The sequence below is a fragment of the Vibrio sp. 10N.247.311.47 genome, from assembly GCF_041467535.1.
In the GTDB taxonomy this organism is placed as follows: Bacteria; Pseudomonadota; Gammaproteobacteria; order Enterobacterales; family Vibrionaceae; genus Vibrio; species Vibrio crassostreae_C.
Genome location: NZ_JBFSUR010000005.1, coordinates 115,344 through 173,014, shown reverse-complemented (window position 1 = coordinate 173,014; position 57,671 = coordinate 115,344). Strand labels below are relative to the sequence as shown.

Genomic DNA, 57,671 nt, shown 5'->3' with positions numbered 1-57,671 from the left:
TCTAAACCGTATTCGTTAGCACGAGCCATAGAGCCTAGAAGGTCAACACCAAGGTAAAGGTATTCAGGCATGTGCTTGGTGATGTTGTAGCGTCGAATACTGCGCTCATCGTTATCACCAATATAAGATGCAACTCGCTTCTCTGAGTAGAGTGCGATTTGTTCCATGGTTTGAACGTCATTCGACAGGGTGCTGAGCTTGCTTGCCACTCGAGCCATGTCGCTCCACACCGCCGCTGAATACTTATCGTCTAATGTTTGACGATACATGCGCAGCCCGTAGTGACCTTCTTTGAATGCAGGCAGGGTGTAAAGCTGGCTTTCGTAGGTGGTGCGAATTAGGTCTGCAGATTGCTTGAAAGATTGTTCTTGAGAATTGAGCGAATCTGCTTGGGATTGAACGTTCACTGCGGTTGGCGCTTGAACGTTTTCTTGTGCGTGAACGGCAACCGAGGCTGATAGCAATGTACACAGTGTGATAGTTTTTAACTTCATGTCGTGAGGTACCAAGCTGATTATTAGTCTATGTAAAATAACATTGATGAATCCTTTAATGTAAGCGTTGAGTCAATACAATGTAAGCTTTATAAGGTTCACTAACCCTTTTTGATTAAACCATTCGTTTAGTAAAGAAGTTTGAAGTGATGGATCACTCAATATTTGATAGATAGTCGACGTCAGTATGGATTTTTAATGACTTAGCGGCATACTGGGGCAATAAGCCAGAAATGAGCCGTTATAAGGCAGTATATAGAACAATAGTGTTAGAGGTTCGTAAATGCCAAGTGGTTCTAGCAAGCAGTGGTCTGCCAGAGTAGTATCTTTTCTTTTTTTCCTTGCGATAGTAAGCGCAATTGAGTTCTTTCATGCCAAGCAATTAACTTTTCTTAAAAACGAATCGTATTCAGAGGCAAAAAAGCAACTATCCATTATTCGTTCTCGGATTGAAGCCGCGATCGTGTCAGATATGTATATCCTCAATAATTTCTCGACCTTAGTGACCATCAACCCCGATGGTGAGGTGAAAAATTGGGATAAGATTGCTGAGAATATCATTCAAGATGGCTTCCATATTCGACTTATCGGACTCGCCAAAGACGACATTCTAAACTTTGTTTACCCGATGGAAGGTAATGAGCAGATTCTCGGTATTAATTATCGTGATCACCCAAATCAATGGGAGTCTGTTGAGATAGCCCGTAATCTTGGCAACACCTTTATTGCCGGTCCTTTTGAGCTGTTTCAAGGTGGACAAGCCCTCATTGCACGCACTCCGATCTTCCGAGACCCGCCTTTCAATCAAGATTATTGGGGTGTCTCCAGTGCTGTTATCGGTTTAGATGAGCTGTTTGAAGATGTTGGAATCGGCAAGATAGAGAACAAGTATGAATTAGCAATTCGTGGTGCAAACAGTTCAGGGAAAGATGGCGCTGTCTTTTATGGCACTCAGGATGTGTTCGATAATGCGTTCGCCACTGAACAGGTGAGTTTCCCATACGGGGGTTGGTACCTTGCTCTCTCCGGTAACGAACATGTATTGATGGATGAGCCTTGGTATCGAATCCAAGCGGTAAGGCTGGTAGGCTACTCCATTATATTAGTGTTGGCGTTTGCCTTCTTTACTATTTATCGTCTGTACCGGATTGCAGATAGCCGCTCTATGCATGATGAGCTAACGATGTTACCGAATCGTCGATACTTCATGTATAGCCTCAAACAGGCCTTCAAAACCACTCAAAAACAGAGAGCGAGAACCTTTGCCGTTGTAAATATCGACCTCGATGGGTTTAAAGCAATCAACGACACTTATGGTCACGCGGCAGGCGATCAGGTATTGATTGAGTGTGCTAACCGCATAAGAAGTGAGCTGCGTGTTTCAGATATCGTTGCAAGGATAGGCGGTGATGAGTTCTTGGTCTTGTTGCCACGCATCATCGATGATCAACACGTATCTTCAATCGTGACTAAACTACGAAAGGCGATATGCTCGGCGCCAGTTGTGTACGAAGCGCACTCTATTTATCTCAGAATCAGTGTGGGTTGGGTTATTCACAATAGTAACTACAATGATGTCGATGCGCTCTTGAAAGCCGCTGATGAAAAAATGTACGAACAGAAGCGACAAGTTATCTAGGTTGAATTTTAGCTGCGATTAGAATTTAGTTGCTGAATGGGGGGAAAAGCCTCAGAATACCGCGCTTTGCTCCGTATCAATGTATTTGATGAGCAAAAGCTGAAGCAACGCACTTTTTAACGTGTTGCTCATACTAAATGTTATTCAACTGAGAAAATAATCTATGAGTTTTACCTCCCTTGGCCTTTCTGAACCGATCCTTAAAGCTATTGAAGCACAAGGTTACGATAAGCCATCACCAATACAAGAGAAAGCCGTGCCAGCTGTCCTAACGGGCAAAGATGTTATGGCCGCTGCTCAAACAGGTACAGGTAAAACTGCAGGCTTCACGCTACCTATTCTTGAAATGTTATCGAAAGGTACTCGCGTACGTCAGAACCAAGTTCGTGCGCTCGTGCTAACGCCAACTCGTGAGCTTGCTGCGCAAGTGAATGGCAGCGTAGTGAAGTACGGTATTAACTTACCGCTGACTTCGACGGTCGTGTTTGGTGGTGTGAAGATTAACCCTCAGATGCAAAAACTGCGTAAAGGTAGTGACGTGTTGGTGGCAACACCTGGTCGTCTACTTGACCTATACAACCAAAATGCAGTGCGTTTTGACCAACTAGAAATCCTAGTGCTAGATGAAGCGGACCGCATGCTAGACATGGGTTTCATCCGCGATATTCGTAAGATCTTAGCTTTCTTGCCTAAGAAGCGTCAGAACCTACTGTTCTCAGCGACGTTCTCTGATGATATCCGCAGCTTAGCGAAAGGCTTGGTGAACAATCCTGTTGAGATTTCAGTAAGCCCTGCAAACTCAACGGCAAAAACGGTTGAGCAAAGCATCTACCCAGTAGACAAAAAGAAAAAGAGCGCAATGCTAGCGAAGCTAATCAAAGATAACGATTGGCAACAAGTGTTGGTGTTCAGCAAGACGAAACACGGTGCGAACAAGCTTGCTCGCTTCCTTGAAGAGCAAGACATCACTGCTGCACCTATCCATGGTAACAAGAGCCAAGGTGCACGTACTAAAGCCTTAGAGAACTTCAAAACAGGTAAGGTACGAGTACTTGTTGCAACTGATATCGCCGCTCGTGGTATCGATATCCCGCAACTGCCTCAAGTAGTTAACTTCGATCTTCCTCATGTATCAGAAGACTATGTACACCGTATCGGTCGTACTGGCCGTGCAGGTGAAGTAGGTAAAGCGATTTCATTGGTTTGTGCTGATGAAGTGGGTGAGCTGTTCGGTATTGAACGCCTGATTCAACAAGTGCTAGAGCGTCGTGAACTGGAAGGTTTCTCTCCAGTAAATAAGTTACCTGAGTCTCGCTTGGATTCACGTCCAATCAAGCCTAAGAAACCGAAGAAAGCAAAACAGCCACGTGAACATGCTGATGGTCAACGCTCTGGTGATAACGCTCGCGGGCACAAGCCAGCAGGTAAGAACAAGCGTCATGTAGCTGGTAATGGTTCGGCTCCAAAGCGTAAGCCGACATCTGGTAAGAAACCTGCTGAAAACAACTCAGCTGCGACAACTGAAGATAAATCAGTAAGAAACAACGGCAGCAACTTTAAACGCGGTAGTGCGGGCAATAAACCTGCTGCAAATAACGCAGGTGCTCAGAACACTCTGAGCAAACCAAGCGGTGCGGGTAAATCTAACGGTACTGGTAAGCCAAACAACGCGGGTAAACCTGCAGGCAAACCTAAGAAGTCTGGTTACGGCGGTAGCTACGGCCCAAGCAAGTCGTCAAATAAGCCGACAAGCAACAAACCTTCGACAAACAAACCGTCTCGAAGCCGTTCTAAGCCAGCTCCTCAGAAGTAATCTTTTCTGAGATATTGAAAGAGCAACGAACATGAGTCGCTTTATAAAAAGGCGTCTCGTGGGTTAAGTTCTTTCTGTCATAGAAATCGAATAAGCGCGAATATTGAATCTCAATGTTCGCGTTTTTTTATGGGTGTTGTTTATGTTGAGTAACCTAGGGGAGGTTTATTGCTGTTTAAAGTGATTGAATCTAAGGGAAATATGATATTTTTGGGAAGGGTAATGAATCTTTAATTATTCATTAATAATAACATAATCACTAGCGTTTTTGTTGAATTTTGCAATTTGCAATTCCAGTTTGCAAAACAAACAAGGATATCCGGCCAATACGTGTCCAGATGCGTAGTAAATACGTGTTTTAAAAGTTGGCACGCATGCTGCATTAGTAATGGTGACCCTTCTTAAGCCGAGGGTCACCTAGCCAACTGACGTTGTTAGTGAACCTTTTTTGTTCACACAAAATATATGACCAATCACCCTTATTGTGATTGGTTTTTTTTGCCTGAAATTTAGGTTCTATTTTTTGTTATTACTTTTTTACTCACCACACTTAGAGTAACAGCTTGGTTGGCGTGGGCATTCTCCACCTCTGGAGCAGATAAGCCTCGCCTCTGTCTCAATCCCACGTTCAATCCAATTTATATTTAGAATCTTGGCTATTGTCGTGAGATCTTTTTTGATGTTACGCGGAATTGCCACAGAGCCACCATTGTTAACGCATGACGCTTTAAGCTGCTCTGCTATGTCTCTTGAATTACCGCCTTGAGCATCAATCGCAGGGTTGAGATCTATACCAGCACACAACACACGATTGTTACCCGCAGGATCCGTCATATTGATGGATTCACAGCAGTAGATTCTTGGCTCATCACCCACGTTCAAAATGGAGATTTGAGCCGAGCTTCCCGCTCGAGGTTCTGATAATCGACGGAACACAGCCCAATGTTGACATGGGTCAGCGACCGTTCTCATATTTCCCCAAGGTAGCGGAATCCCGTTCCCGCGATATACCGCCTTGAGTTTCCCCGGCCCATAAGCATCAAAGTAGTGCCAGTGAGGGTAGGGCGATACTACAGTCATTCGACGCATCGCAACAGAGGGGGAAACCCCTGCTCTTTTGTGAACGTCGATTTCGTAACCAGTGCGGTCAAGTAGCTGCCTAAACGGGACTTTCGGGCACAGAAGTGCGCCAGCAAAGAAGCTGGATTCAAAGTCTCGCCATGCTTGAAGAATATCTTGGGAGTTGAGCTGTGAAGAGCCTGATACCTGGTTGTCGTCCCACGTGTTGTTGTTACCGACCGACAACACACTCTTTAGGCCTTCTTTGCTGTGCAGAATGCAATGACCGATATAAACCGAAAGGTCGTATTTCAGACGAGTTGGATACTCTTTAAGAATCTCGTTTAAGAAGATAGTACCGGGAGGCTCAAAGAAGGAGGTCACTAACTGCTTAGCGTTAATTCCGAGCTCATCGACGACGTCTTGCGGCGTGCGCGTCACCCAGCGGATGTTGATTCCTAGGCTTCTAGCGATGTCTATCAGGTCTTCTACGCTGAGGTTAAGACGTTTTAAGCCTACTTCTTCCGCAGCGCGCTCAAGGTCAGGGAAGTGGTTCTGGTTGCTCTCTTGGTGTGCTCGAATCAAGAGGTGCGCAAACTGGCGGCCTGAAATGCCCGTTTGTGACAGCATCTCAGGAATCGCAATTTGCAGGATGTCGTTTGAGAATAGGAAGCTCGGCTCGAGCGCCATGCCACTTATCCCACCACGATTCCCCTTATCAGGAGCAATGGCTTGTTGTTCAGATTCGTCGTCGAGGAACCACGTCGGATTCTTCTGAAAGACCTGTGCAATCACTTCCAGCATATCGATGCTCGGAACCCGCTTTCCACGTTCAATCATTGAAAGGTAAGAAACGGAAGGAGCACATTCTGGGTCGATTCTAATACAACGCGCAGACAGGTCTTCCATCGTTAAATGGTTACGTTTTCTTAGGTTACGTATTTTCGTACCTAGGAAATGTGACTGACGAACTAAACTTTTTGACAAGGCCATATTTGTAAAATTCACATTGTAAAATTTTTGTTGTGAAATTGTATGTAAAAAAGCGCTAATCTACAAACTAAGCAATTCAAAAAATGACAAATAAATTAAACGTTAGTTTGGAATAATTGCTCTAGGACACATTTTTGCTGTAGAAATCGGTGGTTATCACCGGACTGGTCAAGAGGGAAAGACTATGAATATGCTTACATTCGATAAAACAGAAATCCAAAAACAATCAAAGCCATTTATCGCTGAAGCTGTCTTTGCCGTGGAGACAATCAATGCTAATCAGCAAACTGAAAAGCAAGTGAAAGCAAAGCAGCTGCTTGATCGACTATTCCCACTAGAGAATGGCTCACATCAAGACGTAACCAGCTACGTAGTCGATTACCGCCATATTATGGCTTACTTTAAAGACGGTCAGCACAGCGGTCTGAAGCACCCTAAGCAGTTTGTAGCGTACATGGGTGAGAAGAACGACCCAGACTCTATCTTGTTTCGAGATGGCAGTGGCAGCCACCTAGAGGTGATGTTTGGTTGCCACAAAGGGACAGGTTGTATTGAGCTAGTAGAAATTGATGATATTCAGTTGGAATCATGCACCACGTTTGGCCAATCACCAATGGAAGCAACAACCACAATGCGTGAAGAGACCATTGCAGCGATGCGCCACTGGATCAGTTTGATTCAAGGTGACGCAAAGGGTAAACCAAAGGCATGCAGTGAAGATAAAGAGTTCAGAGCAAAGAGTGGTGAAGACTACTGCTTGAATTATTGCTTCCAGATCTAACGGTGAATCCTAGTTAGCTAAAGTAATTTATACAACTAAAGAAAAAAAGCCCCGAAGATAATGAACTTTGGGGCTTTCTAGTCTCAATACGAGCCGACTAATATGTCGATAAGAGCATTGTTGGTGTGTTTTACAAAGGCATGACTCGGTTACGGCCAAGTAATTTCGCTTCATAAAGTAGCTTATCAGCACGTTCAATCAGCGATTGAGCTGATTCGCCGGGTTCAAGTTCAGCGACACCAAACGATGCAGTGATACTGCCGACTTGTTGACCACTGCGGCGATCTTTAATCGACAGCTTTTCTAGAGAGCGACGATTGGTATCAGCGAGTTGACGAGCAATACGCAAAGACTTGTTAGGCACAATCAGCGCGAACTCTTCACCACCAAATCGATAGGCAGAAATACCTTCACGGCAACTTAACTTCAGCTTGCGAGCGATCGCTTTAAGCACCATATCGCCAAACAAGTGGCCATAGGTGTCGTTGAAATTTTTAAAGTGGTCGATATCGAGAAGAATCAGACACAAAGATTGTTGTGCTTCACACAGGGTTTCTATGTCACGGTCGAAAGAGCGACGGTTATAGAGTGTGGTTGTACTATCGAAAAGCGCATCTTTCTGAACTTCTACTAACTGGGTTTTTAGCTTGGTGATCTCTGAGGTTGCAGAGTTTAGCTGAGAGTTTAAAAACTGAGTAGAGTGACGAATATGACGGGATTCAGACACCAGCTGTCGAACCAAGGACATCACTTCATCAATAGATAAGCTTTCATTATCAACACGAGCCAAGTCCTCGAAGCTTTTATCGATCATGTCAGAAAAAGCGGAGGTGTCGGTCAGGGTGTCATTCATTGAATTGGAAACTTCAGAAACTAACAGTTCCAAATTAGCGCGAAGGTCATTGATATTGGTTTCGGATTTGCTGGCAACATAATTGTTGTATAGCTGCTCACCAACGGCAGGAGGACAAATACCGTAGTGTTCTAAAACACCATCCATGTCTTGAGTTAGCTGGGGAATAGCGTTATCGACATAGGTGTACCAAAGTGCGTAATTTGCAGGTGTCGTTGACACCCTGTTCTTCATCATAAGAGGCACCGCTTTTTTTAGATTTGCGGTGGATTTCTGAAATTCGTCTTTGTTCATTATTTTTACTGCAGATACCAAAACAACTAAGCCACTTGCGAACAAGGTTAGCGGATTTCGAAGGTCTTTGCTTTAAAAATTATATAATTAGTGGATGAGGATTGGATAAACAACTCATTTTTATTATGAATATCGATTGCGTATTCATAAGTACAATCTAATGGATTGTTCTTTAACCATATTTGGGCTTATCAAACTTTCGGTGTAGCGTGAGTTAGTATCAAAAGATTGCTGAGAAATGAGTGTTGTTGTCTCTGGAAGTGCATACAAAAAGTGAAGTTATTTGGGCGTCGAGCTTTAACTGAGAGTGGTTAGATTGGGAGGCTTGGCTGGTGATTTGTATTTGTTCAGAGTTAACGGGTGAAGCTTGCATCAAGAGGGGAAATGTTTATGAGCAGGCATAAAAAAGCGCCGACAAAAATCAGCGCTTTAAAATTCTTTTTAGCTATAAGAGCTAATTATTGAGCAACAACGTTTGCTGCTTGTAGGCCTTTTTGACCGTTTTCAACTTCGAAAGAAACCTTTTGGCCTTCTTTCAGAGTTTTGAAGCCTTCAGAAACGATTGCACGGAAGTGTACGAATACGTCAGCGCCGCCGTTGTCTTGAGAAATGAAGCCGAAACCTTTCTCTTCGTTAAACCATTTTACAGTGCCAGTATTTGTGTTAGACATAATTTGTCCCTTATTCATAAATTTTCTAAGTTGTTGATTGCATTTAATGCAATGCGCTGATAATTGAATTATTTAATATTGCTAAGAAATAAGGAAAAACTACTTACAAAAACGGGTAACGATTTTACATGTCAATTTTTTACTATTCATCTAACTTAAATAACTCCGGCTAACAGAGCGAGAGCATGTTAACACAGTCTTTTGAGATGTACACGCATTGCTTAAGAAATTTGTGCTTTTTTTGTCATACCGTGCGAATGTACAAGATTTACACTGATTTAGTGATAGTTTTGTCGCTTCGTCCAACACAACAAAAGGAAGCATCTCAGCTTCCTTTTGATCATTAGTATAGACGATATTAACGCTTAAAGTTGATATCTTCAGTTTGATCTAAATTTATTTTTGTTTTCGCTGGTTGAGTCTCTGCAATCACCTTACCGTGTCGTATTGAGTACTGCACTGGTACTTGGCGGCGCACTGCATCAAAGCCATTGTCAGCAGGAAGAATCAGTAAGCTACCTGGCTTACCTTCTTCGATGCCGAAGTTGTCTTGTATGTTCAATGTGCGAGCAGAGTTCTTGCTGATCAAATCAAGTGAGTTGTTGATTTGATCGTAGCCCATAACCTGTGTCACATGCAGTCCCATGTGCAGAACTTGAAGCATGTTCGCTGTGCCCAGTGGGTACCATGGGTCAAACACATCATCGTGGCCAAAACAAACGTTGATGTTTGCTGCTAGCATCTCTTTAACGCGCGTTACACCGCGGCGTTTCGGGTAATCGTCGAAACGGCCCTGTAAGTGAATGTTCACTAACGGGTTTGCCACGAAGTTGATACCAGACATCTTCAATAGACGGAATAGGCGAGATGCGTAAGCACCGTTGTAAGAGCCCATTGCAGTCGTGTGGCTAGCGGTTACTTTCTCGCCCATTTCAAACTTATGAGCAAGAGCTGCTAATGTTTCCACAAAGCGAGACTGTTCGTCGTCGATTTCATCACAGTGAACGTCGATCAGACAGTCGTACTTACGTGCAAGCTCGAACACGTAATGCAGAGATTCAACACCGTATTCACGAGTGAATTCGAAGTGAGGGATAGCACCGATAACGTCAGCGCCGATCTTCACTGCTTCTTCAAGCAACTCTTTGCCGTTAGGGTATGAAAGGATGCCTTCTTGAGGGAATGCAACGATCTGGATGTCGACCCACTCTTTCATCTCTTCACGAACTTCAACCATCGCTCTTAACGCAACGAGTGTTGGGTCTGACACATCAACGTGCGTACGAACGTGTTGAACACCGTTAGCTATCTGCCATTTCAGTGTTTGCTTGGCACGAGACTTTACGTCTTCGATTGATAGCAGTTCTTTACGCTCAGCCCAACGCTCAATACCTTCAAACAAAGTGCCAGAGATGTTCCAGTTAGGCTCACCAGCAGTTTGAGTAGTATCTAGGTGGATGTGCGGTTCACAGAAAGGAGTAACTGCAATGCCACCTTCAGCATCAAGGATGTCGCCTTGATGATTGATTTGCGCGCCATTATCGAGAATGCGAGAAAATTGACCATTTTCAATCAGAATCTGTTTCAAGCCTTCTTGGTCTTGAAGTTTCGCGTTCTTGATTAATAAGGTTGTCATAGTGTGTCCTTAAGCGGCCTGAGATTTCAGAGCTTTTTTGTTCAATAGAGGATTAAGCACGAGGTAACTGATTGCACCACCTAACACTGCGTTCAAAGGAACAACGCCAGGTAGGAAGTGACCAGCGGCTACGCCTGTTGCTACCGCGATAATGCCAGCCCAGTTAACGGTTTGGAACTCTGCATTTGCAAAATCTTTGTAACGTTTACGGTTCGCGAAGAAGTCGGCGATGATTACGCCACCAATTGGTGGAATCGCCAGCGAAAGGAAGGTTAACCAACCAACGAAGTTGTTGTATAACCAAAGTGCGAAAATCGTACCGATAATGCCGTTAATGATTGACATTGTAGTACTTGAGCGACCAGTGATGTTAGATAAACCCAAACCGGATGCATAAAGTGCATTTTCATTGGTTGTCCAGATATTCAAGCCAAGCACGATGATGGCTGGAAGCAGCAGACCTTGCGCGATCATCACATCTGAAATATCAGCCTGACCGGTTGCTGCTGCTCCTGCTGCGCCGAAGATAAACATCAGCGAGTTACCGATGAAGAACGCAACCATAGTAATTAATACTGCGCTTGCTGGCTTTTTACCAAAGCGAACGAAATCGGCCGTTAACGTACCCGCACTTACGAACGAACCTACAACCATTGCAAGAGCCATTGAAAAGTCCATTGGCGTCTCTGGTTTAATAAGTTGCAATTGCTCTAGTCCACCAACACTGTCTACCGCAGTCAGTACTGAGTAACCACCCAGAATCGCAATCGCAGGCACTGCAATCGCTGAAAGCACCATTAGCGCTTGAATGCCGAAGTACACTGTACCCGTCATCAATAAGCCAGATACGATAATCAAGGTGTTGGTATCAATGCCCGTTGCTTTTTGTACTGGAATAGCAAACATCGCAACACCCACACCAAACCAACCGACTTGTGTACCACCAAGTAAAGCAGAAGGAAGCCATGAGCCTTTAGTACCGAAAGAGAAACGAGCAAGGAGGTGGGTAGAGAGGCCAGTAGATGAGCCGATGTAGCCAAGAAAAGAAGTGTAAATACCGAGGATTAGGTTACCGATGAGAACGGCGAGGAAGAAATCGTTGAATGAAAGACCTGTCCCGAGTGAACCACCTGTCCACATACTTGCAGAGAAGAAAGTGAGTCCAAGCATTACCATGGTGAGTGAAGCGACTCCTTTCCTAGCCGATGTAGGAACCGGCCCTAGACTGTAGTTATTATCAGCAGCCATTTTTTACCTCCGCAAATGATCAAAATTAAAATTAACGGTCGCCGTATTGCAGGAAAACTTGCGCATTATGGTGATATAAATCACATAGTCAATGCTAATTTTGTCAATAATTGCCCATAAAAACCAGTTATTTCAGTAATTATCTTGTAAAACATAGGGTTATTTTCTGTCTTTATTTAAAAAAAACAAATAGAAAACGTTTTCTATAATGCGTTGGTTATCTGCTGTTCTTGGTTGGCTATGAATGCTTATTATTATACGTCTGAATGGGTGTCTGTATCGAAAAAGAGGGCGGTTGGCCAAACTGCAGGCAAAAAAATAGCCAATCGCAATAATCGCAATTGGCCTAGATATTTTGTGAACAAGAATAGGTTCACTAACAACGTCAGTTGGCTAGGTGACCCTCGGCTTAAGAAGGGTCAATATATACATTGCAGTTAGTGTGCCAACTTTTAAAACCACGTAAAACGGCAGTTTTATAGCAATCTGGTGCGTATTTGAGCGTTTAATTTGCGTTTTTGAAATACCCAATTGCAAAATGCAATTGCGATTTGCAACTTTAGAGTGTTTATTCGTTTTTCGGGTTTGTGTTCTTTCTGGCGACGAATGGTGAAATAAACAAAAAGCCCGTGCGATCTAAGAGCGCACGGGCTTGGGTATTGTTTCACCAATAGGAAGTATTAGATGGAGTAGAAGAAGTACAGTTGAGACTTCATTCTAATGATGATCCCGCGTATTACGTCTAGGAACGCCATAAAGCTGATAGGCTTCTCACCGCTTACCCACGCTAATCCGACAGAGCCAACAGGAATATCGTAACCCTCTGCCTCATCAATTTTTAAACGAACAAAGTGGTGCTTGTTCTGAAGGTTTTTGCCTGTGGTAACACGAACCTGCTCATCGATACCCAGCAAACTTGCTTGCGCTTCACCAGTGGCTTCTACAATGCCTTCTACGGTTGCAGAGAACACTTTTCCTGGGTATACCGCTGTCGCAAATTCCGCAGGTTGACCGACCTTAATATTACGAATCGCTTGGTGGTTAACTCGCATCAGCACGTACTTCTCTTCGGTATACATCTGGATACGAGGCATCATTGAAACACGCTGACCTTCACGAAGAATAAAGTTCGTTACAAAGCCGTCAGTCGGTGCCGTGACTTTGGTGCTGTTCAAGTCCCATTGTGCTTGTGCCAGTGTTGCCTTTGCTGAATCGACCTCAGTTTGCTTCTTGCTCACATTGGTTTCAGCTTTGTGGATGTTCAACTTCGCATTCTCGGCATCGACTTCTTTCTTGCTAAGCTGGGATTCCAATGTCGTAACGTTATACGTCGCTAAGTCTACCTTTGCTGTTTGTTGGTCGATGTCAGTTTCAGTGATCGTATGTTCTACCACTTTGTTTTGCTTCTGGTAACGATCAAGCGTCTTTGACTGCAGTACTAAGTCTGTTTTAGCCGAATCTATTTGTGCGACTGAAGCTTTGATGTCTTCAAGCGCCGATTGATAGCTGACTTTTGCAATGCTCACTTCTTGACGAGCTGTGTCTAAAGCGACCTCTGCAGACTCAAGTTGAACGCTGGCTTTGTCTCTTGCGATGACATATTTAGTGTCATCAATTTCGTAAATTAGCTGTCCTTCAGTCACATCCTGGTTTGGGTCGATGTGGACTTTGGAAGTTTTTCCCGACACATTAGTTGAATCGGGACGCAGCTGAATATGTGGAGACTGAACCACTGAGCCTCCCGATAGATCCATCGGAGTAAAATTGAGTAGGCCAACCCATACAAACAGCAACCAAGATGTACCCCCTAGGTACGCAAACGCCTTGGTGCCTTTGTTCCAAGGCATACCAACAAGTCTGAGTAAGTAAATGAACAGTGCCCAAATTGCCAAGCCTTCTAACATGTTTGGCTCTCCTCATCTTGCTTGTCGGAAGTTGTTTGCTCCTTGGTTGTGGTCGGTGACTTCCATGTGTCTCTTAGATTGATGATGGCTTTTTCCATATCAACGAAGGCCAAAATTACTGCTAGTACCCATACCCAGTGCCATACAAAACCAATCCATGTTAATGCGGTGATCAAACCGAGTTGTTGATGCTCTTTACTGTGAGCCTTGTTGATTGGTAATTCATGCACACGCCAGAAGCCGTAACATGCAGCAGCGATGGTTGCGACTAACACTACGCCTGCAACTACGTGTAGTGCGGTATCTGCGTCTGTTCCGACAAATGGGACACTAACTAAACTCATTGATATACCCTAGGTTAAATTGAGCACCGAGTGTTATTGATATCAGATTTAGAAGTTGATAATTTACCAATTACTTTAATAATGATGTCATTATGATTTGATCTGTAATAGTGACTTCTAAGTATGGTGGCTAATGAACAATTGTAACTTCTTAAGAGCATTGGGTATTTTGGGTATTTACCAATACGCAACGACTAATAAGGCTGTGAATACTGAGCAATTAGGTATTCCTAAATCGGTGTTTAATAACCCGATGAACCTTATCCCCGTAAGTGAAGTGGACAAATGGTATGGCTTACTTGAACAACAAACCGGTGATTCCGATATTATCTTGAAGCTGGCTGATAGAGTGGATATTGAAAGGCTAGGTCCTCTCTCTAACTGGTTTTTCTCGGGGCACGATCTGGCGTCGTCTATACGCCGAGTTAACATCGGGTTGCACTGTTTGCAGTCCGGGGCTTTTCTATATGGCGCTCAAGTCGGTAATTTCATCAAATGGTGCTACGACAATCCTGCTTATACTGAGGTGGGTAAAGTTCATGACTCAATTCGAGTTGCCATCTTTATGATGAAGATATTAAGGCGTTACTTGGGAGACGACTTTACTCCCGCAGCCGTCTCTATCGCAGGTTATCGCGAGAACACTCAACTCTATCAAGAGTATTTTGGGTGCAATATTCAGTGGGGCCAGCCACGAACTGAAATCTGGATACCAAGCCAGTCGAGGTTATCGAGCAATCAAGCCCCTTCTAGCGGCAAGATGAGCTTGGCAATGAACTTTCATGACTTAGATAATTACCTCAACATGCCTGATGCCGCGGATGAGCATAAGGTGACCTATGAGATGATCAATTACAGTCGCCATTTCGGCCTGCCAACACTGCATAAAGTGTCGAGTTTGCTTGGGTTATCTGAACAGCAATTTCAACGTCGATTGCATAACTTAGGCATCAACTTTTCTACCATTATGGGCTATGCGTTAAGTAATGTGGCGGTGGAGTTGTTGATGTATTCAGTGCCAATAGATAAAGTCGCGACGAGGCTCGGCTATACCAATGTCGCGAGCTTTAATCGGATGTTTAAGAAACATCGAGGTTTGACACCCAAGCAATATGTTGAGCGCCTAAAAACTGGCCTGTAACTATTCAGAGCTAACTTATGGTTCGTTTATGGATCAGGCTGGACAAGTAAACCATCCCCCAAGTACTCAAAATGAAAGGGGCGGTGAGTGGTAACAGTGACAGTTCATGAAAACCAAGTGTGATGAGACAGCTTAACAGCATGCCTAATAGGATTAACGGCCAACGGATTCGCGGATAGGGCACAAGTGCTAAAGTGGCAAGAATGGCGTTGTACCCGTAAAGACCTTGGGCTACCAGTTCGTTAGAAGCGCCAATCAACCCGCTAAATACGGTGCTAATTATTACTGCGAGCATAACCCAAATGGCATGCTTGATATTGTTGAGTGCGATGGCGACTAAGATAACGAGCCCCGACAACGCATTTTCGATGAAGCTGACTTGGCTTATCCCTTTTAACAACGGGATCACCACTGTTGGCAGGTTGAACCACGAGTTAGCCTCAATACTGATGAGTGGCATCAGTGCGGAATCAGGTGCAGAAAACGCTGACAGCTCAAAGGTTGATTGGATAATATAAATCAGCCAAGTGGTGAGGATAAAGGCGCTAGTGTAACCGCGATATTTCTCAAAACTGAATACGATGTGGGCAATCGGCACCGTGAGTAATGCACCTAACGCAGTCACTAAAGCCAATAATGGTGTCACACCAAAAAAGTTACCGATAAATAAACCAATCAAAGCGCCATTTAGCGCGTACATTCCACTATCAATGTCGTCAACTGACTTGTTGGTGTTGGTGTTGGTGTTGGTGTTGGTGTTGGTGTTGGTGTACATATAGCCATAGAAAGCTAATGCATAGCTGCAACTGGCGCCAAGTAAGGTAAGAAAAGCCAGCGCCAGTGACTCAATAGAAATGGCAAGCAACAGCAAAGTCGACGTCATGATAGACGGTGTGAAATAGACTTGCCCAATGCCATTGAGCAAGCCTTGAAACGGCAGAATATCCTTGTTCGTTTTCATCGTCTGATTACATTATTGAGTCATGTTAAATTTTTGTAATTCAGATTGTATACAATTTTATCAAGTTCACCATCTTCGAGTGTTAATTCTGATACCAGCGTTCACCATAAGCTTGTTGGTAATCTGGTGTTTCAATGATGCCTTCTTGTTCTGGAACGGTTTCTAACGGCCCAACAACAGTTCTATAGGGTAATACGCCAGCCCAAACTGGAATGTCCATATCGGCTTTATCATCATTCACTCCATGTTTACCAATCTTCACGGAAGCTTCTGTTAAAGGTATCGCCAACAACTCGGTCGCAGTGAGTTCTTTTTCATTACTGAGCCTCACTTCATCGGTTCTGCCCGGTGCGATTTGCTCAATAAAGATATTCAACAAGCGATCCTTTTCTTGATTGTCATCGATGACTGAAAATGACCCCAATACCACAGCAGAACGATAATGCGCACTATGATGAAATGCCGAACGAGCCAGCACCCAACCATCGAACAAGGTGAACGTTAAACAGGTTGGTTCTCCCTTTTTTAGTCCTTTTAGTAGGCGACTGTTTTTAGCTCCATGAATGTAGACTATATCACCCACTCGCCACGCGAGCATCGGGATGACCATTGGTCCTTGTTCGCCCTGCAATGCAATGTGTGCGATTAAGCTCTCATCAATAATTTGGTGCAGTTTCTCTTGTTCAAATACGGCTTTGTGAGCCCCTTTTTTAATCGTGGTTCTTTTCGTGTTAGATAACATAATCGCTCCTTAATCATTGCCTTTTGATTAATGTAGCGATTAACTGGTCTATTAAATAGAGCCACTTTTAAACACTATTTGGATCCAGTTATGCAGCCTATCGATGTCGGTGATCTACAGTTAGACGAACAACACGGCACGCGTCAAACCGCCTTGTTCCACGCGATAAGAGAGAAGATCGTTCAAGATTTATGGAGCAAGGGCAGTAAGTTACCTTCAACACGTAAGTTGGCTGTCGAGTTATCGGTGAGTCGAAATACGGTGATTTATGCGTACGAACAACTGGTTACTGAAGGCTATATCGAGAGTAAGCAAGGCTCAGGGTTTTATGTCTCGGTTGAACAACCAGAACACTTTCTAAGTTTGTCTAAGCCAAACAGTGTTCAGGATCCGAAGGTCAAACAAACAGTCAGTAAACCGAGTACAAACATAGCGACACCTAACGACATTAACCGCAGGTTTGCCCCAGGAGTTCCTGACTTAGATGCGTTCCCTTTTGCGAAATGGCAGAGGTTGCTGCAACGTCACTCTACACGTCAGAACATTGCGGGCAATCAAGAGGTTCAGGGAAGCTCAGCCTTGAGGGAAGCGTTGAGTGGGTATCTTGCAAGCAGTCGTTCCGTTCATTGTAATGCCGACAGAATCATCATCACCGCAGGTGCGCAGCAAGCCATCTCAATCGGATTAATGGCAACGTTAGCGATGGGCGACAAAATCCTCGTGGAGGAACCCGGTTATCGACAAGTACATAAAATTATCGATCTGTTGAGACTAGAGTTAGAAGGTGTAAGTGTGCGTGAAAAGGTGGGGCTAGATATTGAAAAAGTGTTGTCCAGTAACGCTAAGGCTCTGTATGTCACACCGAGTAACCAATACCCAATGGGCACGACTTTAAATACTGAGCAACGCCTTAAACTGATCGACTGGGCCAATCAACATCAGTCATGGATCATTGAAGATGACTATGACAGTGAGTTCCAGTTTGCTCATCGCCCTTATACCTGCATGCAAGGGTTGGCGGGAAAGTTGGGGTTCGATGATCGCATCATCTATGTCGGCTCTCTGAGTAAGGTTATGTTCAATGGCCTTCGATTAGGGTACTTAGTGGTACCAGAAAGTCTGGTGGCGAAGTGTCTTGAGATCAAAGACGCGCTTACTGGAGACACGGCGTCCCACACACAGGAAGCTTTGGCGGATTTTGTTCGAGAAGGCGACTTGCTGCGTCATATTAGAAAGATGCGTCGGTCATACAAACTCAAGTATGAAGCCATGATAGAAGCGATTGAAAGCGAGTTTAACGGTGATCTTGAAGTGATCAGTCAGGCAGCAGGGCTACATGTGACCGTGAAGTGGTATCAAGGTATATCTGAGACTGAATGGAGTCATAGAGCTGAGCTTGAAAATATCATCATTCGTCCGTTTGATTTTTATGAATATGGATCAAGTGATGCTCGTGATTGGAGTGGGGTGGTGTTGGGGTTTGGAAATATCCGATTGGCTGACATAAAGCCGAAGATCAAACAGATCGCTCGGCTTTTTTATCAGTAATATTGGTAGGGCTTGTTTACCATTTTCTGATTCATCACGAATCGAGTTACAACTTGTCGATAGAGACGGTGGGTTTACCTTTACCTAGCCACTTCCGCCAAGGGAGTGACAATGTCACAAAAACAGTCACAGCATAGAGCATCGACCAACTTAAACAGATAAACACCAAGGTACAGATGACCAATGAAAGCATGGCAGTGTATCTAGATGCGCCTGTTAGTAATCGGCAAGCGGCTAACATTGCGAGCAGATAAACCAGAACAAAAATACCGTTGGCGAGCTTGAGAAAGAACTCAAGGTCTAAATTAGACAGCTCACCAATCACACACGAAATAAGCACGACAAAGCCAATTGCTAACGTTGGGTAGAGCGGTACGCCGCGGCTGTTCAGTTGAGCCATTCGACTTGCAGGGATGTGTTGGCGGGCCTGAGCCCAGATCATCCGAGACAGGCTTTGTGTGTAAAGGTTTAGGCTGGCAAAGCAAGCAAAGAACCCCAGCACGCTGATGACGGTTTTGAAGCCATTACCAAACAGTTGTTCTGTTACCCAAGGGATGGATGCGGCATCGAATTCAGATGAACCGAAAGCACCCAGCTTAAGAATCACTACTGAACAAGCCCAGTACACTAGCCCCGCAACAAAACAGCCTGCAATGATGGCGATTGGGAAGTCACGTTGTGGATTTTTGAATTCCTCTCCCATGTGAGCAAAAGCTTCTATTCCGACAAAGCACCAAAACATGACAGCTAAAGCAGCGCCGATAGACCACATTGAATTGGATGAGATGGCAGGAAGAGCAACATCGGTTGCCGTGATGTCGGCTTTCCAAACAAAAGCGCTGACTAAGGCAAAAATCGACAATGCGATCACGGTTTGCAGTCGGCCAGAAGATTTACTGCCCATCAAATTGACGGCAATAAGCAGGGCGACGGTAAAGGATTGAGCACCAAGTGGTGTATCGAGAGGTGCGGGTAACAATTGTTGAGCAAAACCACCAGCCAGTGCAATGGCCGCTGGAATACCGACAGGAATAACACTCACAAACAACCACGCCACGCTTGTTTCTAATCGCTCGCTAAACGCCTGGCGCACAAAATAGGCAGTACCACCTGCATTCGGGTAGCGTTTTCCTAATGATGCGAAGGTCAGTGCAATCGGGCAAATAGCGATAAACAGGATTAACCAAGCGAGAAGAGACAACTGTCCTGCAATGCCTGCTGCGATCGCAGGGATCATAAATAATCCAGTGCCTAGCAAGGTCGTCGAGAGTTGTCCGATTCCTGAAATAAGCGTGATTTCTTGTTTGAGTTGTGTCATTCGCTCTCCTAGCTATTTGATTCTGGTCACGGTCTTCCAGTAACTTTCTTCTGGTGTGTGAGAAGTTATGATTGAGAGCATACATTGTTGACATCAATAATACAGCTAGCGAAACGTCGTAAGACACCGTCATTTTAACGGTATTAATCCGATTCAGTGTGAAAGTGTCGGCTGTCAGAATGGCTGTTATAAGTAGGAAAGTTGTGTCAAATTAGGCGTTATAAATAGAACAATAAATGAAAAGAATCAGAAGCATGGATAAATTTGATCGCCAGATTTTGGATATTCTCAAAACCAATGCACGATGCTCAGTGAGCGATATCGCCCGAGATGTCAGCCTCTCGCGCTCAGCGGTGAACGCCAGAATCAAGAAACTGGAAAGCGACAAAGTGATTACGGGCTACTGCGCTCAAGTGGCAGAACCCAACCAAACGAAGAATGTGTGCGCTTATATCTTGTTGAAGTTCGACATGTCGAGTAGTGACCATAGTTGTGAGTCTTACGCGAAACAAATCCAGAGTATTGATGAGGTGCAATGGTGCCACTCTATTAGCGGTGAGACAGATATGATGTTGTACGTGGAAGTGGAAAGCATGGAGAGCTTGAACCGAGTTCGCGATCAGCTGCAAAGTTACCCGGATCTTCGCCACTTAATGACTCATACGGTTTTGACCGAGTTTTTCAACAAACAGAATGCGACGGTGCATTCATGTTAGGCAATATCAACTTAAACCTACTGCGTTCACTGCATGTACTTCTTGAAGAGTGTCATGTGAGCCGTGCCGCCCAACGTTTGCATATCACACAATCCGCGGTGAGCCGTCAGCTCAGCCAGTTACGTGATTTGTGTGGCGACCCTTTGCTGGTCCGTGACGGCAACAAACTGGTGCCGACCAACCGTGCATTGCTACTCAAAGGTAAACTCGACGACCTGCTTGGCGAGTTTGACCACCTGTTAGATGATAAACCCTTCGAGCCGCAAGACTGGCAGGGTGAATTGGTGTTGTCTTCGAGTGATTATGTCGCTCAGTATATTCTTCCTGTGATTGTGGCAGAGGTGTCTGCTGAAGCGCCGAACATTAATCTGGCTTATCGATTGTGGCAGCCAAACTACCTTGAAGCACTGAACGAGTCTGGGATTCATTTGGCTTCCAGTATGTTTCCCACAAAGCCAGAACATGTCTCAAGTATCAAACTTGGTGAAGATAAGTCGGTGTGTTTGATGCGAAAGTCGCACCCGCTGGCTCAACAAGCGGTTTTGAGTGCAGAAGATATTGTTCACTACTCTCACATCAAAGTGACGGGTGGTGGAGATAAAGACAGTTACGCGGACATAGCATTGAAGAAGCAAGGGCTGAAGCGAAGAGTGGCTTTACAGGTTCCGTTCTTTTCATCTGCTGGTACTGTGTTATTGCAAGACGACTATCTGATGATCGTGCCAGAACATATCGCCTATAACCTAGGTCGACACCTCGATACTACCTACTTTTCGTTGCCATTTGATACGGAAATGCATACCTATTGGTTAATGTGGCATCCTAAATATGACAACGACTCTGCCCACAAATGGGCGCGAGAAAAAGCATTCCAAGCCATGCAAAAGTCGAGTTACAATATCAGTATGACTTGAAATCATAGGTGTGATGATAATCTTTGATTTCAAATAATACCTCCTGCGAATTATGGTAAGTGCCAAGTATTGAGTATTAAGCGTAGAGCGTTCAGCTGGAACGCTTTATTTTATTAGGAATGGAATGATGACAGTAACAATTTGGTTTTCTTTATTAGCGATTTGCTTGTTGGGTGCAATGTCTCCGGGCCCAAGCTTGGCGATGATCGCTAAACACAGTTTGGCTGGTGGCCGTATGAACGGGCTTATCGCAGCTTGGTCACACGCTGCTGGTATCGGTATTTATGCGTTCGCAACCATTGTTGGTTTAGCCGTTGTGCTTGAGCAATCCCCAATGTTATTTAAAGGTATTAGCTTAGCGGGGGCTGCTTATCTGCTTTATCTTGGTGTTAATGCGTTACGTTCGAAAGGTGGTGTTGCCGCGAAATTAGAAGCGGGTGAAAAGATGAGTTACATGCAGTCTGCTCGTGAGGCTTTCTTGATCTCTATCTTGAGCCCAAAGATCGCATTGTTCTTCATCGCTCTGTTTAGCCAATTTGTAGCGCTAGGTAATGAACTGACCAATCAAGTGATTATTGTCTCAACGCCGCTGATTGTCGACGGCCTTTGGTACACCTTTATCACCTTGGTACTGTCTAGCCCGTTGATTGTTGAACGTATTCGCTCGAAAGCTCAGTTGATTGATCGACTATCTGGCGTGGTGCTGATCCTGCTTGCTGTTCGCGTGGTGTGGACGATATAGCAGTAAACGATAAGAATAAGTAACTAGGGTCTGTTAACTTTTAGTGGTTAAATTTTGTTCGAGATAGAATCGTTTTAGGCGCGGCAAGGAGTATGTAGCCTAGTCATTCTAAGTTAATACTTCTTAACAAAGCATAAAACGATTCTAGCCGAACCCTTCGGGCAGCCTTTGTGGTTCATTTCTACTGCGTTATCGGCTTCTCATGTAGGCTAGCTACACTTCAAAGCCTCTGCCTTGTAGAAATTTCCCACAAAGTGCTGCAAAAATCAGCTCTAAAGGTCAACAGACCCTAGACGTTCACCAGAAACGACACTCATTAAAAAAGGCTCACTAGACGTTATCTAGTGAGCCTTTTTGATTTCTCTGGATTAGCTTTTGGAAGACTTGAGCTTATTAGCCTTCAGAGTTCAGTACGGCATCTAGCTTCGCCATCGAGTCTGAGAAGTAGGGGTTGTAGGTCAAACGCGCATGGTTCTTCCCTTCTTCACGATAGCCCCAAGCTGAGTACCAAACCTCACTGGTTGCATTGCATTGTTCTTCAAACCCTTCTGCCTGACCATTGGAGCAAATCTTCTCGCTACCATTGATTCCGTAATAAGGGTTGTTTGGTGAGAACAGTAAGCCCATGTGAGAGCCGTTCGAGATGCGTTGCTCTGGGATCTTCATGCTGTACTGAACAGCGCGAGGATCCTCGAGAGTCGTCTCTCCTTGCCAAACCAACACATTGTTTGGATTCGGCATAGATTCAGTAAAGGCTTGCTGAACGTAGTTGGTGTCAATCACGCTGTCGTCTTCACTCATCATAATAAAAACTGGTTTATCGAAGTGTTTATCTTGTAAGTCACCACGTACGACTTCTGATGTCTCGTAGTAAACCGATGCACCATTCATTGGCAACGAGTTGTAACGCAACACATTGTCTTCAGGATCTTGATCCGCCCAAGTGACAAAGTAGCTTGCTAGTCCCGCGTATTGAACGGCAGACGAGCTCGGTTGAAACGCAGGTGAGAACAGCAGTAACCCAGAGATCTTTGGATCGTTCATCGCCTGTGAAGTCACGAGGTTCGCGCCGGTTGAATAGCCGCCTAGCCAAACAGAATCATACTCTTGCTCAAGTAACTTCGTATGATGAGCCACCACACCTTGCCAATCTTCTAGGCTCGGCTGCATTAAATCACCCACGCGACTGCCGTGACCCGGAAGTAATACGGTTCTCACTAAGTAACCTTGCTCTGCCAAATGGGTAGCGATGTCTTTAAATGAGTAAGGTGAGTCGCCTAATCCATGAACCAATAATACCGCCTTGCCGTTTGGCGAGGTTGGTTGATACTCGGTTGGTGAATTGAGTTGGATCTCGAGTTGCTTGTCTTCCGTCATGAACACGCGGTTTTTCAATAACCAATCTTGTGTGTCATTGACGTAGGCATCAAAGCTGTCTTGCTGATAGCTAGGCAAGTCTGGAGATGTTTCGTAAGCGGGTATCGGTGTCTCGTTGGAACAACCAACGAGACTTAAAGTCGTTAAGGCCAGCAGTGCTAGGAGGGGCTTTCTTTGCATTATGTAATCTTGTCTCTGTTGTGCTTTCACTATGTCTGAAACTAAAGTTTAGGTTACTTTTTGCTTGAAAGGTCTTCGTATTCACCTTCAATAACACCGGCATCATTGGTTGATGACTGACGAGTGTTCATATGAGCTGCGAAACCTTGTTTCTTCATTTGATTCTGAATGCGCTTGCCAGTAATTAAAGCTGCAATAGCTAAAGGAATAGCAAGGATCAAGCTTGTGAATAACGCCAAAAGGCCAGTAAACAATGCAACAATCGTAACTAATATATTTTTCATATTCATTCCTCTTTTTCTATGTTGTTACTTTATCGCTTCTATTCTGAACGAAACATGAACGCCGTTAATAAATCTCTGAGAGTCACTATGACACGGATGTGTGCTGTTAGGGAGTTTATATGTAGTCATAATCACGCACTAAAAACATGGAATAAAACTAAGTTTAATAAAATCAATATGTTAAAAGTTGGCACGCTTGATGCTCTATAGGGGTTGGAATAAGTCACTGTAAGCAAAGTACTTACAGTTAATAAAAATTACTGGAGCCCTTATATGTTCTGTATTCAATGTGAACAAACAATTCAAACCCCAACCGTAAAAGGCTGTTCTTTCGCACAAGGTATGTGTGGTAAAACTTCGGAAGTATCCGACCTTCAAGACGTGTTGGTGCATTCTCTTCAAGGTGTTTCTTTTTGGGCCAATTTGGGCCGTGCGTGTGATGTTATTGATACTGAAATCGACGAGTGGGCGCCAAAAGCGTTTTTCGCAACACTAACCAACGTTAACTTCGACCCTGCTCGTATCATCGAATTCGCACAACAGTCCCATGAATTCAAGCAGCGTTTAGAGCAACAGGTTCGCGCGGCAGCGACATTGATTGGTTTTGAGATCCCAGCGCTTTCTGCTGCTGCTCAATTCGACCTTCCAACGGACTCTTCAGAGCTATTGGCGCTTGCCCCTCAAGCGGCGGTAAACCGTGGTCACGACTCTCAACACGAAGATGTGATTGGTCTTCGCCTTCTTTGCCTATACGGTCTAAAAGGTGCAGCAGCTTACATGGAGCACGCACGTGTTCTTGGTCAAACTGATAATGCTATTTTCGCTGAATACCATGAAATCATGGCGTTCCTAGGTACAGATCCATCAGACCTAAAACAACTGTTAGATACGTCTATGCAGATCGGCTTAATGAACTACAAGGTCATGGAAATGTTGGATAAAGGCGAGACAGATACCTTCGGTCACCCTCAACCAACAACCGTGAATGTGAAGACGAAGCGAGGTCACTGTATCCTTGTTTCTGGTCACGACCTGCATGATCTAGAAAAGATCCTTCAACAAACGGAAGGCAAGGGCATTAACGTTTACACCAACGGTGAGATGCTACCTGCACACGGCTACCCTGAACTAAACAAGTACCCACACCTTGCGGGTAACTACGGCAGCGCTTGGCAGAACCAGCAAAAAGAATTTGCGAACTTCCCAGGTGCGATCGTAATGACATCTAACTGTCTGCTTAACCCAGATGTGGGCTCGTACGCTGACCGCCTATTTACGCGTAGCATCGTAGGCTGGCCGGGTGTTGCTCACCTTGAAGGTGACGATTTCAGTGCAGTGATCGATTGTGCTCTTGCGCAAGAAGGCTTTAAGCATGACGAGATCGAGCAAATGATCACTGTCGGTTTTGGTCGTAACGCCTTGATGGAAGCAGCGCCTGCGGTTGTTGAACAAGTGAAAGAAGGCAACATCAAACACTTCTTCCTAGTGGGTGGTTGTGACGGCGACAAATCTGAACGTAGCTACTACACAGATTTCACAGCTCAAGCGCCAGAAGATTCAGTAATCCTGACATTGGCATGTGGTAAATTCCGTTTCAACAAAAACCAATTCGGCGACATTAACGGTATTCCACGTCTGCTCGATGTTGGCCAATGTAACGATGCATACTCAGCGATTCAGCTTGCTCTTGCGCTGTCTCAAGAGTTTGATTGTGGCATCAACGAACTACCACTAACACTTGTTCTTTCTTGGTTCGAGCAAAAAGCGATCGTTATCCTGCTTACTCTGTTCGCACTGGGTGTGAAAGGTATCTACACAGGCCCAACAGCGCCTGCATTCCTAACTGAAAACCTACTAAAGATTATTCAAGACGAGTTCGATATGCGTTCTATCTCAACGCCAGAGCAAGATCTTAAAACAATCTTAGCGGCTTAATCTAAGCCCACTCCCAAGCCCCGTTGTTGCTGTTCTCTAGGAACGTGCAGCGGCGGGGCTTTTTAGATTTAATTCTTTAGTATCAGTGAGGTGTGTGAACTATGTATGCATGGTCGGATAGCGATTCAATCAATTTAGTGTGTTTAAAGAAATGGCACGAGACGCCAGATACGGTCAGCTTTGAGCTTGGCAGTATTCCACAAGATTTACATTTCAATTTTAAGCCCGGTCAGTTCATCACCTTGGGTTTAGATATGCCGACGAAAACGGATTACCGTGCTTATTCCGTGGCTTCTTGCCCCGAAGATAACCGCCTGAAGTTGACGGTCAAGCGTGTGGAAGGTGGCTTGGTTTCGAACTTTATTGTTGATGAGCTTGATGAAGGTGACGAGGTTTCTGTGTTGAAGCCGGCAGGCTCGTTTAACTGTATTGATTGCATGCCAACGGCAACAAAGAAAGTAACGCTAGTGAGTGCGGGCTGTGGCATTACACCCGTAATGGCGATGGTAAAATATTGGCTGTCTCAAGACAGTGACATTGAGATTGATTTCGTCCACATGGCACGCAACAAGCTTGAGACTATCTACTTTCAAGAACTTCATCAGCTCGATGAATCACATGCGAATTTCAACTTAAAACTGCTGTTAAAAGACAACGAAGGAACAACCGCCCCTCAAGGTCGTTTAGATAAAAACTGGTTGGTGAAACTGAGCCCAGATATCTTAGATAGAACGGTTTACCTGTGTGGGCCTGTCGGCTTCATGCAAGATATTGAGAGTTATCTGAAAGAGCTTGAGTTCAACATGGATAACTTCTATCAAGAAAGCTTTACTCCTGCTACTCAGGATGCTCAATCAGAAGCGTCAAACGCCGAAATTGCTGACGATACGAATAGTGCTGTTAAGGTATTTGTGCCTGCGTTCGGCGCTGAAGTTGAAGCGGAAACTGGCACACCATTGGCGGATTCATTAGAAAAAGCAGGCGTTCCAATTATTATCGCTTGTCGTAGTGGGATTTGTGGTTCGTGTAAATGCAAAGTGACCAAAGGATCTGTGGAATCAAGCAGCCAAGAAACATTGACGCCAGAGCAGATTGAACAGGGCTACGTGCTTGCATGTTCAAGCTCGATTCAGTCAGATGTTGAGGTTGAGTTATAACAGACGTAAAGCTGTGCAAGAGTGATGAAGACAAGATCTTATTATAGCGATAAAAGTTAGGGCGCTAGATGTAAAAAGGCCACCTAGATCAGTTAGAGAGAGCAGATCTAAGTGGCAACCCTCTTGTTTATACGGGGGAGTAAAACAAAAGGGGTTGCGAAGTCCATACAGACTTCGCAGATATAGTTATTATGTTGTGGAGCTTGTTGCGATGGACGTATCTACAAGAGCGAAGTTAATTAAACTTCTGGGTATGTCTTGTAGCGTACACCCATCATCTGTTCCATACAGTGAACAACTTGGCAGCTGTAGCCAAACTCGTTATCGTACCAAATGTACAGCACGGCACGGTTGTCTTGTGCGATAGTCGCCACACCGTCAACCACACCTGGGTGACGAGAGCCAACCAAGTCGGTAGATACAATCTCAGTCGAGTCTGTGTAATCAATTTGTGCAGACAAAGCAGAAGACAGCGCCATTTCACGCAGGTACTCGTTCAACTCTTCTTTGTTTGTGCCTTTCTCAAGGTTTAGGTTCGCAACTGCCATTGAAACGTTTGGCGTAGGAACGCGAATCGCATTACCTGTTAGCTTACCTTCCATTTCCGGCATCGCTTTTGATACTGCTTTAGCAGCGCCAGTCGATGTCAGTACCATGTTCAATGATGCAGCACGACCACGACGATCACCCGAGTGGAAGTTATCGATTAGGTTTTGATCATTGGTAAATGAGTGCACCGTTTCGATGTGACCAGACAGCACGCCAAACTTGTCGTGAACCGCTTTCAATACTGGCGTGATTGCGTTAGTAGTACAGCTTGCTGCAGAGATGATGGTGTCTTCTGGCTGAATAACATTTTCATTCACACCAAATACCACGTTCTTGATGTCGCCTTTACCAGGTGCAGTCAGTAGCACTTTCTTCGCACCGTTACACGCAACGTGTTGGCTCAGGCCTTCCGCGTCACGCCATACGCCTGTGTTATCAACCACAAGTGCATTTTCAACACCGTAAGCCGTGTAATCCACTTCTTCTGGTTTGTTTGCGTAGATAACTTGGATGAAGTTACCGTTAACGATGATCGCTTTGCGTTCTTGGTCTACAACAATGCTGCCGTTGAATTGGCCGTGTACAGAGTCACGACGAAGCAGGCTTGCACGTTTTTCTAGGTCGCCATCTTTGCCGCCGCGTACAACGATTGCACGTAAACGCAGTGGGTACCCCGGGCCACTTTTCTCGATCAACAGACGAGTTAGCAGTCGGCCAATACGACCAAAACCGTACAATACAACGTCACGAGGTTCTGTCATTGCATCGCCTTCAAGCGATTCGATAAGTGCAGTTTGTAGGAAATCATCCAACCCATGTGTGTGTTCGCGATCTTGCCAGAATGAATGCGCAAGGCGACCAACATCAATACGACATGGAGATAAGTCCATAGAGAGAAGGTGTTGAATAATAGGTTGAGTCTGTTCTGCTGTAAGAGGAGAACCAGTGTAACGTTTTGCGATGCGGTGAGCTTTGATGATGTCGATAGTTGTCGCGTTAACTAAGGTCTTACCAAAGAGGATAACTTCTACGCCTTTTTGACGGTATAACTGACCTAAAGTTGGAGCGATGGATTCAGCAATGGTTTGACTAGTTTGCCAATCTAGGAGGTGCTTTTCGGGACTCATCTTTACTCGGGACCTTTCACGTTAAGTTTCTGCATTCATGGCGGTTGTAGGGAAGCCAATCAGCATAGGGGATTTGAGGCATCAGTCTGTGGTCTTTATTGCCACTTAAATGTGCTGATATACCTTGTGTGCAACTTGTAATTTTTATGTGGCAGGATTGTAAGGTACGACGGGTTATTCTGCTAGGAAAAATAAATGCAGACAAAACATCTGTAAATTGGCTTTATATTAGCCATAAATCAAGATTTGAACGTCGATAAAGACTATTGACTTTAATAATCTGTAGCACTTATTTTTCGTCAAAAAATACTCAATTCAAAGGATAATATGTAATACAGGTCATATTGAACATTAAAGGTGTGATCGCTAACTCAAGTTACACGTAAACAGTAAACGATAAATAAGGGAATTAACGAGTATTGATGTTTGACCTTTGAATAAGCCTAGCTTGAGTGTGAAAAGTGCATCACGCAAACGATTGGATGTCACAATTTTAACCTAACTATCCACTTTGTTAGCACGCAGAGTCATTATTCACAGTCTAGTTGAGCCGCAGAATGTGGATGTGTACTTGTTATGCCGGTGATAATAACTGGAGAAAACGTCTTTTGTTTACATTTTGCTCACTAAAACCTCGCTTGCTTACATCTCATTTGTAGAAACCTCCTCGAGTAGACCTCTCTCACGTAACGTTCACTTGTCTAAAATCGGCTTGTCTCAATCTCACTTAGTAAAGCAGACTCCTCCGCTTTAAAGCCCTGTTTTGGATGCCTGTTGATTCTAATTTTTCGTTCTGGGCTCAGAGTATCATTTGTTCATATCCAATTTGATCAATAACCCCCTGTTAATGTCCTATTCTTAATTTGGGCTAGGTAAATTACTTTCGGGAAGGGAGTCGTTATAAAAATGATAAATATGTCAATTAGATGGCGTCTTATTTTTCTTTCCACGGTTTCTGTACTCATTATGTTCGGGTTTACAGTGAATGAAGTGCTTAAGAACGATGAGAAGATGAATCACCTTGAAACAACGCGTATTAAGGTCGAAGCGCTTCAATTTTTTAATACGGTTTCAAGTGATGCTTATCGATGGTTGGTGCTGTCTAATGATTCCCCTGAGAAAGGTCAGTTGCTTTTAACACTGCAATCAGAACTGGATAGACTGACTCAGTATGGAATGCGACTTCAACGGTTCGACAGCAATTGGAGTATTGACCCTCAGTTAGCTGAATTGAAAAAGTTGTTGATGATCCTAGCTAGTACACCTGAAACGACAGACAGCAGAAAATTGACAGAGCGCGCTTTCGACTTGTTAAAAGACGTGCTGATGGAGCTGTCCGAATATCGCATGGCCTTAGTCGATGGCAATATTGGTCAAGCGGAAGCGATGTTTATCAATCTTACGCATTATGTGTTTTGGACTCAGAGAGAAGCGTGGTTAAGCTTCAGTTTGTATCGCTCGCCCGAGCTAAGAAATCAATATTTATTGAGCTATGTAGGTGCGCTAGAGAGGCAGCAACAGTTGCTTGATACATTTTTCCGCTCTGATACTCGTTCACCTGAAATTAGGCAACTGCTAAACGCGGTCGCCAAAGATGATTTTCAAGACAAATTTATATCTCGAATCCTCAAAGGGGACTTTTCATCACCCGAAATATATCAACACTTGAAAAGCTTAGAGGTTAAAAAACGGGCTATTTCAAACGCGATTGGCGCTTACACCAATCAAATACAGTTTGAACTGACCAAGAATATCGCGTTGCAGAAAAGGCAAACCTTGGTCATGACGTTGCTTATACTCATCGCTTCTGGTGTTTTGATGTGGCTTGGGGTTGCGACATCTCTGCGCTTAAACAGAAACCTGTCGATTATCTTGAAAGGTGTGTCGGAATGCGCTGATAGCTACGGCCAGCCAAAGGTGATTCGTATCCAAGGGAACGATGAGCTTGCCGAGTTCACTGAAACCCTAAATCGAGTGATGGAACGCAACTATCTGCACAACAAAGAGTTGATAACAGCAAAAGAAGACGCGATTTCGGCTAACAAAGCCAAAAGCGCATTCTTAGCAAATATGTCACATGAAATACGCACGCCACTTAACGGGATCATTGGCATGGCTGAGATCTTATCTCAAAGCCAACTGAGCCCAAATCAACAAGAAGTACTGGGGGATATCGAATCGTCTTCTCACTCTTTACTGGTGCTGCTGAATGACATACTCGACCTGTCTAAAATCGAGTCGGGTAACTTGATGTTGTCACCACACAATGCTGATTTGCGAGAAGCGGTTTATGACTCTGTGAGTGTGATTCAGTCGAAAGCGATAAGTAAGGATATTGAGCTCGACATCAATATCGATTATCAAACGCCGTCACAACTGTTTTTCGATGAGTACCGCGTGAGACAGGTGCTGACCAATCTGCTTTCTAATGCCATCAAATTTACGTCTAAGGGCACAATTACAACTGACATTGCTTATACACCTATGTCTATGGGCAGGGGCAAGCTTGAATGCAGCGTGTCTGATACCGGGATTGGGATTGAGCCCGAGAAGTTAGAGTCCATATTTGAACCTTTCACTCAAGAAGATGGCAGCATTACCCGTCAATTTGGCGGTACGGGGTTAGGGCTTGCGATTTGTCGACAGCTTGTTGATTTGATGGGTGGTTACATTACCGCGCGTTCAGTGAAAGGAGAGGGCTCTACATTCACTTTTTGTTTGTATGTCGATGTTGTAGAAGCGCCTGTTCAAACTTTCGATAACCTGAGCCGAGCGACCATCATCTCGAACTCTTTCAATTACCTCGATCAGCTCGTTAAAGAGTGTGAGCGTTTGAATGTTCGAGCCAATGTGGTGTCATCCATTGCTGCTCTTAGTGAAAGTGTAAAAGAAAGTGACTTCATACTTTATTGTCATACCTTGCACCACTCTATGGAAAAAGATCTTGCGACGTTGAAGGTGATATATCCTCTTGCTCGCGTCATCGTTTGTCAGCATCACCTATTTAAAACCAACCTAATCAGAGAAACGGTCCACTCGACTCATACCTTGCCATTCTTGGGCCGACGTTTCTTAACCAGCTTACAATCTCTCGATGTGGGCGAAGAGCAAACGCCTCAAGTGGAAGCAAAAGATGAAGAAGTTCGCTCTCTGAATCGACGCATTTTGATCGTTGAAGACAATCTGATGAATCAAAAAATAGCGAGCTTCTTCCTTGAGCAAGCGGGTTATGAATATTTGATTGCCAGTAATGGCCAAGAAGCGGTGGATGTCATCACCCAGGGTGCTCAGTTTGATGCAGTCTTAATGGACTGCATGATGCCTGTTATGGATGGCATAACGGCGACTCGTGCGATACGTCAGTGGGAAGCCGATCAACAAGTCACACCATTACCCATCATAGCTTTAACCGCCAGTGTTCTAGAAGAAGACATCAAAGATTGTTTTGAAGCCGGTATGAACGCCTACTTACCTAAACCCTATAAATCTCACCAGCTGTACGATCTTTTCAGTAGCCTTGATATTGTCTAGGGCTCCCGTATCAAGGCTAGCGCGGCGCTACTTAACGAACTTCCAATCTAAGGTTGTATTGTGCAAGGCAACGACCGACATAGCTGATGTTCAGCAAGGCTGCGACTAAGATGGTGCTGATGTGGGCGACGATTTGAATTGGCAGTGAGAAGTGATCGGCCATTGGATAAGCAACAATAATACTGAGAAGCATAAGCAAGGTTGTGATAGCTAGACTGAAGTTTGAAACAGAAAGCAGAGTTTGAAAGCGTTGAGTCATCGTCTTCATATTGAATTCCTAATTGCTATTAATAATTATGATACTTGTTATTAATATCAATTAGCGTTCCAGTTTTAATTTACATTTAAAATCATAATCTTATGTAATTTCGCTTGTTTTTAGAGTCTAAGTGACACGTGCAAATTGCAGGTCTTTATGACTTGATCGTGTTTCTTTACCATTGTCTAAACCCACAAGTATCGATGTGGAATCGAACACCTGAATATAAACCAAGCCCAACATTATTTTTTTGCCCGAATTCCGAATGAATATTTTTAAGTTTCACGTGTAGATCTTCGCGAGTAATGTCATTTGCAGGCACTAGGTCTAAGGCACAAAACTCTAAGTGCTTACTTCGCAGTGCACCACCAGCTTGTTGATTGTAGATATCGGTTCGCTCTCCAGATACTGGTATAACAACACCGATTTCAGGCTCAATATATTGTTGTATGTACTTCAGGGTATTGATCATGTTTGGCACATGTTTCTTATTTGGGAGGGTAAACAAGGTTGTATTACTCATTGCCCAATCCGTCCCTTGCAATAGAACGAGATGCAGAGGCATGCTCTGAGTAACGCCATTGTCCTTGAGTTGTTGTCCGATTGCTCTCACTTGGTCTTGAGCGTGATTGAGGAGCATCCAACCTCGAAATGCTGATCGGGTCGGAACCTTGTAGCCATGAACATCGACCACGAGATCGTCATAAGTGATTTCGGTTTCTTCGGTATAAAGTTTCTCAAATTTTTCAGGGTAAGGTTGTGTCGTTGATAACGCCAAGGTTATCAGAATACTTCCGTACATAAAGTCTCTCCATCGCTAGTGTACACTCGTTATTTAGTTTGATACTGCTGTTGAGTTTCATTCATTTTGCTTAGGTACGCTTAAGCCTAGACGGTTAGGTTTAGATGCTTAAGTATAGACGCTGGAGTTTAGGTAAAAAAAACCCACTACTAAGAGTGGGTTACTAACATTGTTACAAGTAAATTAGCGAGGTTAGATTACTTCTTACCTTGGATTTGCTTGTCTTCTTCTGTCAGTTCACGAATGCGACGGCTGATGTCACGGCGAGCTTTAGAAATCTCAGCGCTCTTGATGATGTGGTCATCAACACGGTCTTCGTAGTCAGCTTTCATATTTTTGATAATGCCTAGGATCTCGTCGTGAGTCATCTCTGGCTTGATGTAATCAAGTAGGTTATCAAGAAGGTCGACACGCTTACGGTTGTCACGAACTTTCTTTTCGTTGTCTAAAAGTTCACGCTTAAGTTTGTTCTTACGTCGTGCTTGGTTAACAATTTCAAATACGCTGCTCATAGATTCCTTTTCCTATTCGTCAAATACGTTGTCTGCTTCTGATTAAAGCACATCAATTGATGATGTAACAGTCTTTAGATCAAAGCAAAAGTAAGGTTGTTTAATTATTCGTCACTCTCGCTGATGTGTGATTGTTTTTATCTTACCGTTCAAGTTAGTATCCCATGTAGATACTGCATTGATACGAAATGTGAAATGAATCAACAACAATTGGAAAACGAAGAATTGGACGACAATGTCACTGAATCTTCAGCAGAACAAAACAAGCTTCGTGATGCGTATGTACAAGAGCGTACTTATTTGGAAGTCGTGGAAATAGAGCTAAACCGTTCTAAGATCATAATGATTGATGAACAGGGCAGAAAGAAACGAGTACCAATTTTGTCTGAACACTAGTTACTGCATTGTTAGGTGTTGAGATGGAATTATCAAAATAATAAAAAGGAAAAACGATGAACACAGTACTTTCCCCAATTGAAGCGAGAATTATCGGTTGTTTGATCGAGAAAGAAGTCACTACTCCCGATCATTACCCACTGACACTGAACAGTTTAACCACGGCATGCAATCAAAAGAGTAACCGTGAACCTGTTCTCTCTCTTTCTGAGTCAGATGTTTTAGATGCAGTTGATGGTTTAATCGGACGTCGCATGGTGAGTGATGAGAGCAGCTTCAATAGCCGTGTTAATAAGTATCAGCATCGTTTCTGCAACACTGAGTTCGGCGATCTGCAATTTACAGAGCAAGAGCGTGCAATCATCTGCTGTATGTTACTGCGCGGTGCGCAAACACCCGGTGAACTTCGTACTCGAACGGGTCGCCTTGCAAACTTTAGTGATGTGAAAGAAGTAGAAGCAACATTAGACAAACTCGCTGCAAGAGAAGCAGGTGCCTTGGTTGTGAAGCTGCCACGCGAAGCGGGTAAACGTGAATCACGCTACCAGCATTTGTTGAGCGGTGAAGTGGACGTTGAAGCGTTTGCGATGGCATCAGTAAGCGCGGCTGCCCCCTCTGCAACGAGTGAGAAGTTTGAAGAGCTTGAGTCTGAAGTTGCAAGCCTACGAGCAGAAGTGGCAGAGCTTAAGGCTCTGGTTGAATCACTGCTTTAAATGTCAGATGCTGATAAAAATGCGGATTGGGTCGTGTACTTGATCCGCAATCGTCACAATGCCCTTTATTGTGGCGTGACGAACAATCTAGAACGTCGATTTGAACAACATCAAACCGGTAAAGGCGCCAAAGCTTTAAAAGGTAAAGGCCCACTTAAGCTGGTTTGGAGGTTTGGTGTTGGCTCAAAAAGTGAGGCGTTGAAAACCGAATACGCGATCAAGCAGTTGCCCAAATCCCGCAAAGAAAAACTGGTATCACTCAAACTGATTATTGAGTGGCAAAAAGACAAAATTCAATATATCGAAGTCTCATAATTCATAGCTAAAATGTTTGTTATTGATTAAATCTTAATAGTGTAAGGAGCTATATCGGCTCTAGCTAAGCTTATGAATTTAAATGGTAATTACTCTTACCGTGAATGGGCTGAAATCATAATTTAACTCGTTGTTCTTAATCTCCATTCCAAATTAACATATTGCTCATTTAGAATGTCGTTCTAATTAGTGTTAGACGCTATCATTTATCATCGTTGTCCTACATAATATCCATTAGCCATACAAAGAGATGGTGTCATGCTAGGTTAAAAAATGAGCCAAAGTAGCTCATCTAAAACGAGAAAAATATGAAACGTTTACTGATGTTGTTTGGACTTGCCGTATTTTCTGCGTCCGCTCTTTCCCATGGTACTCATGTCCTCAATAGGTACTGGGAATACCAAGATTATCTTTCCACTTTTCCAGAACAAAGAGCATTGACCGATAAAATGGTCGAGGCTGTACAAAATCACCCTGTGCCACTGAGAAGAATCCAAGACGAACCAATTACGATTTCCGTGGTGTATCCGGGTCAACAGATCTCGGATTACTGGGTTCGCAATATTCAAGCTTTTGAGAAGCGTCTCGATAGGCTGAAGATCCGCTATCAAATAAATCAAGTGTTTACCCGTATTAATGCCGATCTCGCGCAGCAGAGTATTTCGTTGCAAGAAGCGATTGAAAACAAGACGGATTATTTGATTTTCACGCTAGATACCACGCGCCACCGCAAGTTTATCGAGTACGTGTTGACCTCTACAGACACCAAACTGATTCTTCAAAATATCACGACGCCAGTGCGAGCTTGGGCAGATAGACAGCCATTTATGTATGTGGGTTTTGACCATGCGACAGGCAGTTTAAAACTGGCGGACTATTTTAAACAAGTAAGTCCGCCAGACAGTAAGTATTCTGTTTTGTATTACTCACAAGGCTATATCAGTGATGCGCGTGGAGATACTTTTATCCATGAAGTGAATACGGTTACCAACTTTACCCTTAAGTCTTCGTTTTACACAAAATCAAACAAAGACAGTGGCTACCAAGCGGCTAAAATCAGTATAGAGAACGATAAGGATCTAGACTTTATCTATGCATGTTCAACGGATGTCGCTCTCGGTGCGTTGGAAGCGATTCGTGAATCGGGCCAAGACATCTTAGTGAATGGTTGGGGAGGCGGCTCTGCTGAACTTGAAGCCATTGCAAGGGGCGACCTAGATGTTACTGTCATGCGTATGAACGACGATACAGGCATTGCAATGGCAGAGGCGATCAAGTGGGATCTAGCCGGTTTGGAAGTGCCTACCGTTTACTCTGGTGAATTTGAAATTGTCACCAAGGAAGATTCCCCAGAACGTATTTCAGAACTTAAACAGCGAGCATTTAGGTACTCAGGTCACTAATGAAGAAAAGTTACGCCAGTACACCTAGAAACACTTTAGCTAGACTCATTACGCGTATCGTTATTTTGGTGATAGGCGTGATGGCACTTGGCGTGCTTATTCATAATTATGAAACCAGCAGTAATATCGTACAGCAAGAGACGAATCGAACGGTACAGCAAACCTCAAGCCTGATCCAAAACATGTTTGATTATCGTTTGTCGGTGCTGCAAATCCATCAAGACAGTAGCTCACACAGTGAAACTCTCAGAGAGTACATTGATACGGGTAATGACGAGACTCTGAGCTACTTTTTCTTTGGTGTTGACCAACGTGAACCGGATCATGCACCAGATTTACGCTTTGTCTCAACCCACGATGGTTTGGCTTGGGAAGACGGCAACAGTCAATTTTATGGTTTGGATGAGTCCAACTTAAAGCATATTTCTGATGAGGTTTCGTTCAGCAGTAATTGGCATTTTATTAAACTGAGGACAGATATAGGTAAGCGTCACTTGTTGGCTCGCCGTACCCCTATTGTTGATAACGCTACTGGGGAAGTCCTTGGTCAACTCTATATCGCCATTGTGCTTGACAACAACTTCTCTTTGGCTGAGTCAATCCAACAGGGCAGTAATAGCGAAAATATCGTGATTGAAGCGCACGGTACACCGGTGACATCGACATTCAGTGGTGATGAAAGCTACACCATTACTGACATCCTCAATTACCAAATGTACGAACAGTTGCCGCGTCATTTCGTTACCATCGCAACCATTAAGATTAATGCTGTTGAAACTCCTTTAATCATTCGAGCTGTTCAAAAAAATAATAATTTCATTGCGTTAGAAGAGAATTATCAGCGTGCGATCATCGTGGTGATTGTGGTGATCATATTGATGTCTTTTTTTGCTCGAACTTGGATTCAAAAGAGAGTCTCAGCCGAGCTTGATAAGCTAATGGACTTTACTCGTTCGGCAAGTGCTAGCGAAGAGTACAACAAGTTCGATGGCTCTAACATTTTCGAATTTCATCATATTGGTTGTACTCTTGAAGACACCTTTGAGCGCTTATCTGAACAGAATCAAAAATTCCAAGATCTCTTTAACTTTGCTCATTCGCCTATCTTAGTTTGGTCTGAAAAAGGCGATTTGATTCAGATGAACCCCGCCGCTCGCATGGCGTTGTTCGATGCTGATGACAATTATGGTCCAATTGCCCAAGAGTTTGAGCAGCGAATGCTGCCTAATATTCAAATGGTGGTTCAGGGTTCTAAACTGACGGGTATTAACGTACCCATTGGTGAAAAGGTGTTTCGTTGGAACATGTCTGCTATTCGTGTGGAACACGGCATCACAGGAGTGGTGGTACAAGGGCAAGATATTACTAAGCTAATCGAGGCGGAAAGACAGGCTGATCGAGCAAGAGAAGAAGCTGAGCATCTTGCGAATGTGCGAGCAGACTTCTTAGCTAAGATGAGTCATGAGATTCGCACGCCGCTCAACGGTATTCTCGGTGTGTCTCAGCTGCTCAAGCGCTCTATGCACAATGAAGATAATCGCGAGCAGGTGGATGTACTGTGTAATAGTGCGGAACATTTACTGGCGGTACTTAACGATATCTTGGACTTCTCAAAGATTGAGCAAGGGCAGTTTAATATTCAAAAGAAAGACTTCCGTTTAGGGGAGTTAGTTAATACCTTAGACAGCATCTATCGACCGCTGTGTGAAGATAAATCCGTCGAATTTACCATTGTGAATCACTTGGTTGATGACATTGAAATCAATACCGACCAAGTACGCCTCAATCAGATCATGTTTAATCTGTTGAGTAATGCTTTTAAATTCACTCATCAAGGCGGTATCTCCGTCAGCTTTGAGATCGAGAGTATCTTTAACTCCGATCACGCCAGCTTGATCGTTCGAGTGAAAGATTCTGGCATTGGTATTGATGAAAGCAAAATTGATGCTGTTTTTGAACCCTTTGTTCAAGCCGAAGAGACCACCACTCGTGAATATGGTGGCACTGGTTTAGGACTTACAATTGTAAAAAATCTGGTCGATATGCTGGAAGGGGACATTCAAGTCCGCAGCGTGATAGGTCAAGGCTCAGAGTTCACGATAGAAATTCCTGTAGTCGTACACGCCAAGCCGCTATTAGTCGATGCTAAGCAACAAGCTGAGGTTGAGCCAGAGGCGTTGTTTAGTCGACCTTTGAATGTGTTGCTGGTGGAAGACAATCACACCAACGCCTTTATTGCTCAGGCTTTCTGTAAGAAATATGGCATGGTCGTCACCTGGGCAAAAGATGGCTTAGAAGCGATTGAGATGGCTAAGACGATTACCTATGACTTGATCTTGATGGATAACCAACTCCCTAATCTCGGTGGTGTTGAAACCACTCAGCAGCTAAGAGGTGAGATTGGTGTGTCAGCCCCTATTTATGCGTGTACCGCTGATGCTCAAGAGTCAACTAGAGACAGCTTTATGGCCGCAGGGGCGAATTACGTGATTGTAAAGCCGATTAAAGAAGAGTCGCTCCACCAAGCGTTTGTTCATTTCAAAAACTCATACTGGAATGACACAGAGCACTAGGCTTTAACTTAGTGCACTTTAATGGAGTCTGTTGAAGAGAAGTAACTAATTTTCTGCCTTTATATCGAGCCAGCGACAAAGGCTTGTTCCAATAGCAGCGTTTTCAACTCATCACTCATATCTAGGTGTTCAGGGAATTGGATACCTAGCAACCGGCCTTGTCTTTGCCTTTTCTTACTTACCACCTTGTAGACAAGATCGTCATCTAAGTACTCATTTAAGTCAGAATTGACTTTTATCTTCCAGCCGACATCAATATCTGATTGCTGGGTAAGATAGATACCGCACCCTGACGCTGAAAAGTCGACTAGTGTGGCATCCAGCGACAAGGTATCAAAAGTGACTTCACAGCTGAGACGTACTTTATACCTTTCGTGTTCACGAATAGGCTTGGTTGCAAAGTTTGAGGGTGGGCGAAGGAAGATTAGATGTGCTGGAGAGGTGATATGAGCCAGTACATTGGTTTTGAACGCGACAATGTGCCCAAGTTCGGTGTCGGTAATCGCACGAACAATAATATCAACGTTTGTGAGCTTTCTCAGCGTCAGTGCTTCTGTCGCTTTTTGCGTAAGCTCTAGGATGAGGTACTGATCTTCTTTGTGTCCGATATAAAGTGTACTGATCTGGATTGAGTCGTCTGGGCCAAATTCCAATACACCTGCTGTTTTTGTACCTGGCTTTAGGTATCTGAACAGTTCTAAGTTTTTATCTTTATGCATATTCGTTACTGAACAATGTTAATCGTTTGATAAAATAATATAACGCCCTGATAAAACTATGTCATTAGTTTCATTGAAGTAATTAGCAGCGTACAACAAAAAAGTGAATCGCTATCTCAAGTAAACAACGGCTTACTCTTGTCGTAAAACAAGATACACTGCTGACAGATATATACTTGATGGAGAAATAGTAAATGGAACTGGAAACCTTATTGAATACTCTGGCTGAAACCCCAGAGGCCGTGCAATTTGAAGATACAATGCAAGTGATCGAAGCTCACTATGATTTTTCTGAGCGCGAATTTCGCAATGGTGAGGTAGTGAACGCTGCAGGGCAGAATAATGGTTCGTGTAAGATTTTTGCTTTTGGTTTAGAGCAAGGCCTATCAGCAGAGCAAACACTTGCTTGTTTTGGTCAATTTTATCGTAACGACGTGCTAGGTTTTCCTGAGAACAGCGACCATCAAAATATTCGTAACTTTATGGTTCATGGCTGGAATGGTATCCAGTTTTCTCAGCCTGCGCTGGTTGCAAAAGTGAAGTAGACACTAACCAGGTAACGATTAGGTCGAAATTTAATCTCAGTATTTTGAAGCGAGAAAACAACCTCTCGCTTTTTTTGTCTATGTTGAACTGGCTAGTAACTTGCTATCCAGTAACTTACTAAATGGGCTCTAAACTACTGAATAGGCAGTTCAGACAAGCATTTACGGCACAGACATACTCCAGCCTTTGGAATATCGCTAGTATCACGCTTTTCTAGTTCAAAACACCAACACGTCTCTTTACCCGCACTGATATCGCATTGAGCTGGCTCATTACACTGCGGACATTGGTGAGTCGAACTAACACCAGTAAGATTATCCATAACCGACGTTTGCTCTTCTTCAGATAAGCTTTTCCAGCCTATAATTTCATCCATTGTTCGAAAGCAGCCACTGCACATTCCGCCATTATTTTTACAAGCCGCTCGGCAAGGTGTTTTCATTTATCTAACCTGTGATTCATTTGGGCTGAAATGTAGCATATTTGTTTGCCTATTAAGAGCCGTTAAGCTAAGAAATTACTCAGTTAAATTTAGAAATGACCTCGTAATTTTTAGGCTTTTCATGTAGCATCTCGCCCCTTTTGTTGAGTGGGGGGATATTATGTTTATTGGATTTGATTATGGAACAGCGAACTGTTCTGTCGCGGCGATGGTTAATGGAGAGCCAAGCCTGTTACCGCTAGAAGGTAACAACCACTATATTCCCTCAACCGTGTTTGCGCCTACTCGTGAGAGTGTTTCTGAACATCTATTCCGCCACTTGAATATCAAGCCGAGTGATGCGATCGGTGAGCAAGTACTACGACGTGCGATTGCGCTGAACAGAGAAGAGAGTATCGACTTAGTGCCAGAAGACATGGCATTTGGTCAGGCTGCGTTGGACTTATATTTAGAAGACCCTCGCGATGTTTATTATGTTAAGTCCCCTAAATCTTTCCTTGGCGCGAGTGGACTGCATGATGTGCAGGTGAGCTTTTTCGAAGATTTAGTGTGCGCCATGATGGCAAATATCAAGAATCAAGCCGAACTCACGACTCAAGAGCAGATCAAGCAAGCTGTTATCGGCCGACCAATTAACTTCCACGGTCGAGGTGGTGAAGAGGCGAACAGACAAGCTGAAGACATACTGTCTCGCGCAGCTAAGCGTGCCGGTTTCCTTGATATCGCTTTTCAATTTGAGCCCGTAGCCGCAGGCCTTGATTACGAAAGCACATTAACTGAAAACCAAACAGTATTGGTTGTTGATATTGGCGGTGGTACCACCGATTGCTCATTATTAGAAATGGGACCAACGTGGTCGGGTAAAGCGGATCGTACCCAGAGTTTGCTCGCACACAGTGGACAAAGGGTAGGGGGGAATGACCTCGATATCTATCTTGCGTTCAAACAACTGATGTCACCTTTTGGTATGGGTAGCAAAGGTATTTCGGGTATCGATATGCCATTGACGCAATTCTGGAATCCAATTGCGACTAATAATGTTGAAGCTCAAAAGAATTTCTATTCAAGAGAAAACCTAGCGGCATTAAAACTACTTCGCAAAGAAGCGTCAGAGCCTCAAAAGCTAGAACGTTTGATGAAGGTTTATCACGACACCTTGGGCTACGGTATTGTGCGTAGAGCGGAAGAGGCCAAGATTGCGCTGGCAGAATCCCCTCAATATCGTGCTGCGATTAATGTTGCCTCTGAACTGGTCGAGGTAGATATCTCAGTCGAACAGATGGTTGAAGCGATTGAAACACCAAAGTCTAAGATGATTGAGTTGGTTAAAGAAGCGATTCAACAAGGCCAGAAAAAGCCAGACGTAATCTACATGACGGGTGGTTCCGCTCGTTCACCGATACTTCGTGAAGCCGTACAACAAGCTGTGCCGAATGTACCGATTGTGAGTGGTAATTACTTCGGTTCAGTAACTGCAGGTTTAGCTCGTTGGGCTGAGGTTTGCTTCAAATAAGAGTTCAATGATGAGTTATGAAGGGCAACCAGTCGCTGATTGGTTGCCCTTTTTTTGTTTTTCTCTAATGAACTTTCTATTGAACGATTTTTCCTAGCTCATATTGGGATTTGTTTCCCAAAGCTAAATATTTCAGCTGAGCTCTACGTGTTACAAAATGTTTCAAAGGCAAAGGCGAGCCTCTCGATGGTCTGATGAGTTACCTTGGGTTTAGATTTTTAATGCTTTTTTGGTGATTATAAAATCAAAAATAATCAAAGTAATTATCTCAAAGAATGAAAAGAGCTCCCAGTGATTACTGTGTTATTTATTTGTTTTAGAAGGGATTTTTGTTTTTTATAGTGCGATTTTTTTTATTTTATATATTTTAATGCAACTTTATTATCATTCGTATATTAGGGTTTGGCTACTTGTTAAATACAGGTAACAACTTCTCCGTAAGCACGAGGTTGTTAGTGAATAACTCACCCAGTTACATAATGGATATGACAATGAATAAGAAACTTTTAGCGCTAGCAATTTCTGGTGCAGTATTTGGTACACAGGCAGTTGCTGTAGAACTTTACAACGAAGACGGCACAACATTCTCTGTTGGTGGTCACGTATCAGTTGCAGTTGGTGACGTAAACAGCGATGACCGTATCAGCGAAGACGATATCGGTGTTGAGTCAGTTTCTCCACGTATCAACTTCGGCGCAACTCACGATCTTGGTAATGGCTTTACAGCTGATGCTAAAGGCGAATGGGCGCTAAACATGCTTGACGGCGGCGACGAGTCATTCACAACTCGTCTTGGCTACATTGGTCTAACTCATGAAGACTTCGGTCGTGGTGTTGTTGGTACTCAATGGGCGCCATACTACAACGTTGCTGGTGTTGCAGATATGCCAATCGCATTCGCGAATGACTTCATCTACGACGATCACGGTAACCTAGGTACTGGTCGTGGCGAAGAGATGGTGAGTTACGGCAATGCTATCGATTTTGGTAACGCTGGTTCTCTAAACGTAGGTGTTGCATGGCAAGGCCGCAAGACTGATAAAGTTTCAGATACAAACACAAACAAATACGGTAACCGTGCTCAAATTGCATTGAACTACGCAATTGCTGATTTCACAGCAAACTACGCATACAACACTGGTGACGTTACATTTGGTAACATTGGCGGTGGTTCTAAAACTGCTGATTCTAACGTAGTGAGTGCTACTTACGGTTCTTACGGTTCTGAAGGTCTATTCTTAGCTGGTGTTTATGCTATGAATAACTACATGAACTCAAGCTCTGGTGTTGCTTTAGAAGAGACAGTTGCAGTTGAATTACTTGCTTCTTACGCACTTTCTAACAGTCTGAACTTAAGCGTTAACTACGAAGCGGTAGAAGACGACAAGAACAGCGAAACTGTATACAGCACTTCAGCTCTACAAGCTGAATACAACTTCACATCTCAGTTCGTAGGCTTTGCTGGTTACCAGTTCGACCTACAAGGTTCTGGCGTGTACAAAGAAAAAGCTGATGACCAGTGGCTACTTGGTGCTCGTTACTACCTATAAGTCGCAGACTTATTTAGCATAGTGTTGACTCCTTAAGTTTACCTTTTAGGATACTGTCCTAGACACCATGCTAAGCCCTCTCAAGCCTTTGGTTTGAGAGGGCTTCTTTCGTTTTAATGCTCTTCAAATTTAACTGCCTACTTTAGTTTCATTTTCTCTAATTGATGTAAGCCGATGACTCTATTTCTGGAGGGTAGGTCGAGATATACACCGATATTTACCTAAAAGTATTCAAATCAATGAATTGAGCTCAAGATCAGAATTTAGAGATCGGTAATCATCTTGTCGAAGACTCTCATTTTATGATGCGCTAAACTCTGCTCTCTAAAAATAGTTCAGGGATAAACTATGAGCAGCGTTGTAGATCAGAAACAATTGATGAATTCGAAACGAACAGCAACCCCAACAAAAGTACTGTGTGTTGGGCGTAACTATGTCGATCACATTGAAGAACTTAACAATGCGATCCCTGACTCTATGGTGGTTTTCAATAAGCCAAGCACCAGCGTGACTTCCTCTCTTTCTTCGTTTCATCAAGAAGCACTGCACTATGAAGCTGAAATCTGCTTTATCGTTGAAAATGGCCAATACTCAGCCGTGGGCTTAGGGTTAGACCTCACCAAGCGTGAGTTGCAAAGTAGCTTAAAAGCGAAAGGCTTACCTTGGGAGCGTGCCAAAGCCTTTGATGGTTCCGCTGTCTTTAGTCGCTTTGCTCCCGTTGATAATTTTGATCTCTCTGACTTAAACCTAGAATTATTTATTAACTGTGTCCGCGTTCAAAAGGGTCACGTTGAGCAGATGCTGTATTCTCCACAAACTATCCTAGAAGAGCTCTCTTCTTACACGACTTTGCTTGATGGCGATGTTGTAATGACAGGTACCCCAAAAGGTGTTGGTGAAGTGCATCGAGGTGATATTTTCCTTGGTCGCCTAAAGTGTGGCGATACGACATTGATTGAGATCGAGTGGGTAGCAAGTTAAGTAGTCTTTTCTATTTGGTTAATAAATTTGCTTTATTGTTCTTTGATGGTATTTAATTCGAATATTTTACCATCCTACAACCAATTGCATCTGGAAGGGTGTTGGTAATTGATATAAAATCCGCCTCCGTTTTTATCAATACTGAAACCCATGATCGATTTAACCATCCTACCTGTTTACCTGACTGCCGTTGTTGCACTTCTCCTTTTACCTGGCCCTGATATGTTACTGATTGCGAGTTCAAGCATGAGCTATGGCCGTAAGGTCGGCGTGTTTGCAAGCCTAGGTAATGCGACTTCTGGAATCATTCTGACAGTATTAGCGGCTATGGGTGTATCAGCGTTGATCGCAATGAGCCCAATAGCGCTTAAAGCTCTACATTTGTTAGGCGGCGCGTACTTGTTGAAGATGGGATGGGACTGCCTGCGAACAGAGCAGGGTAACGCGCCTGAGTTAAGCGATAACTTTGCAGCAAAAGCCTACTATCAAAGAGCGCTAATCAGTAACCTGCTTAATCCTAAAGCGTTGGTTTTCTTTGTGATGTTTCTGCCTCAGTTTGTGTCGACGAATATTGAAGCGACTTCCGGTCAGCAGATGCTTGTTCTGGGTTTATTACTGAATGTTCTCGGCTTAACGTTTAACTTTTTGCTGGTGGCGTTAGTGGGTACGATTGGTAAATCTCTCGTAGAAAACGCGAAGTTTCGTACCTATCAACAGAAAGTCATGGGCGGAGTTTTCATCGTGTTAGCTATCTGGATGTTGTCTTCTTTCTTTACTTCGTAGACGAATCAAATCAGACATCTTCTCGTGGTTAGCCGCTGAGACAAAAATGGACGCTACGAGCGTCCATTTTTTATATTTAACCGTTACATGTTGAACGCGCTAAATCGCTATGAATTCAACTCTTGTTGGTGTTGTTCAATCAGTTTCTCCATGTACTTCTCACCGCGCAGGCGAGTGTCTTCGTAGGTTTCTGTCCCTTCAAATTTTGTCACCGTCTCATAGTAGATCTTAACTTTTGGCTCAGTACCGGAAGGTCTTACGATAATGCGTGAACCATCCTCGAGGTGATAGATGAGTACGTCACTTGCAGGCAGGTTAATGGCTTCAGTATTGCCTCCAATGACGAAGCGTAAAGAAGACTGCAAATCTTCAATTACAGAGATAGCGACACCGTTGATTGCTTTAGGCTGTGCCGAGCGGAGCCTAGAACCAATCGATGGTGAATCCGGGTCAAGCGCAATACTGCGTTGTGCGTTGGTGTGTACACCATGTTCCAACGATATCTGAGCAAGAAGATCCCAGACCGTTCGACCTTGAGATTTGAGCTCTTCAACCAGTTGAGCGAAAACAACGATGGCAGACAGCCCATCCTTGTCCCGTACTTGAGTACCAATTGTGTAGCCTAGCGCTTCTTCATAGGCAAACAAGAACTCGTTCTGATCATCTTCTAATTGCATGCCAATATTCGCCAACCATTTAAAACCTGTCAGCGTTTGGAAATAAGTCGCACCATGAGATTGAGCCACTTTTTCAAGTAAGGTTGAAGATACGATACTGTTACCAACTAATTGGTTTTTGGTATGCGGCTTTGAGAGTAGATAATGAGCGAATAGCACGCCGACTTGGTCACCTGTTAGCATTTTGTAAGAGCCATCATCTGTTCTCACTGCAACCGCAAATCGGTCTCCATCTGGATCGTTGGCACAAGCAATGTCGGCATCGACACTTTTGGCTAGGTTAACCACCAGATCCATCGCGCCTTTTTCTTCCGGATTCGGGAAGTTGACGGTCGGGAAGTTACCATCGGGCTCTCTTTGCTCGGCGACGCTGAACACCTTATGGAAACCAGAATCGTGAAGTAGATCCTCGGCCATTTGTGCGCCGACACCATGCATTGCGGTATAGGTGATGGTGGTGTTCGCCGATTCGATCTCGTCACTCACGTATGGGCTCTGATTGATCGCAGCGCGGTACGTTTGATAATAGCCTTCAGTTAACCACACCAACTTACCTTGCGTCTCAGCGTCACTTAGGCTCATTAAAGGGAGCGGCTTGGTCGATGCGATATCGATTTCAGCGGCAATACCCGCATCGTGAGGAGGAATGATTTGAGCGCCATTCTCCCAGTACACTTTGAAACCATTGTATTCCGGTGGGTTGTGGCTGGCCGTCACCACAACGGCAGCTGCGGCGTTGAAGTGCTCAATACCAAAGGCAACGATAGGGGTCGCCGCGACGTTCGAGGTTAGATAAACCTTAATGCCTAAAGCCGTGAGTACGGAAGCGGTATCAATCGCGAACTGCTTTGAATCTAAACGGCCGTCATAACCGACGACCACACCGCGAATGGTCGCATTAGCGACATGTTCGATTAAGTAGTGGCCGAGCCCGGTTGCTGTTTCCTGTATGACTAAACGGTTAATTCGATTTGGGCCGCATCCAACTTTGCCTCTAAGTCCTGCCGTTCCGAACTCTAATCGTTGAGTAAAGCGGTCTTCAAGTTCGTCGTGCATTCCCTCATCGATGAGGTGTTGAAGTTCTTCACGAGTTCTTGGATCTGGGTCTCTCGCTAACCAATTCATTGCATCTTGCATAATCACTAAACCTATTAATGTCTGTATGACTTACCGTTGATTTAATTTAAGTGATATTAATTCTCATTTCCATGAAAGCAATCGTAAAACTCGATATAAAATAAAGTCCAACGGCAAGAGGGCACGTAGATTAAGCCACTTCAAATAATTGACTGTTTAGTAAGTAAACTTACCTTGAATAATTGGATATCACTAACTAGCCTTTTACATAAATATAACAAAATTTAACAAATTCGCCGTTTTTGAATCTTTCATGGAAACCTCCAACGCTTTTGAACCGTATTAGTTCTTGGGTTTATGTGAGGTCAGTAGCCCGTTCACAGGCTAGTTCCATGTGAGTTGTAGATTGAGATTCAGCCTTTTCATGTGTAGCCGGAATAACAATGAATGTTGTCCAGTTCGCAACGACATTTAGGTCGCAAGTATCCAATTAGGAAGGACAAGGAGAGATCTTTTGAAAAGATTACTGGTTAGGCTAGCGTGGCTTTTGAAGAGTTTTGTTGTGCTTTTAGTATCGCCTTTAGTGCACGCTAGCAGTGATTACAACATGACTCAAGGCGTCACTGAGATCAGTGGTAAGGTGTATGAACTTCATATGCTGATCTTCTACATCTGTTGTGCGATTGCCTTTGTTGTTTTTGGTGTGATGTTTTATTCGATTTTGAGGCACAGGAAATCGAAGGGCGCAGTTGCTGCCCATTTTCACGAAAGCACGAAAGTCGAAATTCTTTGGACCATCATCCCTATCATCATTCTCATCGCTATGGCGATACCCGCCACCAAAACCTTAATAGCGATGGAAGATACCTCCCAATCAGATCTGACCGTTAAAATCACCGGGTCACAATGGAAATGGCATTACAGCTATTTTGGTGAAGACGTCGAATTTTTCAGCCTTCTAGCGACCAGTGACAAAGAGATTGAAGGCCTCGAAGTGAAAGGCGCGCATTACCTGCTAGAAGTTGATAAGCCGCTGGTACTGCCTGTTGACCGTAAAGTCCGTTTCTTGATGACTTCCGATGATGTGATTCACTCATGGTGGGTGCCAGCATTCGCCGTTAAGAAAGATACCATTCCGGGCTTTATTAATGAGGCTTGGACTAAGATAGATGAGCCTGGTGTTTACCGAGGGCAGTGTGCAGAGTTGTGTGGTCGTGCCCATGGTTTCATGCCGATCGTGGTGCATGCCATGGAAGAAGATGAGTTTGACGCATGGCTAGCGGAGCAGAAAGAGTTAGCGATAGCCGAACAACAAGCCGCAAAAGATGCATTAGGTGCGTCACTTTCCTTGGCGGAGTTGAATACCATCGGTGAAGAGGTTTACAAAACTCGATGTGCGGTTTGTCACCAAGCAAACGGTGAGGGCATTCCTGGAGCATTCCCTGCCATCAAAGGAAGTCCTATTGCCCTTGGTGATGTGGATGTTCATATCGACACAATTGTTTATGGTCGTGGCGGTACGGCGATGCAAGCATTCGATAATCAGTTAACCGAGAAAGAGATCGCAGCGGTAGTAACTTATCAACGAAACGCTTGGGGTAATGATACCGGCGATATTGTTCAGGCCTCAGATATCAACGCTTATAAGGCGAAGCAAGAAGGCAGTTCTGAAAGCTCAACGGATGATGCACAAAATGATGCTAAGGATCAGTTATGAGTTCACCAATCAATAAGCCGGTGAAATCGGCTCCTGCAGAAGACCAAGTTCTGAGCCATTCTGCGGAAGGTACGCTGGGCAATGATGATTTGCCGGTTGACGATCACGACTCACATGCGGCACCTAAAGGTTGGGCGCGTTGGCTTTACTCAACCAATCATAAAGACATTGGTACACTTTATCTGTGGTTCAGCTTTGCGATGTTCTTAACGGGCGGCGCAATGGCGATGGTGATCCGTGCGGAGCTGTTCCAACCGGGTTTGCAACTCGTTGAGCCAGATTTCTTCAATCAGATGACTACAGTCCATGGTTTAATCATGGTATTCGGTGCCGTAATGCCTGCATTTACGGGTTTGGCTAACTGGATGATTCCGATGATGATCGGTGCACCAGATATGGCGCTGCCGAGAATGAACAACCTCAGTTTCTGGATCTTGCCTTTTGCGTTTCTAATCTTGATCGGATCTTTGTTTACAGAGGGGGGCGGCCCGAGTTTTGGTTGGACCTTCTACGCGCCACTCTCGACAACTTATGGCCCAGACAGTACCGCGCTATTCGTATTCTCAGTTCATATTATGGGGATCAGTTCGATCATGGGGGCGATTAACGTCATCGTAACCATAGTGAACATGCGCGCTCCGGGTATGACTTGGTTCAAGCTACCGATGTTCGTATGGACATGGTTAATTACCGCTTTCTTGCTGATAGCCGTGATGCCCGTTCTCGCGGGGGCTGTGACTATGGTACTGACTGACAAATATTTTGGGACTAGCTTCTTTGATGCCGCTGGTGGTGGGGACCCGGTGATGTTCCAGCACATATTCTGGTTCTTTGGGCACCCCGAAGTGTACATCATGATCTTGCCATCTTTTGGTATTGTCTCAGCCATCATCCCTGCATTCAGTGGTAAGCGCCTGTTTGGTTATCACTCGATGGTTTATGCGACCTGTAGTATCGCACTGTTGTCATTCTTGGTTTGGGCACACCACATGTTCACCACGGGTATGCCAGTATTTGCCGAACTGTTCTTCATGTATTGCACCATGTTGATAGCGGTGCCGACCGGTGTGAAAGTCTTCAACTGGGTAGCGACCATGTGGCGGGGGGCTTTGACCTTTGAAACCCCAATGCTGTTTGCGATTGCCTTTATTGTTCTGTTTACGATTGGTGGGTTATCTGGATTGATGCTCGCTATCGTGCCAGCTGATTTCCAATATCACGATACTTATTTTGTTGTGGCTCACTTCCATTATGTTCTGGTAACCGGTGCCGTGTTCTCGATTATGGCTGCCGCCTATTATTGGCTGCCTAAGTGGACTGGGCATATGTACGACCACAAGCTCAGCCTGTGGCATTTCTGGACGTCGGTAATTTCAGTCAATGTACTGTTTTTCCCGATGCACTTTTTAGGGTTAGCGGGTATGCCGCGTCGTATTCCTGATTATGCGATTCAGTTTGCTGACGTTAACCAAGTCGTGTCGATTGGTGGTTTTGCGTTTGGGTTGTCTCAGCTAATTTTCTTATGGCTAGCGATTAAGTGCGTAAGAGGGGGAGAGCCTGCGCCAAGTAAGCCTTGGGATAGAGCTGAAGGTCTTGAATGGACAGTACCAAGCCCTGCGCCTCACCACACCTTTACCCATCCGCCGAAAGTGGATTAGAGGGCAGAACCATGAGTGATAAGCAAAGCGATCCCAATCAAGATAAAAAACAACCTAAGCGCCTGTCTAATAAGCGATCGACCAAAAAGCTGACGGGCTACTTGGTGTTGAGCGTGGTTGCGATGTTTTGCTTCGGTTTCGCTTTGGTGCCGCTCTACGATGTCATGTGTGAGGCCTTAGGCATCAATGGCAAAACTAATACTGTTTCAGCGGTGCAACCTCAGGGAATGCAGCCAGACTACTCTCGTACGGTTCGAGTCGAATTCATGTCCCACATCAAGCCAGATATGCCATGGCAGTTTTCGCCTGAAGTTCGAGTGTTAGAGGTTCATCCTGGTGAGGTGGTTCAAACTAACTACATTGCCAAAAACCTTTCTGGAGCCTCATTGGTTGGCCAAGCCGTACCGTCGGTTTCTCCAGGTATGGGGGCAACCTACTTCAATAAGATGGAATGCTTTTGCTTTAATCAGCAGCCATTGGACGGGCACAAGAGCGCAGAAATGGGTTTGATATTTTACATTGAGCCAGATATTCCAGAATCGATACATACGCTGACGCTCTCTTACACATTATTCAATATCACGAATGAGGTGGGTGCTGCGGCCAATAAATCTGAGCCTAACGTACTCGCAAGTAACTAGGAATTTACAGAACCAGTATCAACATAAGGAGTTGAGCGATGAGTTCTAAAAAGGAAGTGTATTTCGTTCCACATCAAAGCCACTGGCCATTGGTGGGTGCTGTAGCACTGTTTTTGGTCGCGGTTGGCGCTGGCTTGACGGTGCAAAACATGGGTACCGACGCCGCAGGTGGTGTGTTTGGCAAAGCGGTGTTGTTAGTCGGGTTTGCTGTGCTGCTTTACATGCTCGCAGGTTGGTTTAGCAATGTGATCACAGAATCATTGAGTGGTCTCTATTCTGAGCAGATTTCTCGTTCTTTTAGACAAGGAATGAGTTGGTTCATCTTTTCCGAAATCATGTTCTTTGGCGCTTTCTTTGGCGCGCTTTTCTATGCTCGAATGATTTCTGTGCCTTGGATTGGTGGTGCGGGCAATAATGAAATGACCCATGAAGTATTGTGGCCGATGTTCCAATCAATTTGGCCACTAACGACGACCCCTGATGGCGTAACGACACAAGCCATGCCTTGGCAAGGTATCCCGCTTAAGAACACCATTATTCTGCTGCTTTCCTCTGTGACGCTGCACATGGCACATATCAGTCTTGAACAAAATAAGCGTATGGCTTTGATCGTGTGGTTGGAGATAACCATTGTTCTGGCTGGCTTCTTCCTGTTCTTCCAAGTTGAAGAGTATCTTCACGCTTATCAAGAGATGGGGCTGACACTTCAGTCTGGCATCTACGGTAATACCTTCTTTTTGCTTACTGGGTTTCATGGCTTACATGTCTGTTTAGGGACGATCTTTTTGATTGTGTTGCTGGCAAGGGTTGCGAAAGACCACTTCACTCCGAAAGACCACTTTGCGTTCCAAGCGGGCAGTTGGTATTGGCACTTTGTTGATGTGGTTTGGTTGGGCCTGTTTGTGTTTGTTTATGTACTTTAACGATTGAGCCTATAGGGGATTAATAGGGGCGAGGGTTGGGAGTTATCACTCCTGATCCCAAAGCAAGTAATAATAGTAGCACGACAACGGCTGACCACATGACACGACGACCCAAGAAGTAACTGAGTCTTTTTCCATTGTGTTTACCTGAGGCGATTTGGATTAGGCCTTTCATCAAATTGAAAGCGATAAAAAACAGCAAAGCGACCAATACGACTTTAAATAACAGAACAAAGGTAGATGACGCCATAGTGATAACTCCAAACCGATTGATTGATGATGAACACAAGTTCCGCAGTAAAGGTTTTTGGATAGCGGTTGTTTTAACTGTGGTTTCAGTCGGCGCTTTAATCAAGTTAGGTTTATGGCAACTCGATCGTGGTAACGAGAAATTACGTTATGAACAGCAACTATCAGAAAGAGCGCAGCAATCGTTTAGGTCATTGGACACGGTTATCTCTGAATGGAAGGGCTCGCGTACACAAGCCCAAGGTACATCTGAACAGCAGTTTTTAAATGGTTTGAAGGTTGATGTTGAATTGGAAATACCAAGTGGTTTGGTGGTCTTGTTAGACAATCAGATTAACCAAGGAACGGTGGGGTATGTGATTTACATGTTGGGTGAGGTTCAATCTAAAGAGCAAGGCAACCAGCTTTTACACGAAAAGCAGTTATTGATCGATCTTGGGTTTGTTCCGGCAAGTAATGACAGAAGAGAACTACCGCAATTAGGAAGTATCACTGTACCAACCAAAATGTCAGGGCGCTTGTATACACGCTCAATTAATCCTTTAAGTCATGAGTTGGGTTTAGAAAATACGACACCGAATAGAATCCAAAACCTAAACATAGCAGCGTTATCACAGTATACAGGACAAGAAGTGCTGCCCTTTGTCTTCCAACCTCAGAGTTTAGATTCATGGCCCTATGAAATGTTATGGCGTCCAACGGCGATGAGGTCTGAGAAGCATTTTGGTTACTCATTTCAATGGTTTGTTATGGCTGCGGTACTTTTGTTTTTGATGTTGTTGATTGGCTATCGGTACCTAAAAGCAACACCTATCACGAGGAATAAGGATGGATAAATCTCAAGCACAAGTGAACAGGGAAATTACCGAGGCAAACATGGCTGAGCTCAGAAGCCGTCGTACTAAAGGACGCTTGGTATTAATCGGACTCGTTTTAATTTTCGCTTTGCCAGCCATTATCGCCAAAACTGTGTTGGATCAGAATTGGTATACGTCAGGTGTCACTAACTCAGGCGAATTGGTAGAACCAAGAATTACACTAGCGGATTTTGGCGTAACGGTACCCATGGCAGGAGAGGGTTGGGTTGTGGGGTATATCGCACCGATGGAGTGCGAAAGCTTGTGTGAACAACAGCTTCATTATTTGAATCAAAGCTACTTAGCGTTAGGGAAAAACAAAGAGCGAGTGACCGCCGTTGTTTTCGTCTCAGAAGGTAACTCGTTGTCGGGTTCGCTCAACAAGCCTGATTTATCTTTGTTAGCTGGTGGTGATCAGTTAAGCACCGAGTTTTCGCCGGCTTCCATTGTCATTATTGACCCGCTAGGACAGTTGGTTATGGAGTACAAAAGCGTGTCGGAACCGTCGCAGTTAGTCGGGCAATCCAAAGGTATGATTCATGATTTAAGAAAGCTACTTAAGCTGTCACGAGTTGGGTAGTTGATGGCGCAAATGCTTGAGCTTAAGCAGCGAAAGGGAATAAGTATAGGGAGATAAGTGATGCAGAATAAAGCCCCTGATTTACTGATGCTTGTGATGAGATTAACTATCTTGTTAACCCTTACCGTGATTGTTCTCGGAGCTTATACACGCCTGTCTGATGCTGGCCTTGGCTGTCCTGACTGGCCGGGTTGTTACGGTAAGATCACCGTTCCGTCTGATGCCCAAGCGGTGAGTCAAGCCAATCTGCAATTTCCAGAGCGAGCTCTTGAAGCAGACAAAGCGTGGATAGAGATGATCCATCGCTACTTTGCAGGAACATTAGGGTTGCTTATCTTTGTCGTTGTAGCTTGGTGTATTAAAAAGAACATCACACCAGTTGGTCTTCCATTACTTATCTCTGCCACTGTGATTTTTCAGGCTTTGCTTGGAATGTGGACGGTGACTCTTAAGTTGATGCCCGTTGTGGTTATGGCGCATTTGATGGGGGGGTTCACGTTGCTGTCACTGTTGTGTCTGCTCTACTGCCGTTTGTCTCAATTCCAAAGCCGTTTTGGTGAGGCTTCTTATTCTCCAACACTTAAATTTTGGGCGTTGTTTGGGTTACTCATTGTGGTTGGGCAGATACTGCTTGGTGGTTGGACATCGTCAAACTATGCCGCTTTGGTGTGTACCCAATTGCCTATTTGTGAAGGTAACTGGATGAGCTACCTCGATTTCAAAAATGCGTTCGATTTTGCTCAACACGGACACGATAACTATGAGTTTGGTGTGTTGGAGTATCCCGCGAGGCTTACCATACATGTCATGCACAGGTTCGGGGCTATTGTGGCGACATTAACGGTGCTGATGGTCGTGTACCAGTTATGGAAGTTTGGCCAAGTGCCTCACCAAAAGCTGAGCATGATTGTCGCAATAGTGTTGTTTACTCAAATCAGCCTTGGGATCAGTAATGTATGGTTTCACCTGCCAATCTCAGTTGCGGTTTTGCATAACCTAGTCGCAGTAATGTTGCTCATCAGCATGGTTGTAACCAATTTTGTGGTGTGGCAACGCAAACCGAGTGAGAGCTTGGTGAAGAACAGTGTATTACAAGGAGGTAATCATGGTCAGTAGAACGTCAACACAGTATGAAGTGGTGGCTCAAGACGCAGCCTTAACTCATAAGATAACAGCCAATAATGACATAACTTTAAGTAACGAAAAGGCTGAAAAAAACAAAGCCACTTGGAAAGTTTATTTAACGCTGACTAAGCCTAAAGTGGTGGCTTTGATGTTGCTGACAGCATTGGTTGGGATGTGTTTGGCCGTGCCGAATGGATTGCCTTTGCAACAAACTTTGTTCGGAATGATTGGGATAGGGTTAATGGCAGGTTCAGCGGCTGCGTTTAACCATTTGATCGATAAAAAGATCGACGGCCAGATGACTCGAACAAATCGACGCCCTTTACCATCCGGTGAGCTGAGTAGTGTGCGTGTGTTTAGCTTTGCAGCAGGTATCGGCTTATTTGGGTTCGCTACGTTAGTGGTGTGGGTCAATCAACTCACGGCTTGGCTAACCTTTGCAAGTTTATTGGGCTATGCGGTCATCTATACCATGTACTTGAAGCGAGCGACGCCACAGAACATCGTAATTGCAGGGATAGCTGGCGCAATGCCACCGTTATTGGGCTGGACGGCAGTCACCAACGAGCTGCATTCAAATGCTTGGTTGTTGGTGATGATCATCTTTATTTGGACGCCTCCTCATTTCTGGGCGTTGGCAATTCATCGTCGTGATGAGTATGCCAAAGTGAACATCCCCATGTTGCCTGTGACTCACGGAATCGAATACACCAAGACGTCTATTCTTCTGTATACCTTTTTGCTTAGCATCGTGTGTATATTGCCTGTATTGGTTGGCATGAGCAGCTGGATATATCTGAGCGCTTCATTGGTGCTCAACGGCGGGTTTGTTTATCACGCTTGGGTACTGAAATATCGTGATGAACCCAATATGGCCATGAAGACCTTTAAGTTCTCCATCTATCATCTCATGATCTTGTTTGTGGCTCTGTTGGCAGACCACTATCTACTTTGACAACTGGCGTTTCTACTTTTAATGAACAAGAAAACGGATGCTCTGGGCATCCGTTTTTGTTTGGTTGATCACTAAAACTCACCTAATACAAAGTAAGTATCTAGCGAGTACTTAGTCCACTTTGTTCCAAGCACTTTGCCAGTGTGAACCGACACCTGGTTCGTACTGAGTTGCTGTTGGAGCCCATTGAACACAGTAGCCAGAGTATGGGAACTCTTTACACTGATAAACGCCACCATCGCTGCTTAGAACCTTTGTTCCTGCTGTGTAAGACTCAATGCTTTCTGGGAACACGAAGTCGTAGTCGCCTGCTGGTGGCGGTGTTTGCTCGTCCATTAGGTGGAAATCAAGCGTGTTCTGATCAACTAAGTTACCTTGGTCATCTTTCGTCACAACCACAAGCATGTGGTGACCAGCTTCAGACTTAGAAAGAGTCAGTTGAATATCTTCAACTTGTCCGTCTGTTAGATCCGATTTCTGAGAGGCAAGTGCTTCACGGTGATGGTTGTACACGGTAAGCTCAGCTTGGATATCGCCTGTTGCCGTTAACGTAAGATCAAGCTGAGTAGGTTGGCTCTCATCGATAATGTACTCTGATTCTAAGCCCGAGACTTCAAGATCATGCTCGGGTTCTGGAGTATCAATCTTGTAGCCGATTTCGACACTGTTAAAGCCAGAGCCTGCTTTTAGATAAACAGGATTCGTGCCGTAAACGGGTGCGAAATCGCCTTGGTCATTCAATTGACCTGCTTTGATTTGCGTCTGCTCTTGGTTGATCTTAGAAGCAAGCGCGTAAGACCAGTTATTGGCTTTGCCTTGTTCAGAAGTTTCAATCACAAGCTCAGTGCTGTATGAAGCGTTCTCACCAGACTGGTCGAATACACGCGTATAAACAGCGTCACCAACATTCAGGTCTTGTGTCGGGTTGATTTGACCACCTTGATCCCAATCAGGAATGATAGGGCCGTCACCATCAAATTTCACGTCGATAACGTTGTAGAAAGCCGCTGCAGTGTCACCTACATCCCATACGGCAAGGATCACTTGATAACCTTCACGCTCTGGGACATTACACAAGTGACTGACTTGCATCGGTGGCTGTTCCATATTGCCTTCAACAACACAGAATGGCGTTAAGTCAAAAGAGCTGCGAGCCAACGGCTGGTTTGGATTCCAGTCGGGTTGAGTAATGTAATATTTCCAATCGCGAGTCTTGTGGTTAGCTGTGAATGTCCACTCGAAGTATTGAGAACCAGACTTGATAGGGCGTTTAACCCAGCGGTCTGCCTTTTGTTCGTCTAGTGCTGCTGCTAAAGAAGATTGCGCACTGGCGATTTTCCCATCAGCAGGGCCAACTTCTGGGAAGCCTTCAGGGCCTTCTACACTTTGTGGTTCGTATTGGATACCACCACAGTTGGTGTTTTTCTCTTGCGTATCACTCGCAGGGAACTTACATAGGGCAACACGGCTCTCAGCTACGCCATTGTTGTATGCCGAGACATAACCGTGACCGAAGCTTGCACCGCTTACGCTAAGAAGCGATAGCGCGATGAGTGATTTTTTTTGGAGTTGTTTCATTATTTGTCCTTACTGTATTTGGCCGACAAAAAAGAGAACACCCCGGCATGCATTTACACTTAAATTCTATTAAGTGGCGGCCCCGCTATCATAGACAGAATATTTGTCGACAGACCGGTGGCTTTGCGTCCTATTCTTTCAAATAGTTTGCCAGAAGTGCGTTTGAGCAATCGAAA

General features: G+C 44.3%; 51 protein-coding genes and 1 riboswitch (1 of these 52 only partly in view). Of the genes, 29 read left to right on the top strand and 22 right to left on the bottom strand.

The genetic code is table 11. From position 1 onward, the window contains the following. On the bottom strand, positions 1-494 hold the start of the coding sequence (locus tag AB6E51_RS05540) for a DUF3541 domain-containing protein (protein ID WP_372058067.1). Its footprint begins 649 nt before the window's first position; the window shows 494 of its 1,143 coding nt (coding positions 1-494); its start codon is at positions 492-494; the stop codon falls past the left edge of the window. A 283-nt stretch (positions 495-777) separates the two neighbouring features. On the opposite strand from AB6E51_RS05540, the gene AB6E51_RS05535 reads away from it, so the two are divergent. Further along, the gene (locus AB6E51_RS05535; protein ID WP_102398618.1) at positions 778-2,133 is read left to right on the top strand and encodes a diguanylate cyclase; all 1,356 of its coding nucleotides are present in this window, start codon (positions 778-780) and stop codon (positions 2,131-2,133) included. 163 nt (positions 2,134-2,296) lie between these two features. Next, complete coding sequence (locus AB6E51_RS05530; protein WP_017060608.1) at positions 2,297-3,946, top strand: DEAD/DEAH box helicase; 1,650 nt, start codon at positions 2,297-2,299, stop codon at positions 3,944-3,946. A gap of 537 nt (positions 3,947-4,483) precedes the next feature. On the opposite strand, the gene AB6E51_RS05525 is transcribed toward AB6E51_RS05530, so the two are convergent. Next, positions 4,484-6,013: a DUF3612 domain-containing protein gene (locus AB6E51_RS05525; RefSeq protein ID WP_081090203.1), complete on the bottom strand. Its 1,530-nt coding sequence runs from the start codon at positions 6,011-6,013 to the stop codon at positions 4,484-4,486. A gap of 169 nt (positions 6,014-6,182) precedes the next feature. On the opposite strand from AB6E51_RS05525, the gene AB6E51_RS05520 reads away from it, so the two are divergent. After that, a complete protein-coding gene (locus tag AB6E51_RS05520) occupies positions 6,183-6,779 on the top strand; it encodes a malate synthase (protein ID WP_017060610.1) in 597 nt (198 codons plus the stop codon). Positions 6,780-6,909: 130 nt separating this feature from the next. Here AB6E51_RS05520 and AB6E51_RS05515 read toward each other — a convergent pair whose 3' ends face one another. The 6 genes from AB6E51_RS05515 to AB6E51_RS05490 all read right to left on the bottom strand — a co-directional run bounded on the left by AB6E51_RS05515 (position 6,910) and on the right by AB6E51_RS05490 (position 13,729). Next, positions 6,910-7,926, bottom strand: coding sequence for a GGDEF domain-containing protein (locus tag AB6E51_RS05515; RefSeq protein WP_372058066.1), 1,017 nt, complete (start codon positions 7,924-7,926; stop codon positions 6,910-6,912). A gap of 458 nt (positions 7,927-8,384) precedes the next feature. Next, the gene (locus tag AB6E51_RS05510; protein WP_004740083.1) at positions 8,385-8,597 is read right to left on the bottom strand and encodes a cold-shock protein; all 213 of its coding nucleotides are present in this window, start codon (positions 8,595-8,597) and stop codon (positions 8,385-8,387) included. A 358-nt stretch (positions 8,598-8,955) separates the two neighbouring features. Next, complete coding sequence (locus AB6E51_RS05505; RefSeq protein ID WP_136982714.1) at positions 8,956-10,233, bottom strand: cytosine deaminase; 1,278 nt, start codon at positions 10,231-10,233, stop codon at positions 8,956-8,958. Between the two features lie 9 nt (positions 10,234-10,242). Further along, positions 10,243-11,481: a cytosine permease gene (gene codB / locus AB6E51_RS05500; RefSeq protein WP_032545811.1), complete on the bottom strand. Its 1,239-nt coding sequence runs from the start codon at positions 11,479-11,481 to the stop codon at positions 10,243-10,245. Between the two features lie 680 nt (positions 11,482-12,161). After that, positions 12,162-13,385: an HlyD family secretion protein gene (locus AB6E51_RS05495; protein WP_017066494.1), complete on the bottom strand. Its 1,224-nt coding sequence runs from the start codon at positions 13,383-13,385 to the stop codon at positions 12,162-12,164. After that, positions 13,379-13,729, bottom strand: coding sequence for an MFS transporter (locus tag AB6E51_RS05490; protein WP_017061787.1), 351 nt, complete (start codon positions 13,727-13,729; stop codon positions 13,379-13,381). The genes AB6E51_RS05495 and AB6E51_RS05490 overlap by 7 nt, the downstream gene beginning before the upstream one ends. Positions 13,730-13,862: 133 nt before the next feature. Here AB6E51_RS05490 and AB6E51_RS05485 point away from each other — a divergent pair, with 133 nt between their 5' ends. Then, complete coding sequence (locus tag AB6E51_RS05485; RefSeq protein WP_017061786.1) at positions 13,863-14,870, top strand: AraC family transcriptional regulator; 1,008 nt, start codon at positions 13,863-13,865, stop codon at positions 14,868-14,870. A gap of 10 nt (positions 14,871-14,880) precedes the next feature. Here the strand turns inward: AB6E51_RS05485 and AB6E51_RS05480 are convergent, their stop codons facing one another. Together AB6E51_RS05480 and AB6E51_RS05475 are read right to left on the bottom strand one after the other, a co-directional pair. Beyond that, complete coding sequence (locus AB6E51_RS05480; protein WP_372058065.1) at positions 14,881-15,831, bottom strand: urea transporter; 951 nt, start codon at positions 15,829-15,831, stop codon at positions 14,881-14,883. Positions 15,832-15,913: 82 nt separating this feature from the next. Next, positions 15,914-16,573: a pyridoxamine 5'-phosphate oxidase family protein gene (locus AB6E51_RS05475; protein ID WP_017061784.1), complete on the bottom strand. Its 660-nt coding sequence runs from the start codon at positions 16,571-16,573 to the stop codon at positions 15,914-15,916. 90 nt (positions 16,574-16,663) lie between these two features. Between AB6E51_RS05475 and AB6E51_RS05470 the strand changes: the two genes are divergently transcribed. Beyond that, positions 16,664-18,121, top strand: a complete 1,458-nt coding sequence (locus AB6E51_RS05470; RefSeq protein WP_372058064.1) for a PLP-dependent aminotransferase family protein — start codon at positions 16,664-16,666, stop codon at positions 18,119-18,121. A gap of 46 nt (positions 18,122-18,167) precedes the next feature. Here AB6E51_RS05470 and yjeH read toward each other — a convergent pair whose 3' ends face one another. After that, the gene (gene yjeH, locus AB6E51_RS05465) at positions 18,168-19,439 is read right to left on the bottom strand and encodes an L-methionine/branched-chain amino acid transporter (RefSeq protein ID WP_372058063.1); all 1,272 of its coding nucleotides are present in this window, start codon (positions 19,437-19,439) and stop codon (positions 18,168-18,170) included. Between the two features lie 254 nt (positions 19,440-19,693). Here yjeH and AB6E51_RS05460 point away from each other — a divergent pair, with 254 nt between their 5' ends. From AB6E51_RS05460 to AB6E51_RS05450, 3 genes are all read left to right on the top strand, one after another. Continuing rightward, a complete protein-coding gene (locus AB6E51_RS05460; RefSeq protein WP_017061781.1) occupies positions 19,694-20,155 on the top strand; it encodes an Lrp/AsnC family transcriptional regulator in 462 nt (153 codons plus the stop codon). Further along, complete coding sequence (locus AB6E51_RS05455) at positions 20,149-21,069, top strand: LysR family transcriptional regulator (protein ID WP_017061780.1); 921 nt, start codon at positions 20,149-20,151, stop codon at positions 21,067-21,069. Before AB6E51_RS05460 ends, AB6E51_RS05455 begins: the two co-directional genes overlap by 7 nt. A gap of 127 nt (positions 21,070-21,196) precedes the next feature. Then, complete coding sequence (locus tag AB6E51_RS05450; protein WP_017061779.1) at positions 21,197-21,811, top strand: LysE family translocator; 615 nt, start codon at positions 21,197-21,199, stop codon at positions 21,809-21,811. Positions 21,812-22,204: 393 nt separating this feature from the next. On the opposite strand, the gene AB6E51_RS05445 is transcribed toward AB6E51_RS05450, so the two are convergent. Both AB6E51_RS05445 and AB6E51_RS05440 read right to left on the bottom strand, forming a co-directional pair. Then, a complete protein-coding gene (locus tag AB6E51_RS05445; RefSeq protein ID WP_372058062.1) occupies positions 22,205-23,368 on the bottom strand; it encodes an alpha/beta hydrolase in 1,164 nt (387 codons plus the stop codon). A gap of 53 nt (positions 23,369-23,421) precedes the next feature. Beyond that, the gene (locus tag AB6E51_RS05440) at positions 23,422-23,652 is read right to left on the bottom strand and encodes a hypothetical protein (RefSeq protein ID WP_017061777.1); all 231 of its coding nucleotides are present in this window, start codon (positions 23,650-23,652) and stop codon (positions 23,422-23,424) included. A gap of 273 nt (positions 23,653-23,925) precedes the next feature. Between AB6E51_RS05440 and hcp the strand changes: the two genes are divergently transcribed. Both hcp and AB6E51_RS05430 read left to right on the top strand, forming a co-directional pair. Further along, on the top strand, positions 23,926-25,587 hold the full coding sequence (hcp, locus tag AB6E51_RS05435; RefSeq protein WP_017068651.1) for a hydroxylamine reductase: 1,662 nt from the start codon (positions 23,926-23,928) through the stop codon (positions 25,585-25,587). A 101-nt stretch (positions 25,588-25,688) separates the two neighbouring features. Then, positions 25,689-26,744: a 2Fe-2S iron-sulfur cluster-binding protein gene (locus AB6E51_RS05430; protein WP_371720947.1), complete on the top strand. Its 1,056-nt coding sequence runs from the start codon at positions 25,689-25,691 to the stop codon at positions 26,742-26,744. 239 nt (positions 26,745-26,983) lie between these two features. On the opposite strand, the gene AB6E51_RS05425 is transcribed toward AB6E51_RS05430, so the two are convergent. Then, complete coding sequence (locus AB6E51_RS05425) at positions 26,984-28,420, bottom strand: glyceraldehyde-3-phosphate dehydrogenase (protein WP_017061774.1); 1,437 nt, start codon at positions 28,418-28,420, stop codon at positions 26,984-26,986. 966 nt (positions 28,421-29,386) lie between these two features. Between AB6E51_RS05425 and AB6E51_RS05420 the strand changes: the two genes are divergently transcribed. Further along, positions 29,387-31,951 carry an ATP-binding protein gene (locus AB6E51_RS05420; RefSeq protein WP_065585008.1) on the top strand — a complete coding sequence of 855 codons (2,565 nt, stop codon included), beginning with the start codon at positions 29,387-29,389 and terminating at the stop codon, positions 31,949-31,951. A 31-nt stretch (positions 31,952-31,982) separates the two neighbouring features. Here the strand turns inward: AB6E51_RS05420 and AB6E51_RS05415 are convergent, their stop codons facing one another. The 3 genes from AB6E51_RS05415 to AB6E51_RS05405 all read right to left on the bottom strand — a co-directional run bounded on the left by AB6E51_RS05415 (position 31,983) and on the right by AB6E51_RS05405 (position 33,524). Continuing rightward, a complete protein-coding gene (locus AB6E51_RS05415) occupies positions 31,983-32,219 on the bottom strand; it encodes a hypothetical protein (protein ID WP_372058090.1) in 237 nt (78 codons plus the stop codon). Positions 32,220-32,385: 166 nt separating this feature from the next. Continuing rightward, the gene (locus tag AB6E51_RS05410) at positions 32,386-33,012 is read right to left on the bottom strand and encodes a D-Ala-D-Ala carboxypeptidase family metallohydrolase (RefSeq protein WP_017064850.1); all 627 of its coding nucleotides are present in this window, start codon (positions 33,010-33,012) and stop codon (positions 32,386-32,388) included. Between the two features lie 197 nt (positions 33,013-33,209). Next, a complete protein-coding gene (locus tag AB6E51_RS05405) occupies positions 33,210-33,524 on the bottom strand; it encodes a DUF496 family protein (RefSeq protein ID WP_004742367.1) in 315 nt (104 codons plus the stop codon). A gap of 195 nt (positions 33,525-33,719) precedes the next feature. Here AB6E51_RS05405 and AB6E51_RS05400 point away from each other — a divergent pair, with 195 nt between their 5' ends. From AB6E51_RS05400 to luxQ, 5 genes are all read left to right on the top strand, one after another. Then, entirely contained in the window at positions 33,720-33,920 is a 201-nt protein-coding gene (locus AB6E51_RS05400) for a hypothetical protein (RefSeq protein ID WP_017068647.1), read from the top strand. A gap of 56 nt (positions 33,921-33,976) precedes the next feature. Next, positions 33,977-34,633: a YceH family protein gene (locus AB6E51_RS05395; protein WP_017061769.1), complete on the top strand. Its 657-nt coding sequence runs from the start codon at positions 33,977-33,979 to the stop codon at positions 34,631-34,633. Continuing rightward, the gene (locus AB6E51_RS05390; protein ID WP_102332010.1) at positions 34,634-34,948 is read left to right on the top strand and encodes a GIY-YIG nuclease family protein; all 315 of its coding nucleotides are present in this window, start codon (positions 34,634-34,636) and stop codon (positions 34,946-34,948) included. It abuts the gene before it with no gap. A 308-nt stretch (positions 34,949-35,256) separates the two neighbouring features. Then, positions 35,257-36,351, top strand: coding sequence for an autoinducer 2-binding periplasmic protein LuxP (locus AB6E51_RS05385; protein WP_372058061.1), 1,095 nt, complete (start codon positions 35,257-35,259; stop codon positions 36,349-36,351). Continuing rightward, positions 36,351-38,924, top strand: coding sequence for a quorum-sensing autoinducer 2 sensor kinase/phosphatase LuxQ (gene luxQ, locus AB6E51_RS05380; RefSeq protein ID WP_372058060.1), 2,574 nt, complete (start codon positions 36,351-36,353; stop codon positions 38,922-38,924). Before AB6E51_RS05385 ends, luxQ begins: the two co-directional genes overlap by 1 nt. 59 nt (positions 38,925-38,983) lie before the next feature. Here the strand turns inward: luxQ and AB6E51_RS05375 are convergent, their stop codons facing one another. Continuing rightward, entirely contained in the window at positions 38,984-39,643 is a 660-nt protein-coding gene (locus AB6E51_RS05375; RefSeq protein WP_102332012.1) for a PilZ domain-containing protein, read from the bottom strand. 194 nt (positions 39,644-39,837) lie between these two features. On the opposite strand from AB6E51_RS05375, the gene AB6E51_RS05370 reads away from it, so the two are divergent. Beyond that, on the top strand, positions 39,838-40,188 hold the full coding sequence (locus tag AB6E51_RS05370; RefSeq protein WP_017061764.1) for a HopJ type III effector protein: 351 nt from the start codon (positions 39,838-39,840) through the stop codon (positions 40,186-40,188). Positions 40,189-40,322: 134 nt separating this feature from the next. Here AB6E51_RS05370 and AB6E51_RS05365 read toward each other — a convergent pair whose 3' ends face one another. Then, positions 40,323-40,631 carry a DUF1289 domain-containing protein gene (locus AB6E51_RS05365; RefSeq protein WP_372058059.1) on the bottom strand — a complete coding sequence of 103 codons (309 nt, stop codon included), beginning with the start codon at positions 40,629-40,631 and terminating at the stop codon, positions 40,323-40,325. Positions 40,632-40,791: 160 nt separating this feature from the next. On the opposite strand from AB6E51_RS05365, the gene yegD reads away from it, so the two are divergent. From yegD to AB6E51_RS05345, 4 genes are all read left to right on the top strand, one after another. After that, positions 40,792-42,144 (top strand): molecular chaperone, encoded by a 1,353-nt coding sequence (gene yegD, locus AB6E51_RS05360; RefSeq protein WP_372058058.1) that lies wholly within the window; start codon positions 40,792-40,794, stop codon positions 42,142-42,144. Between the two features lie 491 nt (positions 42,145-42,635). Next, entirely contained in the window at positions 42,636-43,694 is a 1,059-nt protein-coding gene (locus AB6E51_RS05355) for a porin (protein WP_017066091.1), read from the top strand. Between the two features lie 348 nt (positions 43,695-44,042). Continuing rightward, the gene (locus AB6E51_RS05350; RefSeq protein ID WP_229648187.1) at positions 44,043-44,675 is read left to right on the top strand and encodes a fumarylacetoacetate hydrolase family protein; all 633 of its coding nucleotides are present in this window, start codon (positions 44,043-44,045) and stop codon (positions 44,673-44,675) included. 150 nt (positions 44,676-44,825) lie between these two features. Continuing rightward, a complete protein-coding gene (locus tag AB6E51_RS05345; RefSeq protein WP_017068640.1) occupies positions 44,826-45,458 on the top strand; it encodes a LysE family translocator in 633 nt (210 codons plus the stop codon). 107 nt (positions 45,459-45,565) lie between these two features. Here AB6E51_RS05345 and AB6E51_RS05340 read toward each other — a convergent pair whose 3' ends face one another. Further along, positions 45,566-47,272: a phospho-sugar mutase gene (locus AB6E51_RS05340; RefSeq protein ID WP_372058057.1), complete on the bottom strand. Its 1,707-nt coding sequence runs from the start codon at positions 47,270-47,272 to the stop codon at positions 45,566-45,568. A gap of 454 nt (positions 47,273-47,726) precedes the next feature. Between AB6E51_RS05340 and coxB the strand changes: the two genes are divergently transcribed. The 4 genes from coxB to AB6E51_RS05320 are packed head-to-tail and all read left to right on the top strand — an operon-like array spanning position 47,727 to position 52,151. Then, entirely contained in the window at positions 47,727-48,929 is a 1,203-nt protein-coding gene (gene coxB, locus AB6E51_RS05335; protein ID WP_102332015.1) for a cytochrome c oxidase subunit II, read from the top strand. Further along, a complete protein-coding gene (gene ctaD, locus AB6E51_RS05330) occupies positions 48,926-50,587 on the top strand; it encodes a cytochrome c oxidase subunit I (protein WP_017088645.1) in 1,662 nt (553 codons plus the stop codon). Before coxB ends, ctaD begins: the two co-directional genes overlap by 4 nt. Before the next feature lie 11 nt (positions 50,588-50,598). Further along, positions 50,599-51,228: a cytochrome c oxidase assembly protein gene (locus AB6E51_RS05325; protein ID WP_017064839.1), complete on the top strand. Its 630-nt coding sequence runs from the start codon at positions 50,599-50,601 to the stop codon at positions 51,226-51,228. A 38-nt stretch (positions 51,229-51,266) separates the two neighbouring features. Beyond that, positions 51,267-52,151, top strand: coding sequence for a cytochrome c oxidase subunit 3 (locus AB6E51_RS05320; protein WP_009845661.1), 885 nt, complete (start codon positions 51,267-51,269; stop codon positions 52,149-52,151). Between the two features lie 19 nt (positions 52,152-52,170). On the opposite strand, the gene AB6E51_RS05315 is transcribed toward AB6E51_RS05320, so the two are convergent. Next, positions 52,171-52,401 (bottom strand): DUF2909 family protein, encoded by a 231-nt coding sequence (locus tag AB6E51_RS05315; protein ID WP_017066085.1) that lies wholly within the window; start codon positions 52,399-52,401, stop codon positions 52,171-52,173. A gap of 1 nt (position 52,402) precedes the next feature. Here AB6E51_RS05315 and AB6E51_RS05310 point away from each other — a divergent pair, with 1 nt between their 5' ends. The 4 genes from AB6E51_RS05310 to cyoE are packed head-to-tail and all read left to right on the top strand — an operon-like array spanning position 52,403 to position 55,917. Continuing rightward, complete coding sequence (locus AB6E51_RS05310) at positions 52,403-53,236, top strand: SURF1 family protein (protein WP_367613547.1); 834 nt, start codon at positions 52,403-52,405, stop codon at positions 53,234-53,236. Beyond that, entirely contained in the window at positions 53,229-53,837 is a 609-nt protein-coding gene (locus tag AB6E51_RS05305) for a hypothetical protein (protein ID WP_017061753.1), read from the top strand. The genes AB6E51_RS05310 and AB6E51_RS05305 overlap by 8 nt, the downstream gene beginning before the upstream one ends. A 60-nt stretch (positions 53,838-53,897) precedes the next feature. Then, the gene (locus AB6E51_RS05300; RefSeq protein WP_136982410.1) at positions 53,898-54,953 is read left to right on the top strand and encodes a heme A synthase; all 1,056 of its coding nucleotides are present in this window, start codon (positions 53,898-53,900) and stop codon (positions 54,951-54,953) included. Then, positions 54,943-55,917, top strand: a complete 975-nt coding sequence (cyoE, locus tag AB6E51_RS05295; protein WP_017066082.1) for a heme o synthase — start codon at positions 54,943-54,945, stop codon at positions 55,915-55,917. Before AB6E51_RS05300 ends, cyoE begins: the two co-directional genes overlap by 11 nt. 111 nt (positions 55,918-56,028) lie before the next feature. On the opposite strand, the gene gbpA is transcribed toward cyoE, so the two are convergent. After that, on the bottom strand, positions 56,029-57,495 hold the full coding sequence (gene gbpA / locus AB6E51_RS05290) for an N-acetylglucosamine-binding protein GbpA (RefSeq protein WP_372058056.1): 1,467 nt from the start codon (positions 57,493-57,495) through the stop codon (positions 56,029-56,031). A 72-nt stretch (positions 57,496-57,567) separates the two neighbouring features. Further along, positions 57,568-57,657: riboswitch (cyclic di-GMP riboswitch) on the bottom strand. Between the last annotated feature and the right edge of the window lie 14 nt (positions 57,658-57,671).

Excerpts from the sequence above, each read along its gene's own strand:
- AB6E51_RS05315 (WP_017066085.1), bottom strand. The coding sequence starts at position 52,401 with ATGGCGTCATCTACCTTTGTTCTGTTATTTAAAGTCGTATTGGTCGCT.
- AB6E51_RS05490 (WP_017061787.1), bottom strand. The coding sequence starts at position 13,729 with ATGAGTTTAGTTAGTGTCCCATTTGTCGGAACAGACGCAGATACCGCA.
- AB6E51_RS05375 (WP_102332012.1), bottom strand. The coding sequence starts at position 39,643 with ATGCATAAAGATAAAAACTTAGAACTGTTCAGATACCTAAAGCCAGGT.
- AB6E51_RS05455 (WP_017061780.1), top strand. The coding sequence starts at position 20,149 with ATGTTAGGCAATATCAACTTAAACCTACTGCGTTCACTGCATGTACTT.
- ctaD (WP_017088645.1), top strand. The coding sequence starts at position 48,926 with ATGAGTTCACCAATCAATAAGCCGGTGAAATCGGCTCCTGCAGAAGAC.
- AB6E51_RS05530 (WP_017060608.1), top strand. The coding sequence starts at position 2,297 with ATGAGTTTTACCTCCCTTGGCCTTTCTGAACCGATCCTTAAAGCTATT.
- AB6E51_RS05425 (WP_017061774.1), bottom strand. The coding sequence starts at position 28,420 with ATGAGTCCCGAAAAGCACCTCCTAGATTGGCAAACTAGTCAAACCATT.
- AB6E51_RS05390 (WP_102332010.1), top strand. The coding sequence starts at position 34,634 with ATGTCAGATGCTGATAAAAATGCGGATTGGGTCGTGTACTTGATCCGC.
- AB6E51_RS05440 (WP_017061777.1), bottom strand. The coding sequence starts at position 23,652 with ATGAAAAATATATTAGTTACGATTGTTGCATTGTTTACTGGCCTTTTG.
- AB6E51_RS05450 (WP_017061779.1), top strand. The coding sequence starts at position 21,197 with ATGACAGTAACAATTTGGTTTTCTTTATTAGCGATTTGCTTGTTGGGT.
- AB6E51_RS05420 (WP_065585008.1), top strand. The coding sequence starts at position 29,387 with ATGTTCGGGTTTACAGTGAATGAAGTGCTTAAGAACGATGAGAAGATG.
- yjeH (WP_372058063.1), bottom strand. The coding sequence starts at position 19,439 with ATGACACAACTCAAACAAGAAATCACGCTTATTTCAGGAATCGGACAA.
- yegD (WP_372058058.1), top strand. The coding sequence starts at position 40,792 with ATGTTTATTGGATTTGATTATGGAACAGCGAACTGTTCTGTCGCGGCG.
- AB6E51_RS05300 (WP_136982410.1), top strand. The coding sequence starts at position 53,898 with ATGCAGAATAAAGCCCCTGATTTACTGATGCTTGTGATGAGATTAACT.
- AB6E51_RS05515 (WP_372058066.1), bottom strand. The coding sequence starts at position 7,926 with ATGAACAAAGACGAATTTCAGAAATCCACCGCAAATCTAAAAAAAGCG.
- AB6E51_RS05355 (WP_017066091.1), top strand. The coding sequence starts at position 42,636 with ATGAATAAGAAACTTTTAGCGCTAGCAATTTCTGGTGCAGTATTTGGT.
- AB6E51_RS05365 (WP_372058059.1), bottom strand. The coding sequence starts at position 40,631 with ATGAAAACACCTTGCCGAGCGGCTTGTAAAAATAATGGCGGAATGTGC.
- AB6E51_RS05325 (WP_017064839.1), top strand. The coding sequence starts at position 50,599 with ATGAGTGATAAGCAAAGCGATCCCAATCAAGATAAAAAACAACCTAAG.
- AB6E51_RS05395 (WP_017061769.1), top strand. The coding sequence starts at position 33,977 with ATGAACACAGTACTTTCCCCAATTGAAGCGAGAATTATCGGTTGTTTG.
- codB (WP_032545811.1), bottom strand. The coding sequence starts at position 11,481 with ATGGCTGCTGATAATAACTACAGTCTAGGGCCGGTTCCTACATCGGCT.
- AB6E51_RS05485 (WP_017061786.1), top strand. The coding sequence starts at position 13,863 with ATGAACAATTGTAACTTCTTAAGAGCATTGGGTATTTTGGGTATTTAC.
- AB6E51_RS05480 (WP_372058065.1), bottom strand. The coding sequence starts at position 15,831 with ATGAAAACGAACAAGGATATTCTGCCGTTTCAAGGCTTGCTCAATGGC.
- AB6E51_RS05400 (WP_017068647.1), top strand. The coding sequence starts at position 33,720 with ATGAATCAACAACAATTGGAAAACGAAGAATTGGACGACAATGTCACT.
- AB6E51_RS05345 (WP_017068640.1), top strand. The coding sequence starts at position 44,826 with ATGATCGATTTAACCATCCTACCTGTTTACCTGACTGCCGTTGTTGCA.
- AB6E51_RS05445 (WP_372058062.1), bottom strand. The coding sequence starts at position 23,368 with ATGCAAAGAAAGCCCCTCCTAGCACTGCTGGCCTTAACGACTTTAAGT.
- AB6E51_RS05430 (WP_371720947.1), top strand. The coding sequence starts at position 25,689 with ATGTATGCATGGTCGGATAGCGATTCAATCAATTTAGTGTGTTTAAAG.
- gbpA (WP_372058056.1), bottom strand. The coding sequence starts at position 57,495 with ATGAAACAACTCCAAAAAAAATCACTCATCGCGCTATCGCTTCTTAGC.
- AB6E51_RS05410 (WP_017064850.1), bottom strand. The coding sequence starts at position 33,012 with ATGTACGGAAGTATTCTGATAACCTTGGCGTTATCAACGACACAACCT.
- AB6E51_RS05320 (WP_009845661.1), top strand. The coding sequence starts at position 51,267 with ATGAGTTCTAAAAAGGAAGTGTATTTCGTTCCACATCAAAGCCACTGG.
- AB6E51_RS05305 (WP_017061753.1), top strand. The coding sequence starts at position 53,229 with ATGGATAAATCTCAAGCACAAGTGAACAGGGAAATTACCGAGGCAAAC.
- AB6E51_RS05495 (WP_017066494.1), bottom strand. The coding sequence starts at position 13,385 with ATGTTAGAAGGCTTGGCAATTTGGGCACTGTTCATTTACTTACTCAGA.
- AB6E51_RS05415 (WP_372058090.1), bottom strand. The coding sequence starts at position 32,219 with ATGAAGACGATGACTCAACGCTTTCAAACTCTGCTTTCTGTTTCAAAC.
- AB6E51_RS05475 (WP_017061784.1), bottom strand. The coding sequence starts at position 16,573 with ATGTTATCTAACACGAAAAGAACCACGATTAAAAAAGGGGCTCACAAA.
- AB6E51_RS05520 (WP_017060610.1), top strand. The coding sequence starts at position 6,183 with ATGAATATGCTTACATTCGATAAAACAGAAATCCAAAAACAATCAAAG.
- AB6E51_RS05470 (WP_372058064.1), top strand. The coding sequence starts at position 16,664 with ATGCAGCCTATCGATGTCGGTGATCTACAGTTAGACGAACAACACGGC.
- luxQ (WP_372058060.1), top strand. The coding sequence starts at position 36,351 with ATGAAGAAAAGTTACGCCAGTACACCTAGAAACACTTTAGCTAGACTC.
- AB6E51_RS05405 (WP_004742367.1), bottom strand. The coding sequence starts at position 33,524 with ATGAGCAGCGTATTTGAAATTGTTAACCAAGCACGACGTAAGAACAAA.
- AB6E51_RS05510 (WP_004740083.1), bottom strand. The coding sequence starts at position 8,597 with ATGTCTAACACAAATACTGGCACTGTAAAATGGTTTAACGAAGAGAAA.
- AB6E51_RS05370 (WP_017061764.1), top strand. The coding sequence starts at position 39,838 with ATGGAACTGGAAACCTTATTGAATACTCTGGCTGAAACCCCAGAGGCC.
- cyoE (WP_017066082.1), top strand. The coding sequence starts at position 54,943 with ATGGTCAGTAGAACGTCAACACAGTATGAAGTGGTGGCTCAAGACGCA.
- hcp (WP_017068651.1), top strand. The coding sequence starts at position 23,926 with ATGTTCTGTATTCAATGTGAACAAACAATTCAAACCCCAACCGTAAAA.
- AB6E51_RS05460 (WP_017061781.1), top strand. The coding sequence starts at position 19,694 with ATGGATAAATTTGATCGCCAGATTTTGGATATTCTCAAAACCAATGCA.
- AB6E51_RS05340 (WP_372058057.1), bottom strand. The coding sequence starts at position 47,272 with ATGCAAGATGCAATGAATTGGTTAGCGAGAGACCCAGATCCAAGAACT.
- AB6E51_RS05535 (WP_102398618.1), top strand. The coding sequence starts at position 778 with ATGCCAAGTGGTTCTAGCAAGCAGTGGTCTGCCAGAGTAGTATCTTTT.
- AB6E51_RS05350 (WP_229648187.1), top strand. The coding sequence starts at position 44,043 with ATGAGCAGCGTTGTAGATCAGAAACAATTGATGAATTCGAAACGAACA.
- AB6E51_RS05505 (WP_136982714.1), bottom strand. The coding sequence starts at position 10,233 with ATGACAACCTTATTAATCAAGAACGCGAAACTTCAAGACCAAGAAGGC.
- AB6E51_RS05385 (WP_372058061.1), top strand. The coding sequence starts at position 35,257 with ATGAAACGTTTACTGATGTTGTTTGGACTTGCCGTATTTTCTGCGTCC.